At 73.0% G+C, this 56,028-nt stretch carries 52 protein-coding genes and 1 pseudogene (2 of these 53 only partly in view); 28 read left to right on the top strand and 25 right to left on the bottom strand.

Going from position 1 to position 56,028, the window contains the following annotated elements; translation table 11 throughout:
- The 4 genes from glgA to ACWDZ4_RS16725 form a co-directional block, all read left to right on the top strand.
- Positions 1-646 carry the 3' portion of a glycogen synthase gene (gene glgA, locus ACWDZ4_RS16710; RefSeq protein ID WP_451509132.1) on the top strand. It extends 563 nt beyond the left edge of the window, so the window shows 646 of its 1,209 coding nt (coding positions 564-1,209); its start codon lies beyond the left edge, outside the window; its stop codon occupies positions 644-646.
- A 16-nt stretch (positions 647-662) separates the two neighbouring features.
- Positions 663-1,880 carry a glucose-1-phosphate adenylyltransferase gene (gene glgC, locus ACWDZ4_RS16715; protein ID WP_451509133.1) on the top strand — a complete coding sequence of 406 codons (1,218 nt, stop codon included), beginning with the start codon at positions 663-665 and terminating at the stop codon, positions 1,878-1,880.
- 156 nt (positions 1,881-2,036) lie between these two features.
- On the top strand, positions 2,037-3,533 hold the full coding sequence (locus ACWDZ4_RS16720) for an SDR family NAD(P)-dependent oxidoreductase (protein WP_451509134.1): 1,497 nt from the start codon (positions 2,037-2,039) through the stop codon (positions 3,531-3,533).
- 378 nt (positions 3,534-3,911) lie between these two features.
- Positions 3,912-4,097, top strand: a complete 186-nt coding sequence (locus ACWDZ4_RS16725) for a hypothetical protein (protein WP_451509135.1) — start codon at positions 3,912-3,914, stop codon at positions 4,095-4,097.
- Positions 4,098-4,193: 96 nt separating this feature from the next.
- On the opposite strand, the gene ACWDZ4_RS16730 is transcribed toward ACWDZ4_RS16725, so the two are convergent.
- Genes ACWDZ4_RS16730 through ACWDZ4_RS16750 form a run of 5 tightly spaced genes read right to left on the bottom strand, consistent with a single transcriptional unit; the run spans position 4,194 to position 8,109 of the window.
- Complete coding sequence (locus ACWDZ4_RS16730; RefSeq protein ID WP_451509136.1) at positions 4,194-4,742, bottom strand: AAA family ATPase; 549 nt, start codon at positions 4,740-4,742, stop codon at positions 4,194-4,196.
- Between the two features lie 60 nt (positions 4,743-4,802).
- Positions 4,803-5,279, bottom strand: coding sequence for a hypothetical protein (locus ACWDZ4_RS16735; protein ID WP_451509137.1), 477 nt, complete (start codon positions 5,277-5,279; stop codon positions 4,803-4,805).
- 45 nt (positions 5,280-5,324) lie between these two features.
- Positions 5,325-6,746 carry a lipase maturation factor family protein gene (locus tag ACWDZ4_RS16740; protein ID WP_451509138.1) on the bottom strand — a complete coding sequence of 474 codons (1,422 nt, stop codon included), beginning with the start codon at positions 6,744-6,746 and terminating at the stop codon, positions 5,325-5,327.
- Between the two features lie 8 nt (positions 6,747-6,754).
- Complete coding sequence (locus ACWDZ4_RS16745; protein ID WP_451509139.1) at positions 6,755-7,276, bottom strand: DUF1990 family protein; 522 nt, start codon at positions 7,274-7,276, stop codon at positions 6,755-6,757.
- Complete coding sequence (locus ACWDZ4_RS16750; protein WP_451509216.1) at positions 7,273-8,109, bottom strand: YndJ family protein; 837 nt, start codon at positions 8,107-8,109, stop codon at positions 7,273-7,275. The genes ACWDZ4_RS16745 and ACWDZ4_RS16750 overlap by 4 nt, the downstream gene beginning before the upstream one ends.
- Before the next feature lie 115 nt (positions 8,110-8,224).
- On the opposite strand from ACWDZ4_RS16750, the gene ACWDZ4_RS16755 reads away from it, so the two are divergent.
- The 8 genes from ACWDZ4_RS16755 to ACWDZ4_RS16790 all read left to right on the top strand — a co-directional run bounded on the left by ACWDZ4_RS16755 (position 8,225) and on the right by ACWDZ4_RS16790 (position 17,993).
- On the top strand, positions 8,225-8,536 hold the full coding sequence (locus ACWDZ4_RS16755; RefSeq protein WP_451509140.1) for a DUF1490 family protein: 312 nt from the start codon (positions 8,225-8,227) through the stop codon (positions 8,534-8,536).
- A gap of 765 nt (positions 8,537-9,301) precedes the next feature.
- Positions 9,302-11,251, top strand: a complete 1,950-nt coding sequence (locus ACWDZ4_RS16760) for a SpoIIE family protein phosphatase (protein ID WP_451509217.1) — start codon at positions 9,302-9,304, stop codon at positions 11,249-11,251.
- A 113-nt stretch (positions 11,252-11,364) separates the two neighbouring features.
- Entirely contained in the window at positions 11,365-12,705 is a 1,341-nt protein-coding gene (locus ACWDZ4_RS16765; RefSeq protein WP_451509141.1) for a wax ester/triacylglycerol synthase family O-acyltransferase, read from the top strand.
- Positions 12,706-13,358: 653 nt separating this feature from the next.
- A complete protein-coding gene (locus ACWDZ4_RS16770; protein WP_451509142.1) occupies positions 13,359-14,138 on the top strand; it encodes a LytR/AlgR family response regulator transcription factor in 780 nt (259 codons plus the stop codon).
- A gap of 127 nt (positions 14,139-14,265) precedes the next feature.
- On the top strand, positions 14,266-14,550 hold the full coding sequence (locus ACWDZ4_RS16775) for a hypothetical protein (RefSeq protein ID WP_451509143.1): 285 nt from the start codon (positions 14,266-14,268) through the stop codon (positions 14,548-14,550).
- Between the two features lie 39 nt (positions 14,551-14,589).
- Positions 14,590-15,006: a hypothetical protein gene (locus ACWDZ4_RS16780; RefSeq protein ID WP_451509144.1), complete on the top strand. Its 417-nt coding sequence runs from the start codon at positions 14,590-14,592 to the stop codon at positions 15,004-15,006.
- Positions 15,007-16,746: a sodium/solute symporter gene (locus ACWDZ4_RS16785; RefSeq protein WP_451509145.1), complete on the top strand. Its 1,740-nt coding sequence runs from the start codon at positions 15,007-15,009 to the stop codon at positions 16,744-16,746.
- Entirely contained in the window at positions 16,743-17,993 is a 1,251-nt protein-coding gene (locus ACWDZ4_RS16790; protein ID WP_451509146.1) for a sensor histidine kinase, read from the top strand. The genes ACWDZ4_RS16785 and ACWDZ4_RS16790 overlap by 4 nt, the downstream gene beginning before the upstream one ends.
- Here the strand turns inward: ACWDZ4_RS16790 and ACWDZ4_RS16795 are convergent.
- Together ACWDZ4_RS16795 and ACWDZ4_RS16800 are read right to left on the bottom strand one after the other, a co-directional pair.
- Positions 17,969-18,436, bottom strand: a complete 468-nt coding sequence (locus tag ACWDZ4_RS16795; RefSeq protein ID WP_451509218.1) for a hypothetical protein — start codon at positions 18,434-18,436, stop codon at positions 17,969-17,971. The genes ACWDZ4_RS16790 and ACWDZ4_RS16795 overlap by 25 nt on opposite strands.
- A gap of 238 nt (positions 18,437-18,674) precedes the next feature.
- On the bottom strand, positions 18,675-19,208 hold the full coding sequence (locus ACWDZ4_RS16800) for a sigma-70 family RNA polymerase sigma factor (protein WP_451509147.1): 534 nt from the start codon (positions 19,206-19,208) through the stop codon (positions 18,675-18,677).
- Positions 19,209-19,480: 272 nt separating this feature from the next.
- On the opposite strand from ACWDZ4_RS16800, the gene ACWDZ4_RS16805 reads away from it, so the two are divergent.
- Positions 19,481-20,659, top strand: coding sequence for a CapA family protein (locus ACWDZ4_RS16805; protein WP_451509148.1), 1,179 nt, complete (start codon positions 19,481-19,483; stop codon positions 20,657-20,659).
- Positions 20,660-20,704: 45 nt separating this feature from the next.
- On the opposite strand, the gene ACWDZ4_RS16810 is transcribed toward ACWDZ4_RS16805, so the two are convergent.
- Positions 20,705-22,147, bottom strand: a complete 1,443-nt coding sequence (locus tag ACWDZ4_RS16810) for an amino acid permease (RefSeq protein ID WP_451509149.1) — start codon at positions 22,145-22,147, stop codon at positions 20,705-20,707.
- 108 nt (positions 22,148-22,255) lie between these two features.
- Positions 22,256-22,723: a universal stress protein gene (locus ACWDZ4_RS16815; RefSeq protein ID WP_451509150.1), complete on the bottom strand. Its 468-nt coding sequence runs from the start codon at positions 22,721-22,723 to the stop codon at positions 22,256-22,258.
- A 107-nt stretch (positions 22,724-22,830) separates the two neighbouring features.
- Here ACWDZ4_RS16815 and ACWDZ4_RS16820 point away from each other — a divergent pair, with 107 nt between their 5' ends.
- Positions 22,831-23,679 (top strand): polysaccharide deacetylase family protein, encoded by an 849-nt coding sequence (locus ACWDZ4_RS16820; RefSeq protein WP_451509151.1) that lies wholly within the window; start codon positions 22,831-22,833, stop codon positions 23,677-23,679.
- 75 nt (positions 23,680-23,754) lie between these two features.
- On the opposite strand, the gene ACWDZ4_RS16825 is transcribed toward ACWDZ4_RS16820, so the two are convergent.
- Complete coding sequence (locus ACWDZ4_RS16825) at positions 23,755-24,417, bottom strand: class F sortase (protein ID WP_451509152.1); 663 nt, start codon at positions 24,415-24,417, stop codon at positions 23,755-23,757.
- A 320-nt stretch (positions 24,418-24,737) separates the two neighbouring features.
- Between ACWDZ4_RS16825 and ACWDZ4_RS16830 the strand changes: the two genes are divergently transcribed.
- Positions 24,738-25,223, top strand: coding sequence for a hypothetical protein (locus ACWDZ4_RS16830; RefSeq protein ID WP_451509153.1), 486 nt, complete (start codon positions 24,738-24,740; stop codon positions 25,221-25,223).
- A gap of 127 nt (positions 25,224-25,350) precedes the next feature.
- On the opposite strand, the gene ACWDZ4_RS16835 is transcribed toward ACWDZ4_RS16830, so the two are convergent.
- The gene (locus ACWDZ4_RS16835) at positions 25,351-25,890 is read right to left on the bottom strand and encodes a hypothetical protein (protein WP_451509154.1); all 540 of its coding nucleotides are present in this window, start codon (positions 25,888-25,890) and stop codon (positions 25,351-25,353) included.
- Between the two features lie 178 nt (positions 25,891-26,068).
- Between ACWDZ4_RS16835 and ACWDZ4_RS16840 the strand changes: the two genes are divergently transcribed.
- Positions 26,069-26,515, top strand: coding sequence for a hypothetical protein (locus ACWDZ4_RS16840; RefSeq protein WP_451509155.1), 447 nt, complete (start codon positions 26,069-26,071; stop codon positions 26,513-26,515).
- On the opposite strand, the gene ACWDZ4_RS16845 is transcribed toward ACWDZ4_RS16840, so the two are convergent.
- Entirely contained in the window at positions 26,477-27,241 is a 765-nt protein-coding gene (locus ACWDZ4_RS16845) for a bestrophin-like domain (RefSeq protein WP_451509156.1), read from the bottom strand. The genes ACWDZ4_RS16840 and ACWDZ4_RS16845 overlap by 39 nt on opposite strands.
- Before the next feature lie 898 nt (positions 27,242-28,139).
- Here ACWDZ4_RS16845 and ACWDZ4_RS16850 point away from each other — a divergent pair.
- The 3 genes from ACWDZ4_RS16850 (at position 28,140) to ACWDZ4_RS16860 (ending at position 32,381) form a co-directional block, all read left to right on the top strand.
- Entirely contained in the window at positions 28,140-29,114 is a 975-nt protein-coding gene (locus ACWDZ4_RS16850) for an SCO0930 family lipoprotein (RefSeq protein ID WP_451509157.1), read from the top strand.
- 229 nt (positions 29,115-29,343) lie between these two features.
- A complete protein-coding gene (locus tag ACWDZ4_RS16855) occupies positions 29,344-30,156 on the top strand; it encodes an SAM-dependent methyltransferase (protein WP_451509158.1) in 813 nt (270 codons plus the stop codon).
- Positions 30,153-32,381: a putative bifunctional diguanylate cyclase/phosphodiesterase gene (locus tag ACWDZ4_RS16860; RefSeq protein ID WP_451509159.1), complete on the top strand. Its 2,229-nt coding sequence runs from the start codon at positions 30,153-30,155 to the stop codon at positions 32,379-32,381. The genes ACWDZ4_RS16855 and ACWDZ4_RS16860 overlap by 4 nt, the downstream gene beginning before the upstream one ends.
- On the opposite strand, the gene ACWDZ4_RS16865 is transcribed toward ACWDZ4_RS16860, so the two are convergent.
- Complete coding sequence (locus ACWDZ4_RS16865) at positions 32,351-33,271, bottom strand: LysR family transcriptional regulator (RefSeq protein ID WP_451509160.1); 921 nt, start codon at positions 33,269-33,271, stop codon at positions 32,351-32,353. The two genes, ACWDZ4_RS16860 and ACWDZ4_RS16865, sit on opposite strands and share 31 nt — an antisense overlap.
- A 92-nt stretch (positions 33,272-33,363) precedes the next feature.
- On the opposite strand from ACWDZ4_RS16865, the gene ACWDZ4_RS16870 reads away from it, so the two are divergent.
- From ACWDZ4_RS16870 to ACWDZ4_RS16885, 4 genes are read left to right on the top strand one after another with little or no spacing between them, the layout of a single operon-like run.
- On the top strand, positions 33,364-34,068 hold the full coding sequence (locus ACWDZ4_RS16870) for a succinate dehydrogenase cytochrome b subunit (protein WP_451509161.1): 705 nt from the start codon (positions 33,364-33,366) through the stop codon (positions 34,066-34,068).
- 1 nt (position 34,069) lies between these two features.
- The gene (locus ACWDZ4_RS16875; RefSeq protein WP_451509162.1) at positions 34,070-36,046 is read left to right on the top strand and encodes a fumarate reductase/succinate dehydrogenase flavoprotein subunit; all 1,977 of its coding nucleotides are present in this window, start codon (positions 34,070-34,072) and stop codon (positions 36,044-36,046) included.
- Positions 36,043-36,792 carry a succinate dehydrogenase/fumarate reductase iron-sulfur subunit gene (locus tag ACWDZ4_RS16880; protein WP_451509163.1) on the top strand — a complete coding sequence of 250 codons (750 nt, stop codon included), beginning with the start codon at positions 36,043-36,045 and terminating at the stop codon, positions 36,790-36,792. The genes ACWDZ4_RS16875 and ACWDZ4_RS16880 overlap by 4 nt, the downstream gene beginning before the upstream one ends.
- Before the next feature lie 58 nt (positions 36,793-36,850).
- Positions 36,851-37,165 carry a protease inhibitor I42 family protein gene (locus tag ACWDZ4_RS16885; protein ID WP_451509164.1) on the top strand — a complete coding sequence of 105 codons (315 nt, stop codon included), beginning with the start codon at positions 36,851-36,853 and terminating at the stop codon, positions 37,163-37,165.
- A gap of 239 nt (positions 37,166-37,404) precedes the next feature.
- Here the strand turns inward: ACWDZ4_RS16885 and ACWDZ4_RS16890 are convergent, their stop codons facing one another.
- Both ACWDZ4_RS16890 and ACWDZ4_RS16895 read right to left on the bottom strand, forming a co-directional pair.
- Positions 37,405-39,852 (bottom strand): ABC transporter, encoded by a 2,448-nt coding sequence (locus ACWDZ4_RS16890; protein ID WP_451509165.1) that lies wholly within the window; start codon positions 39,850-39,852, stop codon positions 37,405-37,407.
- 93 nt (positions 39,853-39,945) lie between these two features.
- Positions 39,946-40,968: an MsnO8 family LLM class oxidoreductase gene (locus ACWDZ4_RS16895; protein WP_451509166.1), complete on the bottom strand. Its 1,023-nt coding sequence runs from the start codon at positions 40,966-40,968 to the stop codon at positions 39,946-39,948.
- A gap of 79 nt (positions 40,969-41,047) precedes the next feature.
- On the opposite strand from ACWDZ4_RS16895, the gene ACWDZ4_RS16900 reads away from it, so the two are divergent.
- Positions 41,048-41,539 carry a phosphatase domain-containing protein gene (locus tag ACWDZ4_RS16900; RefSeq protein WP_451509167.1) on the top strand — a complete coding sequence of 164 codons (492 nt, stop codon included), beginning with the start codon at positions 41,048-41,050 and terminating at the stop codon, positions 41,537-41,539.
- 74 nt (positions 41,540-41,613) lie between these two features.
- On the opposite strand, the gene ACWDZ4_RS16905 is transcribed toward ACWDZ4_RS16900, so the two are convergent.
- The 5 genes from ACWDZ4_RS16905 to egtA all read right to left on the bottom strand — a co-directional run bounded on the left by ACWDZ4_RS16905 (position 41,614) and on the right by egtA (position 46,479).
- Positions 41,614-41,829 (bottom strand): dodecin, encoded by a 216-nt coding sequence (locus tag ACWDZ4_RS16905; RefSeq protein ID WP_069925839.1) that lies wholly within the window; start codon positions 41,827-41,829, stop codon positions 41,614-41,616.
- Between the two features lie 282 nt (positions 41,830-42,111).
- Positions 42,112-43,077, bottom strand: coding sequence for an L-histidine N(alpha)-methyltransferase (egtD, locus tag ACWDZ4_RS16910; RefSeq protein ID WP_451509168.1), 966 nt, complete (start codon positions 43,075-43,077; stop codon positions 42,112-42,114).
- The gene (egtC, locus tag ACWDZ4_RS16915) at positions 43,074-43,829 is read right to left on the bottom strand and encodes an ergothioneine biosynthesis protein EgtC (protein WP_451509169.1); all 756 of its coding nucleotides are present in this window, start codon (positions 43,827-43,829) and stop codon (positions 43,074-43,076) included. The genes egtD and egtC overlap by 4 nt, the downstream gene beginning before the upstream one ends.
- A complete protein-coding gene (egtB, locus tag ACWDZ4_RS16920; RefSeq protein ID WP_451509170.1) occupies positions 43,829-45,205 on the bottom strand; it encodes an ergothioneine biosynthesis protein EgtB in 1,377 nt (458 codons plus the stop codon). The genes egtC and egtB overlap by 1 nt, the downstream gene beginning before the upstream one ends.
- On the bottom strand, positions 45,202-46,479 hold the full coding sequence (gene egtA, locus ACWDZ4_RS16925; RefSeq protein WP_451509171.1) for an ergothioneine biosynthesis glutamate--cysteine ligase EgtA: 1,278 nt from the start codon (positions 46,477-46,479) through the stop codon (positions 45,202-45,204). Before egtA ends, egtB begins: the two co-directional genes overlap by 4 nt.
- Before the next feature lie 178 nt (positions 46,480-46,657).
- Between egtA and ACWDZ4_RS16930 the strand changes: the two are divergent.
- Together ACWDZ4_RS16930 and ACWDZ4_RS16935 are read left to right on the top strand one after the other, a co-directional pair.
- Positions 46,658-47,548 (top strand): annotated as a pseudogene (locus tag ACWDZ4_RS16930) (TIGR02452 family protein).
- A 102-nt stretch (positions 47,549-47,650) separates the two neighbouring features.
- Complete coding sequence (locus ACWDZ4_RS16935) at positions 47,651-48,709, top strand: glycosyl hydrolase family 18 protein (protein WP_451509172.1); 1,059 nt, start codon at positions 47,651-47,653, stop codon at positions 48,707-48,709.
- Positions 48,710-48,798: 89 nt separating this feature from the next.
- Here ACWDZ4_RS16935 and ACWDZ4_RS16940 read toward each other — a convergent pair whose 3' ends face one another.
- Positions 48,799-49,494, bottom strand: coding sequence for an alpha/beta fold hydrolase (locus ACWDZ4_RS16940; protein ID WP_451509173.1), 696 nt, complete (start codon positions 49,492-49,494; stop codon positions 48,799-48,801).
- A 39-nt stretch (positions 49,495-49,533) separates the two neighbouring features.
- Positions 49,534-50,862, bottom strand: coding sequence for an MFS transporter (locus ACWDZ4_RS16945; RefSeq protein ID WP_451509174.1), 1,329 nt, complete (start codon positions 50,860-50,862; stop codon positions 49,534-49,536).
- 79 nt (positions 50,863-50,941) lie between these two features.
- On the opposite strand from ACWDZ4_RS16945, the gene ACWDZ4_RS16950 reads away from it, so the two are divergent.
- A complete protein-coding gene (locus tag ACWDZ4_RS16950; RefSeq protein WP_451509175.1) occupies positions 50,942-52,003 on the top strand; it encodes a LacI family DNA-binding transcriptional regulator in 1,062 nt (353 codons plus the stop codon).
- A gap of 183 nt (positions 52,004-52,186) precedes the next feature.
- On the opposite strand, the gene ACWDZ4_RS16955 is transcribed toward ACWDZ4_RS16950, so the two are convergent.
- Complete coding sequence (locus tag ACWDZ4_RS16955; RefSeq protein WP_451509176.1) at positions 52,187-52,831, bottom strand: DsbA family oxidoreductase; 645 nt, start codon at positions 52,829-52,831, stop codon at positions 52,187-52,189.
- Positions 52,832-52,890: 59 nt separating this feature from the next.
- Positions 52,891-53,751, bottom strand: a complete 861-nt coding sequence (locus ACWDZ4_RS16960; protein WP_451509177.1) for an SDR family oxidoreductase — start codon at positions 53,749-53,751, stop codon at positions 52,891-52,893.
- A gap of 136 nt (positions 53,752-53,887) precedes the next feature.
- Between ACWDZ4_RS16960 and ACWDZ4_RS16965 the strand changes: the two genes are divergently transcribed.
- Positions 53,888-54,292: a winged helix-turn-helix transcriptional regulator gene (locus ACWDZ4_RS16965; protein WP_451509178.1), complete on the top strand. Its 405-nt coding sequence runs from the start codon at positions 53,888-53,890 to the stop codon at positions 54,290-54,292.
- Positions 54,293-54,530: 238 nt separating this feature from the next.
- Here ACWDZ4_RS16965 and ACWDZ4_RS16970 read toward each other — a convergent pair whose 3' ends face one another.
- Positions 54,531-56,028 carry the 3' portion of an IclR family transcriptional regulator domain-containing protein gene (locus tag ACWDZ4_RS16970; protein ID WP_451509179.1) on the bottom strand. Its footprint extends 224 nt past the window's final position, so only the last 1,498 of its 1,722 coding nucleotides appear in the window; its start codon lies off the right edge, out of view — the gene reads right to left on this strand; the stop codon is at positions 54,531-54,533.

Raw genomic sequence — 56,028 nt, forward strand, 5'->3', positions numbered from 1 at the left:
CGACACCTCGCTCTACCGGCCCGACCCGCACACGGACGTACTGGAGCGCGTCGGTATCGACCGGCAGCGCCCGTACGCCCTGTTCGTCGGCCGCATCACCCGCCAGAAGGGCGTGCCCCACCTGCTGCGGGCGGCCCGCCGGCTCGACCCGGCCACGCAGCTCGTCCTGTGCGCCGGGGCCCCCGACACCCCGGAGATCGAGCGGGAGTTCCGCGAACTCGTCGACGAGCTGCGCCGCACCCGCGACGGCGTGCACTGGATCGAGCGGATGCTGCCGCGCCCGGACGTCGTCCAACTCCTCACCCACGCCGCCGTGTTCGTCTGCCCCTCGGTGTACGAACCGCTGGGCATCGTCAACCTGGAGGCGATGGCGTGCGGCACGCCCGTCGTCGCCTCGGCGGTCGGCGGCATCCCCGAGGTCGTCGAGCACGACGGCACCGGTCTGCTCGTCCCGTACGACGAGGCGGACCCCGAGGGCTTCGAGTCGGGTCTCGCGGACGCGGTCGACCGCCTGACCGGCGACCGGCGGACAGCGTCGCGGATGGGTGAGGCGGGCCGCCGGCGTGCCGTGCGGGACTTCGGCTGGGACGCCGTCGCCCGCCGCACGGCCGGGGTGTACGAGGAGATTCTCAAGTCCGGACAGTGACGAGCAGGGGCGGCAGATGCGTGGTGGACCTTCGGTGCTCGGGATCGTACTGGCAGGCGGGGAGGGCAAACGGCTGATGCCGCTGACCGCCGACCGGGCCAAACCGGCGGTGACGTTCGGCGGCACGTACCGGCTCGTCGACTTCGTCCTGTCGAACCTGGTGAACGGCGACATCATGCGCAACTGCGTGCTGACGCAGTACAAGTCGCACTCGCTCGACCGCCATGTGACCACCACCTGGCGGATGTCCAGTCTCCTCGGCAACTACGTCACGCCGGTCCCCGCCCAGCAGCGGCTCGGTCCGCGCTGGTACCTGGGGAGCGCCGACGCGATCCTCCAGTCGCTCAACCTCGTCCACGACGAACAGCCCGACTACATCGCCGTGTTCGGGGCCGACCACGTCTACCGCATGGACCCCCGGCAGATGCTGCAGCGCCACATCGAGAGCGGCGCGGGCGTCACGGTCGCCGGCATCCGGGTACCGCGCACCCAGGCGTCGTCCTTCGGTGTCATCACACCCGCGTCCGACGGGGACAGGATCGAGCAGTTCCTGGAGAAGCCCGCCGATCCGCCGGGCCTGCCGGACGACCCGGACCGGGTCTTCGCCTCCATGGGCAACTACATGTTCACCGCCAAGGTGCTCGTCGACGCCCTGTACCAGGACGCCGAGGACGAGAACTCGGTGCACGACATGGGCGGCTCCATCGTGCCCATGCTCACCGGGCGCGGAGTGGCACAGGTCTACGACTTCGACGACAACCACGTGCCCGGGGAGACGCCGCACGAGCACGGCTACTGGCGCGACGTCGGCACCCTCGACACGTACTACGACGCCCACATGGACCTCATCTCGGAGCAGCCGCAGTTCACCCTGCACAACCGCCGCTGGCCCGTCTACACCCACCCCGGCCAGCTGCCGCCCGCCCGCTTCGTGTCCGGCGGCATCGCGGGCGAGTCGATCGTCAGCGCGGGGTGCCTCATCCGCGGCCAGGTCACCCGCTCCGTGCTGTCGCCGGGAGTGGTGGTGGAGGAGGGCGCCGTGGTGCAGGGCTCCGTGCTGCACGACAACGTCCGCATCGGCAGGGGAGCGGTCGTCAGAGGCGCGATACTCGACAAGAACGTCGACGTACCGCCCGGGGCGACGATCGGCGTGAACCGGGAGCGCGACCAGCAGCTCTACACCGTCTCGAAGAACGGCGTCATCGCGCTCGGCAAGGGGCAGGTGGTGTCGTAACCGGACCGGCCCCCCTCTCCGCCCTCGCCCCCCGGTTGTGAGATACGTCGCTGCGCGCCCTCCGTGGGGGCGGAGGGTTTGGCACCGGGCGCCCCGCTTACGTAAAGTTCGGATTTTGTACTCCCCAGCACGAGCGACACGAGGACAGCAGCGGCGATGACGGTGACAGAGGACAGTCCGGCGGCGTTCGGCGACACCCCGGACGGCGGCCAGGACAGCCCGGTGTTCGGTCCCGGCATCGACCCGGACCGCATGGCCGTCTGCCTGAGCGTGCTCGACGAGCTCGACAAGCTGGACGTCGACCACCCCGACGCCATCGCGGTACGCCGCGCCACCGCCGGCATCTACCGGACCGTGAAGCAGCGCCGCCGCCAGGAGCGCCGCGCCGCCAAGACCGCCCACGACCGGGCCGTCACCCACGCCACCGCCACCGGCTCCGCCGAGCGCATCGACGACGAGACGCAGGGCCTCCTGCCGTCCTCCTCGGCCGCCGCCGAGATCGCGGGCATACTCCAGCGCCCCCGGTCCTGCTACATCTGCAAGACCCGGTACGTCGAGGTCGACGCCTTCTACCACCAGCTGTGCCAGAAGTGCGCCGCCGAGAACCGCGCCCGCCGCGACGCCCGCACCGACCTGACCGGCCGGCGCGCCCTGCTCACCGGCGGCCGCGCCAAGATCGGCATGTACATCGCGCTGCGGCTGCTGCGCGACGGCGCGCACACCACCATCACCACGCGCTTCCCGAACGACGCGATCCGCCGCTTCAAGGCGATGCCGGACAGCGACGAGTGGATCCACCGTCTCAAGATCGTCGGCATCGACCTGCGCGACCCGGCCCAGGTCGTGGCGCTCGCCGACTCGGTCGCGGCCGAGGGCCCGCTCGACATCCTGATCAACAACGCCGCGCAGACGGTACGCCGCTCCCCGCGCGCGTACAGCGAGCTGATCGGCGCCGAGTCCGCCCCGCTGCCCGCCGGTGAGCTGCCCGCCTCCGAGGTCATCGGCGCCTTCGGCTCCGGCGCCCAGCTCTCCCTGCCCACGGCCCGCCCCGAGGGGCTCACGGCCCAGCAGGTCACCGACCTGGCCCTGGTCACGGGCTCGACGTCCCTCGCCCGGATCGAGGCGGGCACGGCGATCGACGCGGGCGGGCTCGTACCCGACCTGGACGACACCAACAGCTGGATCCAGACAGTTTCCGAGGTCGATCCGGTCGAGCTGCTCGAAGTGCAGCTGTGCAACTCGACGGCGCCGTTCATCCTGATCAGCCGGTTGCGCCCGGCGATGGCCGCGGCCGCCGCCCAGCGCAAGTACGTGGTGAACGTCTCCGCGATGGAGGGCGTCTTCAGCCGCGGCTACAAGGGCGCAGGCCACCCGCACACCAACATGGCCAAGGCCGCGCTGAACATGCTCACCCGCACCAGCGCCCAGGAGATGCTGGAGACCGACGGCATCCTGATGACCGCCGTCGACACCGGCTGGATCACCGACGAACGCCCGCACCCCGACAAGATGCGGCTCGCCGAGGAGGGCTTCCACGCCCCGCTCGACCTGATCGACGGCGCGGCCCGCGTCTACGACCCGATCGTGCGCGGCGAGGGCGGCGAAGACCTCTTCGGCGTCTTCCTCAAGGACTACGCCCCCGCCAACTGGTAGGAAGCGGGCAGCGGCCCGGTGCCCGGAGGTCCGGTGGGTGATGGCGCGTCACATGCGCCTTCACCCACCGGACTTCTGCGTCGGGGCGGCCCGCCCCGGGGCCGGCCGCCGGTCCTCGGCCGGCCCCGGCCCGCTCGTGCGCCGGGGGCGACAGGCCGAAAGGTGACGGAATCCATCGAGCGGAAGCGTGCTCATATGGGTACTCTGTTGGTCACGGACAGCCCCACCAAGGCCACTCCAGTGTGAGTAACCGGCGCCACCGCGACCGAACTGCCCCAACTTTCCTGACCCGTCGGGGGCGTCCGGTCGTCACCGGTAGCCACCGGCCGAGGCCGTGGCACCACGTCCGACGGGTTACGCGACACAAAGGAGTGCGCGGTGACACCAGAGATGACACAGCAGGACAATCGGCTGCGTGAACGTGGCGAAGGGGCCGGTCAGGCCCGACGCCGGCGGCCCGATGAGCTCGGCAGCCTCGAAGTGTGGTCCCGGTCGGCCCCGATCAGGCTGGCGGGGTACGAAGAGGACCTGGCGGAGCCGCACATCCTCCCGGGAATCGACTGAGCGGGGCGCCGTCCTCCGGTGCCGTCCCGCCGGTGCCGTCCCCCTGCCGTTGTTCCCCTGCCGGACCGACTCGGTCCGGCAGGGGAACAACGGCAGTCAGCGCGCGGCGCCCGCACCGGCGACGTACGCCAGCACCTCGTCCGCCAGCTTCCGTGAGGGCAGCTCGCCGTCGAGGAGGACGGTGTCGAGCGGCAGGGTGTCGACGGCGGCCACGCACTCGGGAATCCGGGCCCTGCACCACGCCCGGGCCCTCTCGGAGCGTTCGGGATCGTCCGGCGCGACACTGCGGGCGTCGATGCGGCGGGCCAGCTCCTGGGGCGAGACCTCGAGGAAGAAGTGGTGGACGCTCGCGCCGGCGTCCTGGAGACCGCCGAAGATCTCGGCGGTGTACCGCGGATCGACCAGCGTCATCGGCACGAGCACAGGGCGCTCGTACGCTTCGAGCAGGCCCACGGCCAGACCGGCCACCTGGCGGCGCCACAGCGGCAGGTCCTGGAAGTCGCCGGTCGGCACCTCGACGATGTCGCGGAGCAGGTAGCCGACCCGTTCGGGGTCGAAGACCAGAGCGTCCGGCAGGCGTCGGCGCAACTCCTCGACGAGCGTCGTCTTCCCGCTCCCGAAGGCGCCGTTCACCCAGATGATCACGCGTATCTCCTCTGCTCTCCCTGCTTCCCGGCTCCCCGCCTCGGCCGTCGGCCGGGTCTCTCAGCGCGGGCGGCCGGCGGCCGGGGGCTCGACCTCCAGGAAGCGCCGCCGCCGCGGCCCCCGGTACAGCAGGGCCGTCCAGCCGAGACGGCCGAGCTCGGCGGCGCACCCGGTCAGCGCCTCCTGCTCCTCCTGGGCGGCGCCGCTGCCCGGCGGGCCGAGCCACTCCACCCGGACCGTCCCGAGGCGCTCGCCGGGGCCGACGCGGTAGCCGGTCGCGGTGCGCGCGCCGGCCTCGTCGACGGCGGAGGGGGCGATGCCCGCCGCCTCCAGGGCCAGGGCCACCGACCGCACGGCCTGGTTGACCTCCCAGGCGGCGGGGACGGCCTCGGGATCGTCGGTCTCCGTGTTCGTCAGGCGCCTGATCTGCATCAGCCCCGCGAACGCGACCCGCACCTCGGCGGCCCGCCGCCCGTCCGGCGCGGCGGGCGCGGGCCCGTCACCGGTGGCCGCGTCGAACGCTCCCGCCGCCGTCATCGTCCCCGCCCCCTCGCTGTCCAGCGTTCCGGACGGCCGATTCTGTCAGGACGACGCCCTGCGGGCGAGAGCCGTCGGCGGCCGGAAGTCGCGTACGAGCGTACGGTGCCACCAGGCGTGCGTGGCCCGCAGTTCGCGCCAGGTGGTGAAGCGGTAGCGGTAGACACGGGCCCGGACGTAGGTGGGCGGGGCGTCGGGGAAGGGATTGACGCGCAGCAGCCGCAGCGTCGCCGGATCGCCCGTGAGCAGCCGCTCGACGAACGGGTCGAACCAGACGCGCGCGTAGGCGGGGGAGAGCGCCGCGAACCACATCATCCAGTCGAGGCGCAGGTGGTACGGCGCGAACTGGCGCGGCAGCCTGCGCGGGTCGCCGGGCTTCCCCTTGAACTCGTACGCGCGCCACACCGTGCCCCGGTGCACCACGGGTTCGTCCGTACCCTCGACGACGATCTCCTGGCGGACGCGGCTGATGCTCCCGAACGCGCCGTACGCGTTGACCAGGTGGAGCGGGTCGTACGAGCGGTTCATCGCCTGGCGCCGCGAGAACAGGTTGCGCGCGGGCCGGTGGCTGAGGGCCAGCAGCAGCGCGGTGACGGCGACGACCAGCACCTCGTACCAGAGCGGGGGAGGGGGCAGGGCGGGCGCGGTGGTCCAGGGCGAGAAGTCGATCACCGACAGCGCGAGGACGATCGTCAGCCAGTTCAGCCAGGCGAAATTGCCGGAGAGCACCAGCCACAGCTGGGTCAGGACCATCACGCCGGCCGCCGCGCCCGCGACCGGCTGCGGGGTGAAGAGCAGCACCGGGACGAGGAGCTGGGTCACGTGGTTGGCCGCCACCTCGACGCGGTGCAGCGGCTTCGGGAGGTGGTGGAAGAACCAGCTCAGCGGGCCCGGCATCGGCTGCGTCTCGTGGTGGAAGTCCAGGCAGGTCAGCTTCCGCCAGCACAGGTCGCCGCGGAGTTTGATCAGCCCGGCGCCGAACTCCACCCGGAACAGCACCCAGCGCAGCAGCCACAGCACCAGCACGGGCGGGGCGGTGCGCTCGTTGCCGAGGAAGACCGCCAGGAAACCGGCCTCCAGGAGCAGGGACTCCCAGCCGAAGGCGTACCAGGTCTGCCCGACATTGACGATGGACAGGTACAGCGCCCACAGCGCCGCCCACATCAGCATCGCGGTCCACAGCGGCAGCCGGTCCGCCGCGCCCGCGACGAGCGCCGCCGCGAGGAGCACGCCCGCCCACGCGCACCCCGCGAAGAAGCGGTCCGAGTAGTGGAGGTGGAAGAGGGTCGGTGACTGCCGCCAGGACACCCGCCGGAGGTACTGCGGCACCGGCAGCATGCCCCGGGAGCCGATCAGCGCACGGAACTGCAGCGCCGCCGCGAGAAAGGCGACCAGGTAGACGGCGGCCAGGCCCCGCTGGAAGACCAGCCGGCTCAGCCAGTAGTCGGGCTCGGTGAACCACTCCATCCCGCCCATTATCGGCGTACGGACCCTCCCGTGGCGATCCGCCGGAGGGTCCTGCCGAGGTGGCGGGCGTACCAGCGCTGGCAGACGGGCACGAGGGGTCCGGCGAGCCGGGTGTACCAGCGGGCCGGGCGGCTGAAGGCGGTGACGGTGAACCACACCGTCCCGTCGTCCGCCAGCTCCACGACGAACGACTCCTCGCCGCACTCCGGGTGCCCGCCGGCCGTGCCGTACGCGAACCCGGTCCGGTCCTTCCCGTACGCCGTCCAGACCACCACGCACGGTGCGGTCAGCCGCAGCGGTCCGACGCCGATCGCGCATTCGACGGCCGCGCCGGGCTCGGCCCGCGCGGCGCCGGCCCGTACCCTCACGCCCGACGCGCGGTGCAGCCGCCAGGTGGTCACCGCCCTGCCCGCCGCCTCGAAGGCGGCGCGTCCCGTGCCCACGGGCACGCGGTGGCGCAGGTGGTGGTAGCCGGCGGGCAGGGTCTCCTGCCGGGTGGCGCCGGCCTCGGGGTAGGTGAAGGTGCTCATGCGGTGTTCTCCTTGTCGAGTGGTCGGTCGAGTCGCCGCCAGGCCAGCACCGCGCACAGTGCGAAGCCCAGCGCGTTGCCCAGGCCGTGGGTGGCGGCCATCCAGGCCAGGCCGGGGTGCGGAAGACCGGTCGCCTCGCCGAGCGCCCAGCTGAGGGCGAGCAGCATCGTCGCGACCAGGACGGCGGCCGAGACGGTGAGCAGCGTGCGGGTCGTCCGGTCCTGCCGGTCGTCGCGTACGTCCTGCCAGGTCAGCAGCGCCACCGCCCACATGCCGGCGGTCAGTACGACGGTTCCGGCGAGCTCGGCCCAGTCGTCGACGAAGTACCCGGCGAGGACCAGCAGGGTGCCGAGCGGCACGCTCAGCGCCGCGAACCGGCCGACGGGGCGCTGTGCGGCCGCCCGGCAGACGAGCCCCGCCACCAGTGCGGCGGCGAAGCCGGCGAAGTGGAAGTGCGGGACGGTGAGCGCCAGGATTTCGAGGTCGAAGCCGAAGAGCTCGTGTCCGCCGCGCTCGGCGACCAGGGCGAGCCCGGCGACCGAGGGCGCCGCGAGCGCGGTGAGCACGGCGATCTCGGCGGGGGCGAGGGAGCGGGTGCGCAGGAGCCGCGCCGGGGCGTGCAGCGCGAGAGCGAGCGTGCCGAGGGCGTACACCGCGGCGAGCGCGGCCGCGGTCCCGCCGCGCGGCAGCCACAGGGCGGTGGCCCCGGGCGCCGCGAGCAGCGGCCACAACCGCCGGATGCGGTGGAGCGCGGGCGAGCCGACGAGGCGCAGCCCCAGGGGGATCACGACCAGCATGCCGAGCATCACGATCAGATCGACCAGCACGGACATCGTGGAACCCCCAGAGTTGAACATGTTCAATTTGCTTCCCGAGGTGACCGTACGGCACTTTTTGAACACGTTCAAGTCGTCGATCCGTCTTCGGCCCGGACGGAAGGAGGCGCTCATGCGCCCGGTGGCTCCGGCCGCTGCGGCAGCCGGCCGTCTCGCGCACTACGCGGTCTCCGGAGTGGTCGGTGGTCTGATCGTCCGGGGAGCCTCGAAGCGCCTTCCCGACGCGAAACCCGTCGCCCGCAAAGCCCTGATCGGTGGCATCGCGAACGGCATCGCCGCCGGGCGGTGGTCCGCCCCGGCCGCTGAAGAGGCCCGGCCCAAGGCGGGGGGCATGCTCGCGGAAGGCCGGGCCGGCCCGGGTGAGGAGGTACCGCCGCCCTCCGCGGTCCGCGTCGAGGACCACGACCACGGACACGAGCACTGATCATGACCGGCGTGGTCGTGTGCTCCGTCGCCGCGGGCCGGGCGCGGCTGTCCGTTCCCCGGGTACGGGCCCGCCCGGGGGAACGGGACTGGCCGACGAACGCCTGACCGGCATCGAGGGGTTCCGCGCGCTGCGGATCTTCCCGCGTACCGGCAGCGTCGTGATCCGGGTGGCGCCCGGCCGGCTGGACGTGGACCGGCTGGTGGCCGCGCTCGAAGAAGCTCCGCCCGCTTCCGCGCCGGCCGCGCCCACCCGCTGCGGCCCGGCCCCTTCACCGGCGAGGCCGCCCGGCCGGTGGCCGGGGCCCGGCCACCGGCGTCAACCTGCTCGGCCTCCTCGCCGGCGCCGGGGGATCGACGACCCCCGTCCTCGCGGCCCTGCCGCACACCACCAGCAGCATCGCGGTGGTCGCGAACTCGCCCCGCCGCACCCCGCACCGCACCCCGCACCTGCCGCGCGAGCCCGACGGAGCGCTGAAGGCCGCGCCGCTGGAGGACCGCCGGGTGCGCTGAGCGCGGGGACCGGGGCAGCCGGGGCGGTCCGGCGGGTGCTCCCCGGCCGCTCCGCGGTCCGCCGTCCCGCATGCGCGCCTTCCGGGCTGCGCCTAGCGTGGGGCGCATGGAAGCGGGCGCAGGGGGTGGTGAGGAGGCGGCGGGAACGTGCTGCTGCGAGGAGCGGGAATCCGGCGTGACGTGCTGCTTCTTCGAGACGTACGGGCCCGCGCTCGGCCTGGGCGGATTCGACTGGGACCTCGACAGCGGACTCATGCGGATGGGCGATTCCGCCCTCGGCGTGTTCGACCTGCGGCGTGACGAGTACGCCGGCCGCCCGGAGGGGCTCGCGGTGCGCGTGCACCCGACCGAGGCCGTCCGGCTGGACACCCTGGTCTCCGAGGCGCTCAAGAACGGCAGTTCCACGTACGGCGCCTACTTCCGCATCCGCCGCCGCGACGGAGTCCTGCGCTGGACCCACACCCAGGGCCGCATACACCGCGACGCCACCGGCCGGCCGCGCCGCATCACCGGCATCGTCCGCGACGCCACCCAGGAGCTCGCCGAAGCCGCCGACCGGTTCGTGCAGGACGCGCAGCGGCGCCGCAGGACCAGCATCGTCGAGGGCACCACGGCCGCCCTCGCCCACGCGCGCACCGTGAAGGACGTCATCGACGCGCTCAACGACTCCCAGAGCCTGGAGAGCCTCGGGGCGGCCAGCCTGGTGATGGGGCTGGTCGAGGCCGGCCGCATCCATCTCGTCGCCGACGGCCCCGAAGGCTCCTTCGTGCCCGGCACCCGCTACACCCGCATCGACGAGCAGTACCCGATGAGCGAGGTGGTCCGTACCCTCGTGCCCCGCTTCATCGAGTCACCGGAGGAGTTCGCCGCCTCCTACCCGGTCCTGTGGCCGCACATCAGCAGACTCGGCATCACCTCGGCCGCCTACATGCCGCTGATCGCCCAGGCCCGCCCGGTCGGCGCGCTCGGTCTGCTCTACAGCGACCGGGACGGATTCACCCCCGACGAGCGCAACGTCCTGATCGCGCTGGGCAGCAGCATCGCGCAGAGCCTCCAGCGGGCCATGCTCTTCGAGCAGGACAAGGACCTGGCCGAAGGTCTCCAGCAGGCCATGCTGCCGCGCCGCATCCCCTCCGTCCCCGGCGCCCAGATCGCGGTCCGCTACCGCTCGGCCCGCCTCGGCCGCGACATCGGCGGCGACTGGTACGACGTGATCCCGCTGCCGAACGGACGCGTCGGCGCGGTCATCGGCGACGTACAGGGCCACGACACCCACGCCGCCGCCGTCATGGGGCAGCTGCGCATCGTGCTGCGCGCGTACGCCGCCGAGGGGCACACCCCCGCGACGGTGATGGCCCGCGCCTCCGTCTTCCTCGACGAGCTGGACACCGACCGCTTCGCCACCTGTACGTACGCCGAGGCCGACCTGACCACCGGAGTGATGCAGGTCGTCCGGGCCGGGCACCTCGACCCGCTGCTGCGCCACGCCGACGGCGCGTGCCGCAGGCTGCCCGTCGCCGGTGGCATGCCGCTCGGCCTCTCCGCGGAGTTCGGGCAGCTCGAATACCCGGTCACCACCGTCGAACTCGACCCGGGACAGACCCTGGTGCTGTGCACCGACGGTCTCGTGGAGCTGCCGGGCACGGACCTCGACGAGGGCATGCAGATGCTGTCCGCCCTGGTCCGCACCGGCCCCCAGGACCTCCAGCAGCTGGCCGACACCCTGTGCGAAGTGGTCGACGAGCGCGGCGGCGAGGACGACGTGGCGCTGCTGCTCCTGCGCCGCAGGGGAGTGGACGTACCGCAGACGGGCGGACGCCTCCAGCAGCACGTCGCGCAGAACGACCCCGAGGCCCTCAGCTCGGCGCGGCACATGGTCCGTGCGGCGGTACGGGCCTGGGGCGCCCGGGAGCGTGCGGACGAGATCGAGCTGGCCGCCGACGAGCTGATGACCAACGCGCTGCTGCACACCGACGGCGGGGCCGTCGTCTCCGCCCGGGTGCTGGCCGGGGCGCAGCGCAGGCTGCGGATCGAGGTGGAGGACCGCTCCAGCGCGCTGCCGCGCCGCCGGGAGGCGGGCGAGGCGGGCGTGTCGGGGCGGGGGCTGATGCTGGTCGACCGGCTGGCGGACGTGTGGGGCGTGGAGTCGCGGGGGAGCGGCAAGTGCATCTGGTGCGAGTTCGTCGTGCCCGACCGGCTTTGAGCGCTCCTGACCGTACTGTTCGGTAACGGTACGTGTTTCAGTCATAATTGACCGTAACCGGCCGTTCGGGATTGACTGCGCTCCCCTACCTGCTCCGATGACGTGAGGGCTACTTGAGCACCGAGCTTCTGGCACCTCTTGACCTGGCGTTCTGGCACCTCGAATCCACCGAACACCCCATGCACCTCGGCGCGCTCGCCCTCTTCGAGGGCGACGGCGGCAACGACGCCGATTCCGTCGTGAAGCTGCTCGCCGAGCGCGCCGCCGCGATCCCCCGGCTGAAAATGCGGGTACGCGGCGTCCTGCTGCCCATCGGCGGCGCGGCCTGGTCCACGGCCAAGGACTTCGACGTACACCGGCACGTCCGGCACGTCCGGCTGCCCGACGGCGACTTCGCGGCCCACGCCACCCACCTCGCCGGCGAGCTGATGGAGCAGCCGCTCGAACGCGGTCTGCCGCCCTGGGAGATGTACGTCCTGACCGGCGCGGAGCCCGGCGCGTTCGCCGTACTCGTGAAGCTGCACCACGCCCTGGCCGACGGCATGCGCGCCGTCGCCATCGGCGCCGGCATCTTCGACCAGATCGCGGGAGCGGGCGCGGCGGGCGCCCGGCGGGAGCGCAGCGTGCCGCCCCGGTCGTGGCTGCCCGGCCCGCACCAGGTCGTCGGCTTCGCCCGCGACCGCCTGGAGGAGGTGGGCCGGGCCGTCGGCATCGGCGCGTCCGTGGTGCGGGCCAGCAGGTTCGACCTGTGGGGCGACAGCGCCTTCGCGGCGGGTTCCAGCGGCACGCGCCGGCTCGGCACCGCCGTGCTGGATCTCGACGACGTGCTGAAGATCCGCCGGGTGGCGCGCGGCACGGCGAACGACGTGCTGCTCGCCGTCGTCGCCGGCGCCCTGCGCCGCTGGATGCTGGAGCGCGGCGAACCGCTGCCCGGCGCGGACCCGCGCGCCCTGGTACCCGTCTCCCGGCGGCGCCCGGGCAGCCCCGCGGCCTCCGGCAACAGACTCTCGGCGTACCTCCTCGGCCTGCCCGTCTCCGAGCCGGACGCCTGGACGCGGCTCACGGCGGTCCGCCGGGCCATGGACCGGAACAAGGCCGAAGGGCCGGGACGCGGCGCCGGAGCGGTCGCCGTCCTGGCCGACCACCTCCCGCCGCTCGCCCACCGGTTCGGCGCCCCGATCGCGGGCGGCGCGGCCCGGATGCTCTTCGACGTACTCGTCACGAGCGTGCCGCTGCCCCGCTCCACGCTCTCGCTGGGCGGCAGCCCGCTGCGCGCGATCTACCCGATGGCGCCGCTGGCCCGCGGCCAGTCGCTGGCCGTCGCCCTTTCGACGTACGGCGGCCGGGTGCACATCGGCCTCGTCGCGGACGCCGAGGCGGTGCCCGACCTGGACCGGCTGGCCGGGGGCATGACCGACGAACTGGCGGCCCTCCTGCGGGCCGCCACGGGCTGAGGCGCGCCACGGGCCGGGGCGCGCCGTCGGCCGGGGCGCGGACCTCGAAGCGACCGCTCTCGTCCCCGCACAGCGCCCGCAGCGCCGTACCGCCCCGCGTGCGCAACGGCTCCGCGTGGCCCTCGACGCCCCGGTTCCCGTGGCAGTCCGCGGGCGCCGCCCAGATGGTGACCGTCTGCTCCTCGCCGCCCTTGCCGACGGCGACCGGTCCGCAGGCCGGCGGCCCCCGGGCCCGGGCCACCCCGAGGCCGGCCCCCGCCCCCCGACCGCGCTCCTGAGCGCCACGGACGCCGAGACCCCGGAGGCCGGGGACGGTGGCGGCGTACCGCTGAACCACGCCCCACCGCCATTGCCGTCACGGGCCCGGCGGCGACCGGCGCCGTGGCGAGCGGCCGGTCCAGCAGACCGGGCGACGGCCGCTCGGGCACGACGCGTACGCCGGTGCTCCCGCCGGGGGCAGGCGTACGCGGCCGGCGACGGCTCGACTCCGGCGAACCCGCCGAGCCGCACGGCGCACGTCGCGCGGCCGGCCGGTCGACCTCGGACACGGAATCCGTGGGGGGCCGCTCGCACCGGGAGGCGGACCGGCCGGACGCGGAAGAAGGCCGGGCCCGTATGTCCAGGTCACCCGAGCTGCTCCTACACTCCGGACCATGTTGCGTGCACTGGCTGTCGACGACGAACGACCGGCGCTGGAGGAACTCCTCTACCTGCTGCGTGCCGATCCCCGGGTCCGCAGCGCCGAAGGGGCCACCGACGCCACCGAGACCCTCCGCCGGATCAACCGCGCACTCGACGCGGGGCCCGACGGCGACGACGCCATCGACGTCGTCTTCCTCGACATCCACATGGCCGGACTCACCGGCCTCGACGTCGCCCGGCTCCTCGCCGGGTTCGCCCGCCCGCCGCTCATCGTCTTCGTCACCGCCCACGAGGGCTTCGCCGTCCAGGCCTTCGACCTCAAGGCCGTCGACTACGTGCTCAAGCCGGTCCGCAGGGAGCGCCTCGCCGAGGCCGTGCGCCGCGTCTGCGACCAGGTCGAAGCGGGCCGCGCGCCCACGGCGGCGCCGCCCTCGCCCGCCGCCTTGCCGCACACCGCCGCCGACCAGATCCCCGTCGAACTGGGCGGTGTCACCCGCTTCATCCCGATCGGCGACATCACGTACGCCGAGGCCCAGGGCGACTACGCCCGCCTCCACACGCACGCCGGCAGCCACCTCGTCCGCATCCCGCTCTCCACCCTGGAGGAGCGCTGGGCCGCCCGCGGCTTCGTCCGGATCCACCGGCGCCACCTCGTCGCCCTGGGCCGCATCGACGAACTGCGGCTGGACGCCGGGGCGACGACCGTACGCGTCGGCGACGCCGAACTCGCGGTGAGCCGCCGCCACGCGCGCGAGCTCCGCGACCTGCTGATGCGCCGCGCGCGCGGCTGACCGCCGGCCCTGTCCGGACCGCCGTTCACCGCCGTACACCTGCCGCCCGCCGACCCGGACCCGCCGACGGCCCGCGTCGCCCCGCGCGTCGCCTACGCTCGGTCGGGCCACCGTCCCGAGGAGCCCGATGTCCGAACTCGACGCGCTGCTGGAGGAGCTCCGCGGCCTGCCGTCGACCCGGCCGTCCGACGCAGGCGACCTCGAAGCGCTGCTGACCGGGGTCAGGAGCGCGGCGGGCCGCTGGGCCGATGTGCTGTACGAGGTGCAGGAGTCCGCGCGGAGCATCGCCGGGCCGCGCACCGCCGCCGCCCTGGAGATCGCCTTCCGCAGGGCCGAGGAGTCGTACGTCGAGCTGGAATTCGCGCTGCGCGACTGCGTCCGCACGACCGGCCGCCACCAGCTCGGCCGCTGACCCTACCCACCGTAATCACCGCTGCGTAGACTCGCGCCGATGTCCCCAGACCAGCCGCCCGCAGACCAGCCGCCACCAGCTCGGCCGCGGCCCCGCCGCGAAACCGTCACCGGAGTGCCCCGCAGCGCCCGCCGGCCGCCCGGGCACGCCCCGGCGCGGTCCGAGATCACCGAGCAGACCACCCTGGGAGCGACGTACGTCCGCTCCCTGATGCGCAGCCAGCTGCGGACGGCACTGATCTCGCTGGGCGCGCTCACGCTCCTCGTCGGCTCGCTGCCCCTGCTCTTCGCGCTGCCGGAGGTCTTCACCGCCTCCGACCTGCCGTCACCCGCCCCCTTCGTCTGGGCGGTGCTCGGCGTGGCGGTCTACCCGGTCATGTGGCTGATCGCCCGCTGGTACGTCCGGCGCGCGGAGCGGGGCGAGCGCGCGTTCAGCAGGCTCGTCGAAGGGCGCTGAGTGAACCAGGCGTACGCGGTGGCCGCCGTCACCGCCGTCGTGCTCGCCACCGTGCTCATCGGCGCGCTCGGCCTGCGCATATCCCGCACCACCTCGGACTTCTACGTCGCGTCCCGCAGCGTCAAGCCCGGCCTGAACGCCGCCGCCATCAGCGGCGAGTACCTCTCCGCCGCCTCCTTCCTCGGCGTCGCGGGCCTGGTCCTCCTCCAGGGCCCCGAAATGCTCTGGTACCCGGTCGGCTACACCGCCGGGTACCTCGTCCTCCTCGTCCTCGTCGCGGCCCCGCTGCGCCGCTCCGGGGCGTACACCCTCTCCGACTTCGCCGAGGCCCGCCTCGAATCCCCGCAGGTCCGCAAGCTCGCCAGCCTCTTCGTCGTCGGCATCGGGTGGCTCTACCTGCTGCCCCAGCTCCAGGGCGCCGGCCTGACCCTGGAGATACTCACCGGAGCGCCCGACTGGGTCGGCGGCCTCGTCGTGGCGCTCGTGGTGACCGGGGCGGTGGCGGCGGGCGGGATGCGCAGCATCACCTTCGTGCAGGCCTTCCAGTACTGGCTCAAGCTCACCGCGCTGCTGGTGCCCGCGCTCTTCCTCACCGCCGCGTGGCTGGGCGACGGCGCCCCGCGCGCCCGGTTCGCGGAGCCCGCGACCTTCCGCGCGTACACGGAGGTACGGATCGACGACACCGTACGCATCGACCTCGCCCGGCCGCTGCGCGTCACCGCCACCGGCACCGTCGACGGCCGGCGCCACGACGGCGCGTCCCTCGCCCTCGACGCGGGTGTCCACCGCATCGGCGCGGGCACGCGGCTGGGCTTTCCCGCGCACGCCCAGGTCCCGCAGAAGGCGGGCGCCGAGCGGACGGGCGCGTCCAGCTGGTCCCAGCCGCCGGCCGGCAGCCGCGAGGAGCACCCGCTGTACGCGACGTACGGACTGATCCTCGCCACCTTCCTCGGCACCATGGGGCTGCCGCACGTCGCCGTGCGCTTCTACACCAGCCCCAACGGCACCGCCGCCCGCCGCACCACCCTCGTCGTCCTCGGCCTGGTCGGCGTCTTCTACCTGCTGCCCCCGGTGTACGGCGCGCTCGGCCGGATCTACGCCCCCGAGCTGTCCCTCACCGGGGAGGCGGACGCCGCCGTGCTCGTCCTGCCCGACCGCATGATCGGCGGCGTCGGCGGCGACCTGCTCGGGGCGCTGCTCGCGGGCGGGGCGTTCGCGGCGTTCCTGTCCACCGCGTCGGGGCTGACCATGTCGGTCGCGGGCGTCCTGACCCAGGACGTCCTCCCGCCCCGCGGCGTACGGCACTTCCGGCTCGCCACCGTCATCGCCATGGCGGTGCCGCTCGGCCTGGGCATCATGACGGTCGACGTGCCGGTCGCCGACGCCGTGGGCCTGGCCTTCGCCGTGTCCGCGTCCTCCTTCTGCCCGCTCCTCGTCCTCGGCATCTGGTGGCGGGGGCTCACCCCGCCGGGCGCCGTGGCCGGTCTTGTCGTCGGCGGCGGGGCCGCGCTGACCGCCGTCATGGCGACCCGGGCGGGGCTCCCGGCGGACGGCTGGCCGCACTCGCTGCTGGCCTGGCCCGCCGTCTGGTCGGTGCCGCTCGGTTTCCTGACGATGGTCCTGGTGTCGCTGGCGACCCGGGACCGCATACCCGCTTCGACCGCCGCCACCCTGGCCAGACTTCACCTGCCGGAGGACCTGATGACGAAGGCCGACACGGGAGCGGGCGGGCGACGATGACCGGAATCGACCTCGCGTCGCTGGCCGCCGCCGGCGCCGTGCTTCTCGCCGTGGGCGTCGTGCTCGGCCGGGTCACCGCCGACCGCGGGCGCGGCGAGGACCTCGACCTCGGGACGCCCGTCGAGCGCGCCACCTTCCACACCCTGCACACCGCCTCGCTGGCCGCGCCCCCGCTGCGCGCCGGCCTCACAGAGGAGACCGCCCGCAAGGCCGCCCGCCGGCTGCGTTCCCTGCTCGGCACCGAGGCCCTGTGCCTCACCGACCGCGAGTCCGTGCTCGCGTGGGACGGGCCCGGCGGCGATCACCACAGAGAGCTGGTGATGCGGCGGGTACGGGAGATGCTCGACTCCGGGCGGAGTCAGAGCCTGCGCAGCGACTGCGACGACCTCCAGTGCCCGCTGCGGTGGGTGGTGATCGCGCCGCTGACCGGTGAGGAAGGGGTGCTGGGCGCGCTCGTCGCGTACGGATCGCGGGAGTCGGCCGTCCTGGCGAGAGCCGCCACCGAGGTGGCCCGCTGGGTGTCCGTACAGCTGGAACTGGCCGAGCTCGACCGCTCACGCACCCGGATCGTCGAGGCGGAGATCCGCGCCCTGCGCGCCCAGATATCGCCGCACTTCATCTTCAACTCGCTCGCCGCCATCGCCTCGTTCGTCCGCACCGACCCCGAGCGCGCCCGCGAACTGCTCCTGGAGTTCGCGGACTTCACCCGCTACTCCTTCCGCCGGCACGGCGACTTCACCCGCCTCGCCGACGAGCTGCGCTCCATCGAGCAGTACCTGGCGCTGGCCGGGGCCCGCTTCGGCGACCGCCTCAAGGTGACGCTCCAGGTGGCTCCCGAGGTGCTGCCGGTCGCGCTGCCCTTCCTCTGCCTCCAGCCGCTCGTCGAGAACGCCGTCAAGCACGGTCTGGAGGACTCCAGGGACGAGTTCAAGGTCACCATCGCCGCCCGGGACGCGGGCGCCGAGGCCGTGGTCGTCATCGAGGACAACGGCGTCGGCATGGACCCGGAGCGGCTGCGGCGGATTCTCGCGGGCGAGCAGACCACCTCGTCCGGCATCGGCCTGTCCAACGTCGACGAGAGGCTGCGCCAGGTGTACGGGGACGACTACGGCCTCGTGATCGAGACGGGCGTGGGCGCGGGCATGAAGATCACGCTGCGGTTTCCCAAGTACCGCGCGGGGGTGCACCCGGCCGCGCCCGCCGGGCCCGGTCATGACCGGGATCAGAAGAGGTGGATGGCGAGATGACCGAGCGGCAGCCCCAGCTGCCAGGCCGGGGTCCACACCTGCTCGCTCTCGTCCACGCCGAGACCCGCCGCCCGGTGCGAGGGGAGCGCGTCGCCGAGGTCGGCGGCGAGGAGCTCCGTCTCGCTGAGCCACCGCCATGACGCCAGGGCCAGCTCCAGATCGGGGCTGACCACCGCCACCTCCCCGCGGCGGGGCCCGGCGGTGCGGTCGGCGAACCGCTCCCGCACCCATGACTCCCAGGGATGGCCGTACGTGGTGAGCGAGAGCCACTCGTCGAGGCCGGAGACGACGCGGATGCCCGACAGCTCGTCCGAGCTGTCGGACAGATAGATGGTGAGCGCCAGGGTCTCCCGGCCGGCCCTGAACTCCAGCGTGCCGGACGGGACCAGACTGCCCGTCCGCAGCAGCTCCTCGGCGATGTACTCGGCGTACAGCCAGGCCATCGGTACCGCGATCTTCTCTCCGCTGGTGCCATTCGTACTCTCGGGCGGCACAGCACTCCACCTTCTCCCGCACTGATCTGTCCTGTGTTTCCTGGGGGCACCGCCGAGCTTTCACTCTCGAAGACGCACAGCGGGCCGTCTTTACTCAACTTGGCGCTGTCGTTTCGAAATCGGCCTGCTCTGCACGGGTACGGGAGGGGGAGGACGTGTCCAGCGGTGCGGGCGGGACGAGGGTGCCTCAGGCGGCGTCGCGACCGTATCCGGGAAGCACCTTACGCAGGGCGCGCAGAGCGTAGTACGTACGGGACTTGACCGTGCCCGCCGGTATGCCGAGCGCTTCGGACGCCTCCGCCACGGACCGGCCGCGGAAGTAGACCTGTGTCAGCACCTCGCGGTGCTCGCACCGCAGCGCCTTGACGGCCTCGCGCACATCGAGAGCCGTCACCGAGCGCTCCACGTGGTCGTCGGGGAGCGCGGACTGTTCGAGTACGTCGCACCCGACCTCGTGCGGCCTCGCCCGCCTCGCCCGCCCGGCGTCGATCGCGAGCCTGCGACCCACCGTGAAGAGCCAGGGGCGCATCGAGCCGTGGTCGCTCGACAGCGCCTCCGGATGCTGCCAGGCCCGTACCAGGGTTTCCTGGAGGAGGTCCTCGGCGCGCTGGCGGTCCCCGTACGTGAGGCCCAGCAGAAAGCCGAACAGCGCCCTTCCGTGTTCGCGCTGGAGGTCGGCGATGGCTCGTTCGTGGAGGTGCTGTTCGAGGGAGGAGGGCACCGTTGACGTCCCTTCGGGAGACCGGGTGGCCGTTGGCCGGACGGCGGCGAAGATATCCGCCGCCCGGCGGATGCGCGGCGGTGCGGGGAGCGGCGGCCGAACGGGCGGCAGGGGCCGTGCGGTGAGCGGTCGAACGGTGCGACGAATGGCACGACGAACGGTCGCCGTCATGCGTCTGTTCCGGTGACGGCAACGGCCGCGTCGCTTGACATGCCAGGGAACGGTCTATGGATCCATTCGTCCTGTAGTCGTACAAAATGGAAGTCGGTCCGATGGCGAAGCGAAAGCTGCGAGGGACGGCGGCCACGGCCGCGCTGCTGATCCTGAGCGTCACCGCGTACACCGGATGCACCGGCCCGCCGACGGCGCGCGTGTCCGCCCCGGAGAGGGAGGCGGCGGGCGGTGCGGGCCGCGGGCAGCGCGGATTCACCCTCGTCGCGTCGGGCGACGTACTCCCGCACGCGTCGATCATCCGGCAGGCCCGGGCCGACGCGGGCGGCGACGGCTACGACTTCGCGCCGATGTTCACCGGCGTGAAGTCGGTCGTCTCCGAGGCCGACCTGGCGATCTGCCACATGGAGACGGTGTACGGCCCCGAGGGCGGCCCGTACACCGGCTACCCGAACTTCCAGTCGCCGCCCCAGGTGGCCGAAGGGCTGCGCGCCACCGGCTACGACTCCTGCTCCACCGCCTCCAACCACACCCTGGACGCCGGCGCCGAGGGCGTCGACAGGACCCTCGGCGCGCTCGACAGGGCCGGCATCAAGCACGCGGGATCGGCACGGACGGCGGCCGAGGCCCAGAAACCCGCCTGGCTGAAGGGCGGCACCGCCGAGGTCGCCCAGCTCGCGTACACCTACGGCACGAACGGCTATCCGCTGCCCGAGGGGCGGCCGTGGGCGGTGAACCTGATCGACCGGGAGAAGATCGTCGCCGACGCGCGGGCGGCCAGGAAGGCGGGCGCCGACGTGGTCGTCGTCTCGCTGCACTGGGGCACGGAGTGGCAGGACGACGCCGACGAGCAGCAGCTGGAGCTCGGCAGGGCGCTCACCGCGTCGAAGACCGGCGAGCGCCCCGACATCGACCTGATCCTCGGTACGCACGCGCACGTCCCGCAGGCGTACGAGAAGGTCAACGGCACCTGGATCGTCTACGGCATGGGCGACCAGATCGCCGGGGCGATGGTCGACCACTCGGGCGCGTACGACCCGCGCGGCAACCAGGGCACCATCGGCCGCTTCACCTTCGCCCCGCCCGCGCGGCCGGGACAGCGCTGGGAAGTGCGCAAGGCGGAGTTCGTCCCGCAGTGGTTCGACACGCAGGAGGGGCGGGCGGTGAACCTCAACGCGGCGATCGCGGGCGGCGCGGACCACACGGACGTACGCGACCGGATCCGCCGGGTCGTCCTCGGCCGGGACGCGGCCCGGGACGGCCTGACGATGGGGGAGTAACCGGAGCCGCTGCCCCGGGGCGCCACGGTCCGCCGCTGCCTGCCGCTACTTCTCGTCGCGTGTCCCCACCGCGGGCGGCGTCTTCGCCAGCGCCGACCTGCGGTACGAGTAGGCGAAGTAGACGACCAGGCCGAGCGCGAACCAGGCGGCGAAGCGGAGCCAGGTCTGCCACGCCAGGAACGTGATCAGCCAGATCGAGAACACCACCCCGATCGCCGGCACGAACGGCATCCCGGGGGTGCGGAAGCTGCGCGGCAGGTCCGGCTGCCGGTAGCGCAGCACGATCACCGCGGTGCACACCACGGCGAACGCCAGCAGGATGCCGATGTTGGTCAGTTCGGCCGCCTCGCCGATCGGCAGGAACCCGGCGATCAGCGCGGAGGCGACCCCCACGATCCAGGTCACCCGGACCGGCACGTGCCGCTTCGGGTGCGTCTTGGCGAACCAGTGGGGCAGCAGCCCGTCGCGGCTCATCGAGAACCACACCCGCGTGACACCCAGCATGAAGGTGAACATCACCGTGAGGATGCCGATGATGGCGCCCACCGCGATCACGTCCGCGAGCGCGCCGAGCCCCACCGACTGGAACGCCGTCGAGAAGCCGCTCTCCGGGTCGACCTCCGTGTAGTTCTGCATGCCGGTGAGCACCAGGGTGGCCAGTACGTACAGCACCATCGAGATCGCGAGCGAGTACAGGATCGCCTTCGGCATGTGGCGCTGCGCGTCCTTGGACTCCTCGGCCGCCGTCGACATGGCGTCGTACCCGAAGACCGCGAAGAACACCGTCGCCGCACCGGTGAAGGCCCCGCCGACCCCGAACGGGAAGAAGGGGCTGTAGTTGCCGGTGTCGACGTGGAAGAAACCGACGACGATCACGAGCAGCACGACCAGGACCTTCAGCACCACCACGACCGTCTCGAAGCGCGCGGCGCTCTTGATGCCCAGCGTCAGCAGGTACGCGATGAACAGGCACAGCACCGCCGCGAACAGGTCGACCCTGTGGCCTTCGCCGGTGCCGGGCGCGCCCAGCATCCAGACGGGCAGCTCGGCGCCCATGTCCTCGACCAGGAAGTTGAAGTAGCCGGAGATGCCGATCGCGACCACCGCCACGATCGCCGTGTACTCCAGCAGCAGGTCCCAGCCGATGAACCAGCCCGCGAGCTCACCGAGGACCGCGTAGCCGTAGGTGTACGCCGAACCGGCCTTCGGGATCATTCCCGCGAACTCGGCGTAGGAGAAGGCCGCGGCCGCGCTCGCCACGCCCGCGATCAGGAAGGAGACGAGCACCGCCGGGCCGGCCGTGCCGTTCGCGACCGTACCGGCGAGGGTGAAGATGCCCGCGCCGATGATGCCGCCGACGCCGATCGCGGTGAGCTGCCAGAGGCCCAGGGTCCTGGTGAGCTGCTCGCTCGCGTCGCCCGCACCCTCCTCGATCTGTTCGATCGGCTTGCGGCGCAGTACGCCCCGCCCCGTCCCGAGTCCGGCCATGAGTGATCCCTCCGCAGGCGACTGTCGGCTGATGGCGGGCTCATGATGACCCGGGGAAGACCGGGACGAAAGACGGCGTACGCCAATCGGCGTCCTGGGCCGCCGTGGTCACGGCACGACCGTGACGGGCCAGCGCCCCGCCTTCACCAGCCGCAGCGCCACCGAACCGATGAACCGGTGGCCCGCCGACTCCGAGGCCCCGACGACCACGGCGTCCGCCTTGAGCTCGTCGGCCGCCGCCACCAGGCCGTTGTACGGGTCGCCGCGGAAGGTGTGGAACTCCCAGCGCACCTCGAAGGTGCCCTTCGTCCGTTCCGCCGCGGTGCGGACCTCCGCCATCAGGTCCTGGGCGATGCCCTCGGCCGTGTCCGCGAGCGGCACCCCGACGCCGAGCGCGGCCCCGGCCGACACCAGCGGCTGTACGTAGACCAGGGCCAGCAGCGCGTTCTGCCGGCGGGCGAGGCCCGCCGCGTACGCGGCCGCGCGGAGTGAGGAGTCGGATCCGTCCAGGCCCGCGACGATCACCTTGGGTCCGTCGGTCCCGCGTTCGAACCGGTGGCGCTGCTGCTCTGTCACAGCAGGGAGGTTATCCGGCACCGGTGGGCTCGTCCCATCGGGTGCTTCGGCCGGTGCCGCCGGTGTGGGCCGGGCCGGGGAACCTGCGGCCGTGCGAGCTATTAGTCATGAAAAACGATCAGATTCCTCCGGGGCGCCGGGCGATGCTGCGCCTCGCCACCTGCCTGGGAGCCGTCACCGTCGTGCGATTCCTCGGCCCGGACCGGGCCGAGGCGCCGAGTCGCTTCCCCTCGGGGCCGCCGCCGGCCGCGGGGCCGCGGGCCACCGCGCCGGTCAGGGCCTCGGCGTACCGGCTGCGGCCCATGACGGCGTACGCACCGCCCAGCGCCGCGCTCGCGCGCCCGCCGGTGCGCCGACGGCCCTTCCTGCGGATGGCGGGGATCGGCCGCGGCATGGTGCTGACCTTCGACGACGGACCGGACCCGCGCTACACCCCGGCCATCCTGCGCACGCTGCGGCGCTACGACGTACGCGCGATGTTCTTCGTGTGCGGGGAAATGGCCGTCGAGAACCGGGACCTGCTGCGGGAGATGGCCGACGACGGGCACGTCGTCGGCAACCACTCCTGGTCCCACCCGCTGATCCCACGGCTGTCACCGGGCGGCATCCGCACCGAGCTGGGGCGTACGAGCGAGATCGTCGAGCGGACCGTCGGGGACGCGCCCGACTGGTACCGCGCGCCGTACGGAGCCTGGAACCGCCGCTCCTTCGAGATCGGCGCGGAACTGGGCATGGAGCCGCTGGGCTGGACCGTCGACACCCTGGACTGGCGCGAGCCGGGTACCAGGGCCATCGTCCGCCGGGTGCGCGAGGGTGCGGGCCCCGGCGTGGTGGTGCTCTCGCACGACGCGGGGGGCAACCGGCAGCAGAGCGTGGCGGCGCTGCGGACGTACCTGCCGCAACTGCTCGACGAGGGCTACCGCATCACGGTGCCCGGCGCCGCGCCCCGGGCGTGAGTGCCTTCCGGGCGCCCTCCTGACCGCTGTCCCCCGTTCTCCGGTTCTCCGGTTCTCCGCCCCGGTCGCCGCCCGTCAGCGGGTGGCGACCAGGTGGGCGAAGGCGACGACGTTGCCGGTGTAGCCGTCCGTCTTCGAGTAGCCGCCGCCGCAGGTGATCACACGCAGCTCCGGCCGGCCCGTGTCGCCGTACACCCGGGGGCCGGGGAAGTTCTCCTTGGAGAAGACCTCGACGCCGTAGATCTTGAAGATCGCGACGTGGCCGTCGTAGCGGGTCACCTCGATGCGGTGGCCCTTCCTGAGCGAGCCCAGGTTGAAGAAGACCGCGGGTCCGGCGGCGTTGTCGACATGGCCGACGATCACCGAGGTGCCCCGCTGGCCGGGGGAGACACCGTTCTGGTACCAGCCCGCGAGGTTGGGGTCCTCCGGCGCCGGCGCGTCGATCCAGCCCTCCGAGTCGAGCCCCACATCCACGATGGGCGCGTCGACGCGGATGTCGGGGAGGCGGATCCGGGAGGCCGGGGCGTACGGCAGGGGCTGGACGGAGGGAGTGAGGGTCGGGGCTCCGGGAGTGTCGGGGCGGGGGGAGTCCAGGGCGGCGGCCGAGGCGGGCTGCGGGGGACCGAGCGAGACGTCGACGCCGTTTCGCATCAGCGCGAGACCGGTGAGCATGACGAGGGCCAGGACCCCCCACGGTGAGCGTTTCCTCGGCTCGGAGCCGTTGTACTCCTGGCCCATGGTGCTCCCTTCGACGCGTCTGTACGGACGCTAAGTGCGGGGGGTGGGGGCGGCGAGACGTGAGGGGCGAACGGGTGGCGCGGCGGCCCCGGGTGGTCCATCCGTGACCCATCCGGGTAACTCGTCGTACAAGATATCTGACGGTGTGTGACCTGCGGCTCCGTCAGTTGCGGACGCGTCGTACCGGCGTGTCGCCTCACCGGGGTGGACCAGTCCCGAAATGCGGGATCGGTGGACCGAGGTGAGTGTTCGTCATGGGAGGCGTTCTCGTCGACCTTCCCGGAGCACCGCTCCGGGGCGCCGCCCATGGAGGTTCTACGATGCGTGTTCCACGCGCCTGCCTGGTGACCGTGACGGCCTGTGCGGCGGTCGGACTCGTCGCCCCCACCGCTGCCGCCACCAACGGCCCGCGCAACGTCAACGTCAACCCGTACTCGGTCCACCAGGGCGCCGTGATGACGATCAGTGCCTCAGGGTGCGGTCACGGCGGCACCGTCACGTCCAACGCCTTCAAGAAGCCCGCCCGCCTCTCGGCCAGCGACACCACGTCGTACGCCACCGCCAAGATCAAGCACAACGCCACTCCGGGCCACTACAACCTGGCCGTCAAGTGCAACGACAACCCGATGGTGGCGACCCACCAGTTCACCGTCCTCGCGGGCCGCGGCGCGCACGGCGGTATCGGCGGATCTCTCGGTCCCTCCGACACGGAGATGAAGGTCGGGGCCGGTCTTGTCGCCACGGCGGCCATCGGCGGCGGCCTCTTCATCGTGCGCAGGCGTCGCCTCAACCACGCCGGGGTCTGAGCTCCGCCCGGCTGCCGGTGGGCCCGTGAGTCCGTAAGTCCGTATCCGTGTGAACGCCCGTCGCCCCGCGTCCTCGTCAGGACGCGGGGCGACGGGCGCGTGGGGGCGGCCGCTGCCGCACAGCCGGTCAGTGCTGTCGGTCACTGGTGCTGCGGCGGCGGCGCAGCACGAAGACCGCACCCCCCACGGCCGCGACGACCAGCGTCGCACCCCCGGCGATCTCCCCCGCGTTCATCCCGCCGATACTGCCGCCCACGCCGCCCCTGGCCGGGCCGGCCGGGGTGGTGGTCATGCCGGTGGGCATGCCGGTGGGGCTGGCCGTCGGGCTGGAGCCGCCGGTGATGGTGAGGTCCGACGTGTCCGTCTCACCGTTGCAGGCGTACGTCACGAGGTAGACGGCACCGCGTCTGGCGTCCCAGTCGACCGTGGCTGTCGCCGTTCCTCCCATGGGGATCCTGGTGGGGTCGAACACCGCGGAAGACGCGATCGCGTCGCCATTGCAGCCCGTGACGGCCAGAGTGATCTGGCCGCCCGGGGCGATGGTGGAAGGCGTGGCGGTGCCGGACACCACAGGCGCCTTGCCGTCCACGGCCGTGGCGGCCGGGGTGGTGAACGAGAGAGCGGCGAGGCCGAGCGCGGCGGCCGATGTGAGACGTATCGCGCGCATGGACAATCCTCCGGGTCCTCGAGGGGCAGCGGCGGAATCTTTATCCACACATGGCAGGAAATGCTCCTCGATACCCCACACGCTAGGAGCGACGGTGGCGGCGCGCGATCACAGTCGCGCAAATGGGGCATCGGGGCGGGCCGGTCGGCGTATCGCCGGGATCCGTCACACTGGGGCGGTGCCCCGTTTCCGCGAAGATCCGGCCCTGCGGCCGCCGCCCTGGCAGCCCCTGACGTTCAAGGGCCACCTGGCCACGGCCGCAATCCACCAGGACCGTGTCGAGATCCGGCGCAGCCGCCTGGGCAAGCTCGGCGGGAACAAGGACGCCGCGGTGACGCTCGCCGACGTGGTGGGGATCCTCAGCAAGGAACCGACGCCCCTCGTGAACGGTTACGTCTTCCTCGCGACGGACGCCGACCCCGCCCGGCTGCGGGGGTTCGCCGCCCGGCCGGCCGGGCAGATCGCGGGAAACCCGCACACGGTCATGTTCACCTGGGGTCAGTGGAAGTCCTTCGCCGCCTTCCTGGAGTCCGCCGACGCGACGTGGCGGGCGAACCGGGGACGCGGACGCCGTCCGGTGACGGGGTCACCCGGACGTGTCCGGGAACAGGTCGAGGAGCGGTGAGGCGGTGGCCGAGAGGCCGCGGCCGAAGGGGGCGTCGAAGTCCCAGATGAGGAAGAGCAGGAAGGCGATCAGGGCGCTGTAGAGCCCGGCCAGGAGAAGTTCGCGCGGGGTGCGGCGGATCTGGAGGGTGAAGATCAGGCCGACCGCCACCAGGGCTCCGATGATCAGGCCGAACCAGACCACGCCGGGCATGGTGGCCTCCGCGCCCTGACCCCGGGCGCTCCTGGCGTCGTCGGCCGCGGCCACCTGGTCGACCAGGGGCTGGTAGGCCTGACCCTCGTGGTCGGTCTTCGGCACGTAGTCGGTGACGTCACGGCGCACCTGGTCGAGGAGTTCGGTGCCGCGCTCCGTGAGGCTGCCGTGGTCGGCCATGTGGCGCCATTCGGTGTGGACGACGTGCGTGACGTACGCCTCGACGTCGTCGCGGATGCGGTCGCGGACCTCGGCGGGGTAGACCTCCGAGCGGGCACTGATCTCGTGCAGGGCCTGGGCCTCCTGGCGTACCGACTCCTGGGCGGCGCTGCGGCCCTCCCAGACGCCGGCGATGGCGAGGCCGAGGACGATCGCGTAGACCACGCCGATCATCATCGTCATGTACTCGATGACGTCGGGTGTCTCGGACGGGTCGTCGTCATCGCCGACGCGGCGGTGGTTGATGACCGTGATGGTGAGGACGACCGCGCAGGCGGCCGCCATCGCGATGCTCAGAACGAGCCATTCCGACATGGGGTTCTCCGTCGGCTAGCGGGATCGGGGACGCAGCACGGCGGCGGCGAATACCGCGGGGGCCGTGACCAGGAGGGTGAGGGAGACCAGGGACGGTCCGGTCCCGGGCTCCTTGCGGGTGGTTTTCCGGTACACGGGAACGGCGACCGGGGTGGTGGCGGCCGGTTTCGGCCGGGCGGACGGAGTGGGCTCGGGTGTGGGTGTGGGTGTGGGTGTGGGGGTGGGTGCGAGGGAGGGTGTGGCGGAGGGCTTGGGGGCGGGCGGTGGTGGTGCGACGGGTGGGGGAGGCGGTGGCGGCGGGAGAGGAGGTGCGGGTGCCGGTTCGACGGGCGGAGGGGGCGGAGGCGGGGGTGGAGGCGGCGGGGCCGGGGGCGGCGGAGGTGGCGGAGGTGAAGGCGGTGGTGGCGGTGGCGGGGGAGGCTCCGGGGCGGGTGGTGGCGGTGGCGGGGGAGGCTCCGGGGCGGGTGGTGGCGGTGGCGGGGGCTTCGGTTTCGGACCCGCCGTGCAGGTCCCACTTCCTGCCACGGCGATCGCCGAGCCCGACGACACCTCACCGTTCGGCGAAATGGAGGCGTACGCACAGCTGTCGGCCACGGACGGAACAGGGCTCAGCAGCAGCCAGGTCAGGGTGGTGGCGGCCAACAGGCGTCCTAGGGGCGGAGGGTGCACGTCCGGGATCATGGTCGGAGTGCGCCCCCCGGCACGCCGTAACTGCTCCCCATTCCCCTGATGGGTGGGACTTCCGCAGTTTTGCGTTCGGGATCGCCCCGGCTGTGCATCGGAGATCATGGGAAATTTCCGCGAACCCTTTGAACACCCGGGCACTCCTCGTCCGTACCTAGGGCCATGAGCGACGCGCCACGGCGTCGCACCTCACCCCCGGTGCACAGGAGTCGACATGAAGACCTGGCGGAACGTCTCGTTCGCGGTGGCGGCGGCGGCTGTGATGGCGCTGACGACGGCGTGCGGTCAGGACAAGGCGACCGGGTCTCCGGGCAGCCGGTCCGTGGGCAACGCCAACCCCGCGCAGCAGCCCGCCGACAGCGGTTACGGCTCGGACACCGGCTACGGCGAAGACTCCGGCGGTCAGGCCGCCGCCCCCAGGGCCGCGGGACAACTCGCCGTCTGGGACAGCGAGAAGCTCGGCGAGGTCGTCACCGACAGCAGGGGCTTCACGCTCTACCGGTTCGACAAGGACACCGCCGGTCCGCCGAAGTCGAATTGCGAAGGCGACTGTGCGAAGGCCTGGCCGGTCGTGCCCGCGGGCGGTGCCACGGCGGCCCCCGGCACCGACGGATCGGCGATCGGCGAGGTGGCCAGGGCCGACGGCACCAAGCAGCTCACCGTCGGCGGCTGGCCCATGTACCGCTTCGCCAAGGACACCGAGCCCGGTGACGCCAAGGGCCAGGGCGTCGGCGGCACCTGGTTCGCCGCCGCCCCCGACGGGAAGAAGGCCGCGCCGGGCGCGGCGGGCGGCACGCGGGACGACGCCGCCGAGAACCCCGCCGGACTCGCGGGTATGTCCGTACGCGACGACCCCGAACTCGGCGACATCGTGGTCGACTCCGAGGGGATGACGGTCTACCGGTTCAAGAAGGACTCGGCCTGGCCGATGAAGACGGCCTGCACCGGCGCCTGCCTGGACAAGTGGCCGGCCGTCCCGCCGGTCGGGAAGAACGACACCGACGGCATCCTCAAGAAGGGCTTCGTCGTCTTCGACCGCCCCGACGGTGTCCGCCAGCAGACGATCGACTGCTGGCCCGTCTACACCTTCTCGGGCGACACGAAGCCGGGTGACACCAACGGCCAGGGGGTCGGCGGCACGTGGTACGCGGTCTCGCCCGTGGGCAAGCTGGCCGGTGCGCCCGCGTAGTTCCGGCAGCGTTCCCACGCCGTGGTGCCCGGCCGGGCCGGCCCGTTCCTCCGCTCCGTGCGGCAGGGCGGGCCGGTCGTACGTGTCGCCCATGCCTGTGGGGTGTGACCCAGAACGGACCGTCAATTTCCGTTTTTGCTCGCTCTGATGCCTGCCGATCAGTAGCCTCGGCTCGAACACCGGTCTTGGTCATGACCGGACGTCCCGTGGCGATGAGTTGGAGACATTGATGGAGCGACCCGCCTGGGCACCCCAGGGCATCGACCTCTCGGTGCCGAGCGTGTCCCGGATCTACGACTTCTACCTGGGCGGTTCGCACAATTTCGAGGTCGACAGGGAAGCGGCCCGCAAGGCCATGGAGTTCATGCCGGGCCTCCCGAAGGTCATGCAGGCGAACCGGGCGTTCATGCGCCGCGCGGTGCGCTTCGCGATCGGCGAGGGCATCACCCAGTTCCTCGACATCGGATCCGGCATACCGACCTTCGGCAATGTCCACGAGGTCGCCCAGGCCGCCGACCCCGAGGCCCGCGTGGCCTACGTCGACCACGACCCGGTCGCCGTCGCGCACAGCCGGGCCGTGCTCGCGGGCAACGACCGGGCCGGCATAGCCGCGGCGGACCTGCGCAAGCCGCAGGAGATCCTGAACGACCCCGTGGTCGGCGAACTCATCGACCTGGAACGGCCGGTGGCGCTGCTGCTCGTCGCCGTACTCCACTTCGTCGAGGACGCCGACGATCCCCGGGCCGCCGTCGCCACCCTGCGCGACGCCCTCGCGCCGGGAAGCGTCATGATCCTGACCCATGCCTCCTACGAGGGGATCCCGGTCCCCGAGGAGCAGGCGGGCGGCACGGTCGGGGTCTACAAGAACATCAAGAACCCGCTGGTCATGCGCTCGCGCGAAGAGATCGCACGCTTCTTCGAGGGGTACGCGACGGTCGAGCCGGGACTTGTCCCGATGCCGGACTGGCGGCCCGAGACCCCGGCCGCGCAGGAGGATCCGTACGCCTACTCGGGCTATGCAGGGGTGGGTCGCAAGCAGTGAGCGGGCCAGCGCAGGCACCGGGGCCCGGGTCCGGACCGGCCGCCGGGCAGGGAGCGGCGGGCAGTCCCGACGACGGACCCGGCGACAGACTCGACGACACACTCGACGACAGGCTGGAGCGGTTCGCGACGATCTGGAGCCGGGCCGTCTTCCCCGTCACCGCCACCTCCATGACCCGCCCCGAGGTCGAACGGCACCTGCTGCCGCTCGCCCGGAAGCTGAGCGCGGCTCTGCGCCGGCGGCCCTTCGACACCACGCCCGCGCACGAGGTCGGCGCCGCCCTGGTCGCCGCGCACTGCACCGATCCGGACGCCCTCGTCCGTACCCTCGGAGTCGTCGACTCCTACCTGGTGCTGTACTGCGCCGGGGAGGACGACTCGCCCGCCGAGACCGAGGAACAGCGGGCCCGCTGCGCCCGGCTCCAGCACGCCGTCGCCGCCGGCTTCGCGCAGGCCCTCCGTGAGCGCACCCTCGCCGAGCAGGAGGCCCTGGCGCGGTCGTCGCTGCTGGCGAGCACCGAGGCGCAGAAGGCACTGCACGCCACCGAGACCCGCTTGCGCGCGGTCTTCGAAGGCGCGGCGATCGGCATCGGCATCGCCGACCTCGACGGCAACATCCTGGAGGTCAACGACGCGCTCATGCGGATGTTCGGCGGGCTCGGTCACGCCGTGCGGGGCAGGAAGGTGAGCGAGTGGGTCCACCCCGAGGACACGCCCCATGTGTGGAAGCTGTACGGCGAACTGGTGCGCGGCGAGCGCGAGAACTACCGCGTCGAGAAGCCGTACTACCGCACCGACGGCACGGTCCTGTGGACCAACCTGACGGTCTCGTTGCTGCGCGACGCCGACGGGAAGCCGCAGTACCAGCTGGCGCTCATGGAGGACACCACCGAGCGGCGGCTGCTCAATCTGCGGCTCCGCTACGAGGCCACCCACGACGCGCTGACGGGACTGCCCAACCGCACGCTGTTCTTCGAACGCCTGGAGAAGGCGCTGTCCGCGGGCGACGGCATGCGCTTCGGCCTGTGCTACCTCGATCTCGACGGCTTCAAGGCGGTCAACGACAGCCTCGGCCACTCGGCGGGCGACCGGCTCCTCGTGGAGGTCGCCGACCGGCTGCAGAGCTGTGCGACGGCGCCCGGCGAGATGGTGGCCAGGCTCGGCGGCGACGAGTTCGTGGCACTGACCACGGGTCCCGACACCCGCCGGGAGGTGGACGAGCTCGCCGCCCGCATCCTGACCGCGCTGTCGGCCCCGATCCGCATCGAGGGCCGTGACCTGACCGTACGGGGCAGCATCGGCATCGTCGAAGGCCCGGCGGGCGAACGCGGCCCCGCCGAGGTGCTGCGCAGCGCCGACATCACCATGTACCGCGCCAAGTCGGCGGGCGGCAACCGCTTCGAGACGGCCGACGCGGAGGCGGACGCCCGCGCCATCACCCGGCACGGACTCACCAACGCCCTGCCCGCCGCACTGGAGCGGGGCGAGTTCTTCATCGAGTACCAGCCGCTGGTGCATCTCGGCGACGGCAGTGTGCACGGCGCGGAGGCGCTGGTGCGCTGGTGCCACCCGCAGCACGGCGTCCTCGGTCCCGACCGGTTCATCCCGCTCGCCGAGCACACCGGGCTGATCGTGCCGCTCGGCCGCTGGGTGCTCGAAGAGTCCGTACGCCAGGCCAGGTTCTGGCAGGAGCGGCACTCCGACGGCGGGCCGCTGCGCATCAACGTGAACCTCTCGCCGATGCAGCTGCACCACCCCGGTCTGGTCTCCGACACGGTGGACGTCCTGGAGCGGGCGGGCCTGGAGCCGAACGCGCTGTGCCTGGAGGTCACCGAGTCGGCGCTGATCGGCGCCGACGACGACCTGCTCAAGCCGCTGCGCCGGCTCGCCGAGATGGGCGTGGACATCGCGCTCGACGACTTCGGCACCGGCTACTCCAACCTCGCCAATCTGCGCAGGCTGCCGGTGAGCGTGCTCAAGCTGGACCGCTCCTTCACCCGGTCCATGCAGCAGCGCCCGGCGGACGCCGTCGACCTCAAGATCGTCGAGGGCATCGTCTCCCTGGCGCACAGCCTGGACCTGGACGTGACGGTGGAGGGCGTGGAGACGGGCGCCCAGGCCGCGCAACTGCGCGAGCTGGGCTGCGACACGGCGCAGGGCTGGTACTACGCCAGGCCCGGCGCGCCCGACCGCATTCACACCTTGCTGCTGGCCGACGCCGTCTGACGGACGCGGGAGGCGAGGAGTACGCTCTGCAGCTCGCGGGCCGCGCGCGGCGGGGCCACGTCGCTGCGGTGCGCGAGGGCGATCGTACGGCTCAGGCCGGGCCGGGCGAGGGGCGTGACCCGCAGGTCGCGCCCCGCTCGCGCGGCCACCATGCGGGGCACGACCGCGAGCCCGAGCCCGGCCCGTACGAAGCCGAGCACGGCGTCCATCTCGCCGCCCTCCACCGTGAACGACGGCTCGAAGCCCTCGGCCCGGCAGGCGGTGACGGTCAGCTCGCGCAGGTCGTAGCCGTGCCGGAACATCACCATCGGCTCGCCCTCCAGATCCGCGACGCGTACGGGCCTGCCGCCTTTCCCGGGACGGGGCAGTGAAGCGGCGGAGACCACGACCAGATCCTCGTGCAGCAGCTCGACGGTGGTCAGGGCGGGGGACGGCGTCGGCAGCGGCAGCACGACCAGGGCGAGGTCGAGGGCGCCGCGCGCCAGCTCCCGTACGAGATCGTGCGAGCCGCTCTCCTCGATCAGCAGCCGGATGCCGGGATGCAGGTCGTGGAAGGTGCGCAGGACGTCGGGGAGCAGCCCCGTGCACAGGCTCGGCGTCGCGCCGAGCCGCACCCTGCCGCGCCGCAGCTGGGCCAGCTCCTGGACCTCGTGGCGGGCGGTGTCGGCGTCGGCGAGGATGCGCCGGGCCAGCGGCAGCAGGGTCTCGCCGGCGTCGGTGAGGGCGATGTTGCCGCGGGCGCGGGTGAAGAGGTCGGCGCCCAGCTCCTTCTCCAGCGCGCGGATCTGCTGGGAGAGGGACGGCTGGGAGACGTGGACCTGCTCGGCGGCGTGCGTGAAGTGCAGGGTCTCGGCGACGGCCACGAAGTAGAGGAGCTGCTGGAACTGCATGGCGCCACCCTAGCCGCGATAGGCCAAGCCTATGGACATGAGCCGAACCATGTCTTGGACCTCTGATGCCTCCGGGCCGTAGCGTCGGCGGCATGGCACTGGCTACGCGGACGGAACGGCAACCGTCCCTCACGCGCTCCTTCTGGGGATCGACCGTCGGCAAGAAGACGGTGATGGCCGTGAGCGGCCTGATCATGCTCATGTACCTGGTCGCCCACATGCTCGGCAACCTCAAGATCTTCTTCGGGTCCGGCGAGTTCAACGCCTACGCGCACTGGCTGCGGACCATGGGTGAACCCCTCCTGCACCACGAGTGGGCGCTGTGGGTCGTGCGCGTGGTGCTGCTCGCGGCGGTGGTGCTGCACGGCGTCGCGGCGTACCAGCTCAGCAGGCGCGACATCGCGGCGCGGCCGAGCAAGTACGTGCACAAGCGGCGGCGGGCGAGCTACGCGACGCGCACCATGCGGTGGGGCGGGATCATCCTCGCGCTGTTCATCGTGTGGCACCTGCTGGACCTGACGACGCTCACGGTGAACGAGAACGCCCAGGCCGGGCGCCCGTACGAGAACGTCGTCGCGACCTTCTCCACCTGGTACGGCAACGTCATCTACCTCGTGGCGATGCTCGCCGTCGGGCTGCACGTCCGGCACGGCTTCTGGAGCGCCGCGCAGACGCTGGGCGTGGGCAACGCACGGCGTGACCGCATTCTCAAGACCGTGGCCAACGGCCTCGCACTGGTGCTGACCGCCGGATTCGTCTCCGTGCCGGTCGCCGTCATGACTGGAGTGGTGGGCTGACATGAGCGAACACAGGGAATACGCCGACTCCGCCGACTACACGGCCTACACGACCGGTGCGCCGGTCGCCGACACCAAGGCCCCCTCCGGCCCGGTCGCCGAGCGCTGGGACACCCGCCGCTTCGAGGCCAGACTGGTCAACCCGGCCAACCGCCGCAAGCACACCGTCATCGTGGTCGGCACGGGCCTGGCGGGCGGCGCGGCAGGCGCCACGCTCGCCGAACAGGGCTACCACGTCGTCCAGTTCTGCTACCAGGACTCGCCGCGCCGCGCCCACTCCATCGCCGCGCAGGGCGGCATCAACGCCGCCAAGAACTACCGCAACGACGGCGACTCCGTCCACCGCCTCTTCTACGACACCGTCAAGGGCGGCGACTTCCGCGCCCGCGAGTCCAACGTCCACCGGCTCGCGCAGATCTCCGTCGAGATCATCGACCAGTGCGTCGCGCAGGGCGTGCCCTTCGCCCGCGAGTACGGCGGCCTGCTCGACACCCGCTCCTTCGGCGGCGTACAGGTGTCGAGGACCTTCTACGCCCGGGGCCAGACCGGACAGCAGCTCCTGCTCGGGGCCTACCAGGCGCTGTCCCGGCAGATCGCCGCAGGCAACGTCGAGATGCACGCGCGTACCGAGATGCTGGATCTGATCGTCGTCGACGGGCGGGCTCGCGGCATCGTCGCGCGCGACCTGATCACCGGCCGGATCGACACGTACTTCGCGGACGCCGTGGTGCTCGCGAGCGGCGGCTACGGCAACGTCTTCTACCTCTCCACCAACGCCAAGAACTCCAACGCCACGGCGATCTGGCGCGCACACCGGCGCGGCGCGTACTTCGCCAACCCCTGCTTCACCCAGATCCACCCCACCTGCATCCCGCGCTCCGGCGACCACCAGTCCAAGCTCACCCTGATGAGCGAGTCGCTGCGCAACGACGGCCGCATCTGGGTCCCCAGGGCCCAGGGCGACACCCGCCCGCCGGCCGACATCCCCGAGGACGAGCGCGACTACTACCTGGAGCGCGCCTACCCCTCCTTCGGCAACCTCGTGCCGCGCGACATCGCCTCGCGCGCCGCCAAGAACGTCTGCGACGAGGGGCGCGGCGTCGGCCCCGGCGGGCAGGGCGTCTACCTCGACTTCACCGACGCGATCCGGCGCCTGGGCCGGGGGGCCGTCGAGGAGAAGTACGGCAACCTCTTCGAGATGTACGAGCGGATCACGGCGGAGAACCCGTACGAGGTCCCCATGCGCATCTACCCGGCGATCCACTACACGATGGGCGGCCTGTGGGTCGACTACGACCTCCAGACCACCGTCCCCGGCCTCTTCGCCATCGGCGAGGCCAACTTCTCCGACCACGGCGCCAACCGCCTCGGCGCGTCCGCCCTCATGCAGGGCCTGGCCGACGGCTACTTCGTCCTGCCGTCCACCATCAACGACTACCTGGCCCGCAACCCCCACCACGACGACATCGACGCGAGCCACCCGGAGGCGGTCCGCGTGGTCGCGGAGACCAGCGACCGCCTGGAGCGGCTGCTCGCCGCCGACGGCGACCGCACCCCCGACTCCTTCCACCGGGAGATCGGCGAACTCCTGTGGGAGCACTGCGGCATGGCCCGCACCGAGGAGGGCCTGCGCAAAGCGCTCGGCCGCATCCCGGAGATCCGCGAGGAGTTCTGGCGCCGGATCAAGGTGCCGGGTACGGGCGAGGAGCTCAACCAGTCGCTGGAGAAGGCCAACCGCGTCGTCGACTACCTGGAACTGGCCGAGCTGCTCTGCCTCGACGCGCTGCACCGCACCGAGTCCTGCGGCGGCCACTTCCGCGAGGAGAGCCAGACCGAGGGCGGCGAGGCGGCCCGCAGGGACGAGGAGTTCTCGTACGCCGCCGCCTGGGAATTCGCCGGTACGGGCCGGGCTCCCGTCCTGCACAAGGAAGCCCTCGAATTCGCCTACGTCCACCCCACCCAGCGGAGTTACGCATGAGGCTCACCCTGCGCGTCTGGCGCCAGCGCAATGCCGAGGAACCCGGCGCCATGGTCACGTACGACATCGACGACATCTCCGAGGACATGTCGTTCCTGGAGATGCTCGACACGCTCAACGAGAAGCTGATCCTGAGCGGCGACGAGCCGGTCGCCTTCGACCACGACTGCCGCGAGGGCATCTGCGGGGCGTGCGGAGTCGTCATCAACGGCGACGCGCACGGACCGGAGCGCACCACCACCTGCCAGCTGCACATGCGGCACTTCGAGGACGGCGACACCGTCGACGTCGAGCCGTGGCGGGCGGGCGCCTTCCCGGTGGTCAAGGACCTGGTGGTGGACCGGTCGGCGTTCGACCGGATCATCGGCGCGGGCGGCTACATCAGCGTCCCGACCGGCGCCGCCCCCGAGGCGCACGCCACACCCGTGCCCAAGGCCGACGCCGACTTCGCGTTCGAGCACGCCGAGTGCATCGGCTGCGGCGCGTGCGTCGCGGCCTGCCCGAACGGTTCGGCGATGCTCTTCACCTCGGCCAAGGTCAACCACCTGAACGTGCTCCCGCAGGGGGCACCCGAACGCGAGACCCGGGTCCTCGACATGGTCTCGGCCATGGACGAGGAGGGTTTCGGCGGCTGCACCCTGGCCGGCGAGTGCGCCACCGCCTGCCCGAAGGGCATCCCGCTGCCGTCCATCGCGGCGATGAACAAGGAGTGGCTGCGGGCGACCAGGAAGGCGTCGCGCCGCTGACCCGACGGTTCGGTGGTGGTGGGCATGTCACCCTCGGCTGCGAGTGGGGAACTCCTTCATGCGCAATCGACTCGCAGCCGCCCTTGGCCCGCCGCTGTCCGCCTTGGCCCTGGCCGGCTGCGGGATCTTCGGCCCCGAGACCTGCCAGGCCGACGGGAGGATCCTCGAGGTGGACGCGGGCGACGAGTTCACGCTGTCCCTGCCGGCCAGTCCCTCCATGGGCGAGAACTGGTATGCGGCCGGCCCACGCCCCGACCGTGACGTCGTCCGGCTCCAGGGCCAGGACCAGGAGTACGAGGACGACGGCGGGAACGTCGGCGGAGGCGGCGGAACACAGCCCTTCACCTTCCGGGCGATCGAGCCGGACACATGAAGGTCAAGCTGCTGTACTGCAAGCCGGGTACGTGTCCGGCCAAGTCCGGCGACCCGGCGCCGTCGCCGCCGGCCTCCGGGTCACCGTTGCCCGTCGCGAGCGGATCCCCCGGCCGGCGGCGGCCGGGACCGCGGCCCGCCCGGTCGTCGGCGACGAGACCACCGCCCGCCGGCTGGGGTCCGTGGCCGAGCCGACCGGACTGCGCCGCACCAGCCGCGCCCGGGGCCGCTGGCCGGCGTTCAGGCCGCCGGCCGCAGCTCCCGGGCCAAGTACGGCGCCGTACGGCTGTCCGGTGCCTTTGCCACCTCGGCGGGCGGTCCCGCCGCGACGATCCGGCCGCCCTCGTCACCGCCGCCGGGTCCCAGGTCGATCACCCAGTCGGCGCCCGCCACCACCGCCATGTCGTGCTCGACCACGACCACCGTGTGGCCCTGGTCCACCAGGCCGTGCAACTGCCGCATCAGCACCTCGACATCGGCCGGATGCAGCCCGGTCGTCGGCTCGTCGAGGAGGTACACGGTGTGGCCCCGGCGGGTGCGCTGGAGTTCGCTCGCCAGTTTGATGCGCTGTGCCTCACCCCCCGAAAGCTCCGTCGCGGGCTGCCCGAGCCGCAGATAGCCGAGCCCGACGGCGAGGAGCGCCCGGAGGCTGCGCACGGCGGCGGGGGTGTCCGCGAAGAACCCGGCCGCCGCCTCGACGGTCAGGTCGAGCACCCCGGCGATGCTGAGCCCCTGGAACGTGACCTCCAGGGTCTCCGGGTTGTAGCGCGCGCCGTGGCAGTCCGGGCACGGGGCGTACGTACTCGGCAGGAAGAGCAGCTCCACCGGGACGAACCCCTCGCCCTGGCACGTCTCGCACCGCCCGCCGGCCACGTTGAAGGAGAACCGCCCCGCCTTGTACCCGCGCGCCCGCGCCTCCTGCGTGCCGGTGAAGAGCTTGCGTACGACGTCGAAGAGTCCGGTGTACGTCGCCAGGTTGGACCGGGGCGTACGGCCGATCGGGCGCTGGTCGACCTGGACCAGCCGGTCCACGGCCTCCAGTCCTTCGGCCGAGGCGCAGCCCGTCACCGCCCCCGCCGCCGTGCGGGTACGGTCCGCCAGGACGCCCGCGAGCACCTGCCCGACCAGGGTCGACTTCCCGGAACCCGACACACCCGTCACGGCGGTGAAGACCCCGAGCGGGAATGCGGCGTCCACGCCGCGCACATTGTGCCGCTCGACACCGTTCAGCCGCAGCAGGCCCGACGGCGTGCGGACCTCGCGCGGCGCGGCGGGCTCGCGGTCGAAGAGGAAACGGCGGGTCGCCGATTCGGCGACCTCGGCCAGTCCGGCGGGCGGCCCGCTGTGCAGCACCCGGCCGCCGTGCTCGCCCGCGTGCGGACCGACGTCGACGAGCCAGTCCGCGCTGCGTACCACGTCCAGGTGGTGTTCCACGACGAAGACCGAGTTGCCCGCCGCCTTCAGCCGGCCGAGGACGACCAGCAGGGCCTCGGTGTCGGCCGGGTGCAGCCCGGCCGACGGCTCGTCCAGGACGTACACGACGCCGAAGAGCCCCGAGCGCAGCTGTGTCGCCAGGCGCAGGCGCTGGAGCTCGCCGGAGGAGAGCGTGGGCGTCGTACGGTCGAGGCTCAGACAGCCGAGCCCCAGCTCGGTGACGACCGCGATCCGCGCCAGCAGGTCACCCGTCAGGACGCGCGCCGTCTCCTTCCCGTCCGATCCGTCCGATCCGTCCGATCCGTCCGGCGCCGGCGTCGCCGAGCCCAGCACGCGTGCGAGCGCCGACAGCGGCAGCCCGGCCAGCTCGGCGATCGTCCGGCCGCCGAACGTGACCGCGAGCGCCTCGGGGCGCAGCCTGCTGCCGCCGCACACCGGACACGGCTCGGCGGTCAGGAAGCGCTCGGCCCTCGCCCGCAGGGTCTGGCTCCTGGAGTCGGCGAAGGTGTGCATGACGTAGCGCCGGGCGCTCATGTACGTGCCCTGGTACGGGCGCTGGATGCGGCCGGCGTCGCGCACCGGGTGCACGGTGACGACCGGCTGCTCGTCGGTGAACAGGATCCAGTCCCGGTCCCGCTGCCCCAGCTCGCGCCAGGGCCGGTCCACGTCGTACCCGAGCGCGTCCAGCACGTCGCGCAGGTTCTTGCCCTGCCAGGCGCCCGGCCAGGCCGCGATCGCGCCTTCCCGGACGGAGAGCGACGGGTCCGGTACGAGCAGTTCCTCGCTGGTGCGGTGGACGCGGCCGAGACCGTGGCATTCGGGGCACGCGCCGGCCGCCGTGTTCGGCGAGAACGCGTCGGAGTCGAGGCGCGGGGCGCCGGGCGGGTACGTGCCCGCGCGTGAGAACAGCATCCGCAGCGAGTTGGAGAGGGTGGTGACCGTCCCGACCGAGGACCGCGAGGTCGGCGCCGACCTGCGCTGTTCCAGCGACACCGCGGGCGGCAGGCCACTGATCTCGCCGACCTTGGGCGCCCCGACCTGGTGGATCAGGCGGCGGGCGTACGGCGCGACCGACTCGAAGTAGCGGCGCTGGGCCTCGGCGTAGACCGTCCCGAAGGCGAGTGAGGACTTCCCGGAACCCGAGACGCCGGTGAAGACGACGAGCGCGTCACGGGGGATGTCGACGTCGACGTGCCGGAGATTGTGTTCGTCGGCGCCGCGCACGCGCACGTACGGGTCGTGGGCACTGTGCATCCGGGGACTCCGTACGTGGGGACGCGGGGACGTGGGTATGGGGGGATACGGGTATGCGGGTAGGCGGGGAGTGTCGCGACAAACGGTTCGATTCTAGGCGGCGTCCGCGCCGGCCGGCCCCACCAGGCGGGCCAGCCGCCGGTACGAGTCGAGCAGCGCCCCGCGGTCGTACGTACTCGTCGCGACCAGGTACTCGTCCGCACCGCTGCGGCCGAGCACCTTCTCCAGGGCGTCCGCGACCTCGTCCTCCGTCCCGTGGATGTGCCCGCGCCGGGCGTCGTCGAAGAGCTCCCGCTCGCGGCCGCTCATCGGGCGGGCCAGGATCCCGTCGGCGGGCGCGAGCGGCGGGAACACCCCGTGGGTGCGGGAGTACGCCGATGCCCAGGCCTCCGGCACCAGCATCCGGGCGGCCTCCTCGGAGGTCGCGGCCACGGCCACCGTGCCCGACAGCACGACGTACGGCCGCTCGCCCCACGGGGAGGGCCGGAACGCCTCCCGGTAGCCGTCGATCGCGCGCAGCATCTCGTCCTCGCCGCGCGCCGCAGCGATCACCAGCGGCAGTCCGGCCGCCGCCGCGACCTGCGCTCCGGCGCCCGTGGCCAGGACGAACGCGGGGATCCGCAGCCCCTCCGCGGGATGGGCGTGGACCTGCGGGTGCGCGCTCTGGTCGCCGGTGAAGTAACCCAGCAACTCGTCCAGCCGGACGGCGAAATCCCCGGCGTCCTTCTTGTCCCGGCCCAGCGCCCTGCGTATCCCGTCGGTGAAGCCGACGGAGCGGCCGAGGCCCATGTCGATCCGGCCGGGGAAGAGCGACTCCAGCACGCCGAACTGTTCCGCGACGACCAGGGGCTGATGGTTCGGCAGCATCACGCCGCCCGTGCCCACCCGGACGGTGGACGTCGCGGCGGCGACGGCGGCGGCGAGCACGGTCGGCGCGGAACCGGCCACGCCGGGCACGCTGTGGTGCTCCGACACCCAGAAGCGGTGGTAGCCCAGCGCCTCGATCCGCCGGGCGAGGTCCACCGTGTCCCGCAGCGCCTGCGGTGCGCCGTGCGCCTCGCGCGTACGGGAACGGTCGAGTACGGAGAACCGGGTCTGCGCGATCGCTGAGCTCACCCTCACTTCAACGCCTGTCCCGCGCGGGGATTCCCGGTCGGCGCGGAAAGATCCGCCGGGTACGCCCTAAGGTGCCTCGATGACGCACAGCAGCAGGCCACTGGCCGTATTCGACCTGGACGGGACGCTCGCCGACACGGCGCACCGCCAGCACTTCCTGGAGCGCAAGCCGCGGGACTGGAACGCCTTCTTCGGCGCGGCGCCCCACGACCCTCCGCTGCCCGAGGGGGTGCGGAGGGTGCTGGACAGCGCGCGGGAGTGCGAGGTCGCCTACCTCACCGGCCGCCCCGAGCGGTGCCGGCGCGACACGCTCGCCTGGCTCGCCGCGCAGGACCTGCCCGAGGGGCGGATCTGGATGCGCCGGGACGACGACCGGCGGCCCGCCCGCCACACCAAGCTGGAGATCCTGAAGCGGCTGGCGGCGCAGGGGCGGGAGATCCGGATGCTCGTGGACGACGACGAGCTGGTCTGCGTCGCGGCGGAGCAGGCCGGGTTCAGGGTCGTACGCGCCCGCTGGGCGGCCACGTCGGCGGCGCTCAAGGACGCGCAGGAGCGCGAGGGCCGTACCTGACGCGCTCCCGCCCACGCCTTCCCGGCCGCGTACTCCCGCCTACGGGGTCACGCCTGCGTGGTCCCGCCCGTGGGTCACGCCGTGTCTTCGAGACGGAAGCCGACCTTGAGGCCCACCTGGTAGTGCTCGATCCGGCCGTCGACGATGTGGCCACGCACCTGTGTCATCTCGAACCAGTCGAGGCCGCGCAGGGTCTGCGAGGCGCGGTCGATGCCGTTGCGGATCGCCTGGTCCAGGCCCTCCGTCGAGGTGCCGACGATCTCGGTGACGCGGTACGTGTGGTCGGACATGGGGGCTCCTTCTCTGCTCCTGGCGGCGCGGGGGCGTCCCGGCGCGCGCTTCTCCCACCGTGCCCCAGCAGTCGCCGGGGCGCATGTTCGGCTTCTGGCACGGTGCGGGTGCCCTGCGGGGCTGCCCCCACACCCCCCTTCCCGGCTGTGGCACTTCGCGGCTCCGCCGCGTGGGGGCCCCGGGCCCCGCTTCTCAACCGCCGGAGGGGCCGGAGTGGGTTGCGGTACCCATCCAGCCCCTCCAGGGCCCGGGATCCGCCCGCCGCAGGCGCCGGCGCTCCGCTACACCGCCATCGCCAGCGACAGCGCAAAACGCTCCGCCTCGTCGGTCCACCACTCCCGCAGCTCCAGACCCGCCCCGGCGAGTTCCCGGCGTACCCTCTCCCGCCGGAACTTCGCCGAGATCTCGGTGCGGATCTCCTCGCCCTCCTCGAACGACACCGCGAGGCCCAGCTCACGGATCTTCACCGTCAGCGCGGTCCGCGCCCGCAGCCGCATCTCGATCCACTCGTGCCCGCGGTCCCACACCACGACATGGTCGAAGTCGTCCGGGTCGAAGTCAGCGTCCAGCTCCCGGCCGATGACCGACAGGACGTTCTTGTTGAACGCGGCGGTGACGCCCTGCGCGTCGTCGTACGCCGCGACGAGCGTCGCCTCGTCCTTCACCAGGTCCGTGCCGAGCAGCAGCGCGTCCCCGGGGGCCAGCAGCGACCGCGCCGACTTGAGGAACACCGCGCGCTCGTCGGGCAGGAGATTGCCGATCGTGCCGCCCAGGAAGGCGACCAGGCGCGGACCCGGCGTCCCGGGCAGGGCGAGCCCGCGCGTGAAGTCCGCGATCAGCGCGTGTACGGACAGGGCGGGCCGCTCGTCGAGGAGCGCCGTCGCGGCGGCGGTCAGCGCGCTCTCGCTGACGTCGACCGGGACGTAACTGTGCAGCCCGGGCAGGAGCGCGTCCAGCAGGTGGCGGGTCTTCTCCGAGGAGCCCGAGCCCAGCTCCACCAGCGTGCGGGCCCGCGTGGCGGCCGCGATCTCGGGGGAGCGGGCGATCAGGATCTCCCGCTCCGCGCGCGTCGGATAGTACTCGGGGAGCCGGGTGATCTCCTCGAACAGCTCGCTGCCGCGCGCGTCGTAGAACCACTTCGGCGGCAGCACCTTGGTCGTGCGGGTCAGTCCGTGCAGCACGTCGGCGCGCAGATCGGCGTCCGTCGCGTCCTCGGGCAGGGTGCGGGTCAGCAGGAACGGGCTCACGCAGTGGGCTCCTTGAGCGGGGTCAGCAGGACATCGGTGCGGGTGGCGGCGAGGAGGGTGCGGTCCGGGACCTCGCGCCAGTGCGGATCGTCGTCGTACGGCTCGGAGGCCACGACCGTGCGGCGGCCCGGCTCCGCGTAGTACCAGAGGGTGTCGCCCCAGGCGGTCGCGGCGACCGCCTCGCCGTCCGTGAGGAGCAGGTTGAGCCGGGATCCGGGGGCGGCCTCCGCCAGCTCCAGGACGGTGTCCGCCAGCGCCTGCCCCAGTTCGTCACCGTCATGCAGCCGGTGCAGTACGAGCGCCCAGACCAGCGCCGAGTCGCACCGTGCCTCCAGGGCGAGCAGTTCGGCCGCGGGCAGCGCGCCGGCGAGCGTCGCCGCCGACCGGGGCCAGCCCTTGAGCGCGCCGTTGTGGCTGAACAGCCAGGACCCGGCGGCGAACGGAGCCGCCGCCGCCTCCCCGTCCGCGCCCGCCTCCGTGGCGTCGCGGACCGCCGCGAGCACGGCCCCGGAGCGCACGACGCGGGCCAGGTCGGCGAAGGAGGCGTCGGCCCACATCGGCCCCGAGCGCCGGTAGCGGGCCGGCACCGGGTCGCCCTCGGCGTACCAGCCGACCCCGAACCCGTCCGCGTTGACGGTCCCGTACCGCTGGAGGCGGGGCGCCCACGCCTGGCGGTACAGGCCGTGCGCGGGTTTCACCAGAAGGTCGCCGAGGGGCACCTCGGGCCCGAGGCAGGCGAAGTGACGGCACATCAGGACATCACCGTGCCCAGCGGTACGTCCCGGGTGTCCGGCGCGTCCCGCGCCGTACGGAACCCCGCGAAGATCTGACGGCGCACCGGCAGGTCCCAGTTGCGGAACGTGCCGCGGCAGGCCACCGCGTCGACGGCGAAGGAGCCGCCGCGCAGCACCTTGTGCGCGCTGCCGAAGAAGACCTCGGAGTACTCGCGGTACGGGAAGGCCGCGAAGCCGGGATAGGGAAGGAAGTCGCTCGACGTCCACTCCCACACGTCGCCGATAAGCTGCCGTACGCCGAGCGGGGACTCCCCGGCGGCGTACGCCCCCACCGGAGCAGGCCGCAGATGGCGCTGGCCGAGATTGGCCCGCTCCGGGGTGGGGTCGGCGTCGCCCCACGGGTAGCGCAGCGAGCGGCCCGACGCCGGGTCGTGGCGGGCCGCCTTCTCCCACTCGGCCTCCGAGGGCAGCCGTCGCCCCGCCCACCGCGCGTAGGCGTCGGCCTCGTACCAGCTCACATGCAGCACCGGCTCGTCCTCCGGTACGGGCTCCACCACCCCGAAGTGGCGGCGCAGCCACTGGCCGCCCTCGCGGCGCCAGAAGAGCGGGGCGCGCAGCTCGTGCTTGCGGATCTGCGCCCAGCCCTCGGCCGCCCACCAGCGCTCGTCGGTGTACCCGCCGTCCGCCATGAAGCGCAGGTACGCGCCGTTGCTCACCGGCACCGTGTCGATGAAGAAGGCCGGGACGAAACGGTGGTGCGCGGGCCGCTCGTTGTCGAGCGCCCACGGTTCGGCGGAGGTGCCCATGGTGAACGGGCCGCCGGGGACGAGGACCTCGTCCGGTGTGCCGGCGGCCGTCACGGCCGCCGGGCGGGGCGGCGGGGGAGCGGTGAGCGCGACGGGGCCGCGCCGCAGCTGGTGGGTGATCAGCATGGTCTCGTCGTGCTGCTGCTCGTGCTGGGCGACCATCCCGAAGGCGAAGGCCGCGTCCAGCAGCGGGGTGCCGCGCAGAGGACTGCGTTCCAGTACGTCGAGGGCCCGGCCGCGCACCTGCGCGGCGTACCCACGGGCCTCGGCGGGGGCGAGCAGCGGCAGGGAGGGGCGCGCGGCGCGCGGGTGCTCGAAGGCGTCGTACAGCGAGTCGATCCCGGGCCGCAGCGCGTCGCGCCCCGCGACCGTCCGCAGCAGCCACAGCTCCTCCTGGTTGCCTATGTGCGCCAGGTCCCAGACCAGCGGCGACATCAAGGGGGAGTGCTGGGCGGTCAGTTCGCCGTCGTCCACGCAGTCGGTGAGCGCGGCGGTGCGCTCACGTGCCCGGAGCAGCGCGTCGACGGCGCGGGCGCGCAGCGGTTCCGGGTCGGCGGTGTGGCCGGTGGCCTCGATGGGGCTGCTCATGCGCGGATGTCCTTCCCGTGAGCGGGGTCGAGCAGATCGTCGGCGGGGCACCGCCCGTGCACGACGTACCGCTCGGTGAACGCGGCGACGGCGCACTGCACGGCGGTGGACGCGCCGAGCCGGGGCAGCGCGTCGAGCGCCGCGTCGAAGCAGACCTCGGCGGCCGCCCGCAGCTCGGCGTCGGCCAGCCCGTACCGGGCGGCGTTGATCCACAGCGGGTTGTGCGGCGCGGGCAGCGAACCGGCCGTCTCCGCCAGGGGCTTGACGGTCCGGTACGCGATCTCCGAGGCCGCCGGGTCGTCGAAGAGCGCCATGGCCACGGCGAGCGGAACGATCCAGCCGTCCTCGCCCGGCTGCGCGTCGATCATGCGCAGTTCGAGATGGCCGCGCGGCCGCACCGGCGGAAAGAGCGTGGTCAGGTGGTAGTCGAGGTCCGCGCGGGTCGGCGGCCGGGGTACCCCGGAACGTATCCAGGAGCGGAAGGACATCCCTTCCGGCACGTCCCACGGCCGGTCGTCCGCGCTCCTGACGCACATGACGGGAGCGTCCAGCGCGCGGTCCGCCCACGCGCCGCGCGGCTCCGCGTCGAGGGGCGGAGCGGCGGAGCGGCCGGGCTCGATCTCCGTCCACAGGGCCTGACGCGTGGACCGCCAGCCGGTACGGCGCCGGTGGTGGAAGGGCGAGTTGGCGAACGCCGCCGACAGTACGGCGCCCAGGAGGTGGGCGAGCCGCCAGCGCCGCCCGTGGCCGAGCGTGCCCGGCTCCTCGTGCCCCGCGTCCAGGCAGACCTGGACGGAGGCCGACGAGCACATCATGGCCCGGCCCGCGGGACCCGCCCGGTCGAAGTACGTCTCCATCGCGTCGTAACGGGGCTCGCGCAGAAGACGTTTCGGGGGGTGCCAGGGGTCCGTACCGATACCGGTGAGGCCGAGGTCCCGGGAGCGCAGAACGGCGCGTACGGCGTCCAGATCGGCGGAGACGGAGTCGACGCACTCGGTCAGGGACGGGGCCGGGAGTGAGCTGAGTTCCAGCTGGCCGCCTGGCTCGACGGTGAGCGCCGAGAGCAGGGGCAGGGCCCGCAGAGCGGTCGTCGCCGCTTCGAGACGGGCGGGTTCGACGGGGAGTTCGGGGAGATGGAGTTCGTGGACGAACCATTCGAGTTCGACGCCGACGGTGCGCGGCGGACCTGTTTTGAAACAGATGCCGCGCAGCAGCGCCTCGGCACCGGCCTCGGTGACCGGAGGGCCTTCTTGCGTGAAGTCGCCCGTGGGCATGGGTTGTTCCCCTTATCGACTGGAGGGATTGCCGGGATCGTGCCTGAGCCCGCCCCGGACGGACCGGGGCGGGCATCGCACTCCACCTAAGCCATAGACGCCGCCTCGCACAAGGGCGCCCCGGCGGGCGCGGAAACCCCGTTGCGCCGGTGGGCGGTGGTCACCGACGATCCGGCCGGTGAGTGCGCGGTTGCGCCAGATCGCGGGGAACACCGGAGAGATCGTCCGGACGGGCCGCTACGCCGCCCCGGGCGGCCGGGACGTGCCGAGGGGCGAGGCGCCGGCCGCCGCCCGCGCGGGGACCCGGACGTACGGCCCCCCGGCCGGTCCCCGTCACGCCGGACACGGACCGTAAGACCGTAAGACGGTCTCCGAGGCCACGGGGGAGAGCAGCCCGGAGGCGGCGCGCAGGCCGACCGGGGCGGCACCCGGCCCGGTCGCCGTGCTCGACTTCGCCTCCGCGCGCAGTCCGGGCGGCGGTTACCTGAACGGCGCCCAGGAGCAGGAGGAGGCGCTGGGCCGGGGCTCCGCGCGGTACGCGACGCTGCGCGCCCCGGGGTTCCACGCCCGGCACCGCGCCGGCCGCAGCCCGTTCCGCACCGGCCGGGTCATTCTTCCCCAGGCCCTCAGCTCCGTTCGAGCAGGGGAGACCCCCATCCCCGGCGTCCCGGTCTTCCGCGACGACCGCGGCGCTGCTCGCCGCGCCGTACACCGTGGGGTTCCTCACCTCGCCCGCGCCCGGCGCGGGAGTGATCCGCAGCCGCGAGCCCGGTCGGGCGCACCGCGTCCCGGCCGCGTTCGCGTCCCCTGCCGGGCGGGTCCTGGAGACGGCCGCCGCGTGCGGTTACCGGCGGCTGGTGCTGGGCGCCTGGGGCTGCGGCGTCCTCATGGACGATCCCGCCGCCGTGGCGGGCGCGTTCCACCCGCACCTCCCGGGGAAGGCCGTTTCTCCGGACACTTCGACGAGGTGGTCCTCGGGGTGCCGGACCGTACGGTACGCGCGAGATGTCCGCGCGAGGCGCCTTCCGCACGGTCTTCGCCGGGCGGACGAGGGAAACCGGGACCGTGACCGGGGCCGAACTCCAGCCGTAGGGCCGTCACCCGGGTGGGGCAGGACCTGGACGGCCCAGTCCGCAGCGCGGACCCGGCGGCCGGGCCACAGGCTCGGTCCATGGCCACACGAATCCTGAGCGTCCTCGTAGCGGCGGGGCTCCTGGGCACGGCGGCGCAGTCCCCCGCCGCCCCCGCCGGACCGGACCCCGAGCCGCGCCGCGCCGCCGCGCCCCGTACCGTCTCCGCCTGGCTTCCCTACTGGGACCAGGACGGGGCGTACCGCGATGCCCTGACCCACGCCGAGCAGCTGCACACCGTCAGCCCCTTCTGGTACCAGGCCGTCTCGGCCGGGCGGATCGACGGCCATCCGGGCGCGGGGGAGCGGCGCGTCGTCGACGGGCTGCACGCCGTCGGCGTCAAGGTCGTGCCGACCGTGATGGAGACGATGAAACCCGGTGAGCTGGGCTCGATCCTCACCAGTCCCACGCACCGCGCGACCCACATCGACACCCTTCTGGAAATCGCCGGGAGCCGCGACTACGACGGACTCGACCTCGACTACGAGACCATCGCCGCGACCGGTGACGCCACCTACGAGCAGGTGCGCGCGGGGTACGCGAAGCTGGTCGAGGGCGTCTGCCGGGGCCTGCACGCGGTGGACAAGCAGTGCGTGATCACCGTGTCGCCCAAGACGGCGACCACCGGCCGGATCTGGGACTACGCCGCCATCGGCCGCGCGGCCGACCGGATGCGCATCATGGCGTACGACTACCACTGGAAGGGCGGCAAGCCGGGCCCGCTGTCCACCCCGCAGTGGTACGAAGAGATCCTGCGCGTCGCGACCGCGGAGGTCCCGGCCGGCAAGATCGAGGTCGGGCTCCCCGCGTACGGCTGGGACTGGCCCGCCGACGGCAAGGCCCGGGCCGAGCACGTCACCTGGAAGGAGGCGGAGACGCTGCGCAGCGCGAAGGGCGTGCCCTACGCCCTCGACCCGGAGTCCCGGACACCGCACTTCAGCTACTCGGACGGCTCGCAGCGGCGCGAGGTCTGGTACCAGGACGCGCGCGGCGTCGCCGAACACCTGCCGGTGCTGCGCGAGTACGGCATCACCCACACCGCCTTGTGGGCGCTGAACTTCGAGGACCCGGATCTCTGGCCGGTGCTGGCGGACGGCTGAGGCGGCATACGTATGTCAGTGCCCACGGGCCGGGCCGCTCCCGCGGTGCCGCTCCCGCGGTAGCGGTCCGGCCCGTACCCGCGCACCTGTCAGATCCAGCCGTCCAGCGACGCCATGAACGCGTCGAAGTCGTCCCGGTGGATGGTGTGGCCCGCGCCCCGGACCGTACGGACCTCGAAACCGCGCTCCCTGAGCACAGCCGCCTTCGCCGCGTCGATGAGGAAGCTCGGGTCGGCGAGCTGCACCAGCGAGGGCACGACGGGCGCGGCGGGCAGCAGGTCGGCGCCGGACCGTGCGGCCAGGCCGAGCGCCGACGCCTCGTCCCAGAGCCGGAGGGTCTCCAGCTCGATGTCGATGTCCGCCGCCTCCCAGCGGGGGTTCATCGCCGCTATCCGCTCCCGGGGCGCCGTCTTGAACCGGGCGAACAGCTCGGGACCGAACCCCTCGTCCGCCGTCGCGAGGTGCCACGCCGGGTCGGAGAAGACCGCACGCCCCGGCCGCAGGCGGTCCACGGCGAGCGACAGGGCGAGGCCGCCGAGGGAGTGGCCGACGGCCAGTTCGGCGCCGGCCGGGAGGGTCTCGGCCAGGTCGTCGGCGAAGATCTCCGGTGTGTACGCGCCGCGTCCGCTGGCGCCGTGTCCGCGCAGGTCGACGGCGACGACCCGGTAGCCCTTCTCGGCGAGAGCGGGACCGACCCGCCGCCAGGTGCGGTGGTCGGCCATGATGCCGTGGACCAGAAGCGCGAGGCGGTCGCCCTCGCCCCAGGTCCGGGTGTGGAGTCGCACGGTGATGCCTTTCCGGTGGTACGGGTACGGGACGAGGAGTCAGCGCACGGAGCGGATCGGGCGTACGGCGAGCGCGCCCAGCACCGCGAGCGCCGCCGCGACGAGGAAGAGGGTGGTGTACCCGCCGACGCCGACGATCATCGAGGCGATGAACGGGGCGACGATCTGCGGTCCCGCGTTGGCGATGTTGAGTACGCCCATGTCGCGGGCGGCGTCCTCGGCCCTGGGCAGCACCATGGTCACGAGCGCGGTGTCCACGGCCAGGTAGCAGCCGAAAGCGAGGCCGTTGACGGTGGCGAAGGCGAGCATCGCCGCCCAGCTCGCCGACACGGCGGGGATGACGAGGGCGACGGCCGACAGTGTCGCCGAAGCGCCCACGAACAGCTTGCGCCGGTCGAAGCGGTCCGACAGGTATCCGCCGAGGACGGTGGAAACGATCATGGCCACGCCGGCGACCGGCATCAGGACCGCCACGGCGTCCTCGGGCTCCAGCCCGGCGGGCAGGGCGGTGTGGTCCTTGACGATGTAGAGGAGGAAGCCGTTCACCGCGAAGTGACCGAGGACCAGCAGGGCGCGGCCGACGAAGGCCCAGCGGAAGTCGTGCGACTTCAGGGCCCCCGCGAAAGCGGCCAGTTGTTCCCGTACGGGCAGCGACTGACGGACGGGCATCCGCTGTTCCGGCGCGCAGGCGGTGAACAGCACGGCCGAGGCGGCGACGAGCGCGCCGAAGACCAGGTAGCCGGTGCGGTGGTCGTCCGAGAACGCGGCGCCGATCAGCGCGCCGAGGGTGCTGCCGAGGGGCAGGCCGAGACCCACGGCGGCGGAGGCCCTGCCGCGCGCGGTCACCGGGACGCGGTCGGGGACGACGGAGGTGAGGGCGGCCTGGTAGACGTTCATGACGGCCTGGCCGAGACACCAGGCGATGGTGATCATCAGGACCGTGTGCACGCTGCCGAGCAGGAACATCGCGGGGACGGCGAGCAGGCCGCCGCCGAGTATCCAGGGGTTCCGGCGTCCCGAGCGGTCCGAGAGAGCGCCGGCGACCGGGTTGAAGACGGTCGCGAAGATCGCGGCGACGCCGGCGACGACGCCGAGGTTGGTCACCTTGTCCGCCGGGCCGGCGTCCTCGACCTGGAGGGCGAGGAGTACGCCGCCGACACCGATGTAGAGCGTGTACATGGCGGTGTTGCCGGCCAGGAGCAGGGGCAGCAGCCCGCGGCTCGGCCGGGGCGGGGGAGTGGGGCCGGGCCGGGACGTGCCGGTGCCGGCGTCAGTGCCGGCGCCGGGGCAGGAAGAAGCCACGCTGCCCTCCATGAGGAGTGTCGAGAGAGGTGGGTGGATGAAGGTGATGACACGTGTCAGTGACACGTGTGAGCATGGTGTAGCACTCGATTCGGGCCATCCGCCAGACCTTGCTCCACATCGATCTGGAAAGATGCCGGACGCGATGAGTCAGACGCCGAAGCAGTCCGCCGACAATCCCGTCCCGACCAGCACCGATGTCGCGCGCCTGGCCGGGGTCTCGCGCGCCACGGTCTCGTACGTCCTGAACAACACCGAGGCGGTGCGGATCAGCGAGCCGACCCGCCGACGGGTGCGCGAGGCCGCCGAGGAGCTGGGGTACGTCCCGCACGCGGCCGCCCGCAACCTACGGGCCGGGCACAGCCGGATGGTGCTGCTGCCGACGGCGCACGTGCCCGTCGGCCCCCTCTACAGCCGGTTCCTGAACGAGGTCCAGTGGGCCCTGCGGGCGCTGGACTACACGGTCGTGCAGTACGGCAGCCTGGGCCTGGGCGCCGACGAGACGGCCCGGGCCTGGGCGGAACTGCGCCCCGTGGCGGTCCTTTCCCTGGGCGAGACCGCGCTCGGCCCGCACGGTGTGCGGATCCTCAAGCGCTCGGGCGCCAAGGCCGTCATCACGCTCGGCCCGCAGCGGGTGGAGGGCGCGCACGCCCTGGTCATGGACCAGCGCACGGTCGGCGGTGTGGCGGCCGCGCACCTGCTGGAGCGGGGCCGGCGTGCGATCGGCGTGATCGTCCCCGCCGAACCGGGGCTGGAACTGTTCTCCCGGCCGCGCCTGGCGGGCGTACGCAAGGCGGTGACGGACGCGGGTGCGGACGGCAGCGGCGCCGGCCCCGGCGCCGGGCCCGGCGCCCGGGTCGAGCCGCTGACGATGGCGTACGACGAGGAGTCCGCCGCGGAACTCGCCGCGGGCTGGCGCGAACTCGGCCTCGACGCGGTCTACGCGTACAACGACGAGTACGCGCAGCTGCTGATGCGGGCGCTCCAGGACGAGGGCATCGACGTACCGGGGGAGTGCGCGGTGGTCGGCGCCGACGACCTGCTGCTGGGCAGGCTGCTGCGGCCGCGGCTGAGCACGGTCCGCATCGAGCTGCCGACGGGGCAGCAGATAGCGGAGCTGGTCGACCGGTCGGTCCGCGACCCGGACGCCGAGGTGGAACGCCACGACCTGATGGCGGCGCACGCGATCCCCCGGGAATCCAGCTGAGCCCGTCGGCTGTGCCACGGCCCTGGGAAACATCGGTGCAGGTACGCGTGCAGGTGCAGGTACGGCCGTCGGCGCTGAGCACCTGAACCGACGGGGCCGAGGTGACCGGCGACGGCCTTGTCGCTCCCGCTCAGGACCCGAGGCCCCGCTGTCCCCGCGCGGTGCCCGCCGGGCGCGCCCCGGTTACGCGTCCGGGGCGAGGGGGCGCTCGGACCACGCGGTGCTCAGGGCCTGGGCGAATGCCTCGACGGGCCGGCTTCCGGAGAGGGTGAGACGGCGGTCGATGACGAAGAAGGGGACACCGGTGGCTCCGAGCCGGGCGGCTTCCCGCTCATCGGCGCGTACCGCGTCGAGGTAGGCGTCGGGGTCGTCGAGAACGCTGCGTGCGTCGTTGTGGTCCAGTCCGGCGCGGGTGGTCAGGCCGAGGAGGGCGTCGGGGGTGAAGACGGTCCGCGCCTGGGCGAAGTTGGTCTCGGACATCAGGGCCAGCAATTGGTGCCGGCGACCGTGCGCCTGGGCGAGGTGCAGGAGGCGGTGGGCGTCCAGGGTGCTGCCGACCTGGCGGTCGGTGCGGTAGGCGAGCCCTTCGCCGGCCGCTGTTCTCGCGGCCTGCTGGTCCATGCCGGGGCCCTGGGGGCCGAACTTGCGGGCCAGCATTCTGTGCACCGGTTCGACGTGCGCCTTGTCGTGTCCGGGGTCGAGTTCGAACGAGCGGTGGACGACTTCGACCCGGTCGCGGTGTTCGAAGCCGGCCAGGGCTTTTTCGAAGCGGGCGGTGCCGATGTAGCACCAGGGGCAGACGATGTCGCCCCAGATCTCTACGCGCATGGTCCTGCTGCTCCTTGCGTCTGTGCGGGAGGCGGGGGTGCTGTGCTGTACGGCGGGTGTCAGGCCGCGAGGGCCTGGGTGACGGCGGTGGTCAGCGGTGTGGTCGGACGCCCCAGGAGCCCGCTCAGGTCGGCGGTGACGCCGGCCAGTGCGCCGTGGGAGACCTGCACGTCGGCGTCGACGAGCAGGTCGGTGACGAAGCCGGGCAGACCGGCCCCGGCGAGGATCTGCCGGTACTGCTCGGCGGGCAGGTCCGCGTAGGTGACCGGCCTGCCGGACTGCGCGGCGCTCTCGGCGGCCAACTCCGGCAGCGACCAGGCGGCGTCACCGGTGAGGTCGTAGACCTTTCCGGCCTGGTCGTCGCGGGTGAGGACCACGGCGGCGGCTTCGGCGAAGTCCGCGCGGGTGGCGGAGGCGATCCGGCCCTGGCCCGCGCTGCCCGCGATGGCGCCGCGCGCGACGGCGTCGGGGAGGGCTGCGGTGTAGTTCTCGGTGTACCAGCCGTTGCGCAGCAGCACCGCGGGCAGGCCGGAGTCGGCGATGGCCTGCTCGGTGTCGCGGTGCACTCGCGCCAGGCCCAGCGGGTTGGTGGGGGCTCCGGTGACCGAGGTGTAGGCGATCAGGCCGACGTCGGCCTTGGCCGCGGCGTCGACGGCCGCGCGGTGCTGGGTGATACGGGTGCCGTCCGGGCCGGTCGAGGAGACGAGCAGGAGCTTGTCGGCGCCGGCGAACGCGGTGAGGAGGGTCTCGGGCTTCCCGTAGTCGGCGAGGCGGATTTCGACGCCCTGGGCGGCGAGGTCCGCCGCCTTGGCGGGGGTGCGGACCGCCGCGGCGATCCGGTCGGCGGGCACACCGCGCCGGAGCAGGTGCTCGACGACCTGGCGGCCGAACTGTCCGGTGGCACCGGTGACAACGATCATGACGGATTCCTTCGGGTGCGGGGGGACGGGCCGGGCGGCATCCCGGCGGCTCCACCGACCGTACGCTAACTAAAAGTTAGTGCCAACTTTTACGCCGCACTGTGTTCGAGGTAACGTAAACGTGAAGGAGGCATTCATGAACGAGTTGTCCACCGAGGACGAGCGCCGGGCGGCCGCGCCGGAGTTCGACGTCTTCGCCAAGCACTGCCCCTCCCGTCAGGTACTGGACCACCTCACGGGCCGCTGGGGCGTCCTGGTCCTCGCGGGCCTGCGCAAGGGGCCCGCGCGCTTCAACGCCCTGCGCCGGCGCGTCGACGGGGTCAGCGAGAAAATGCTCGCCCAGACGCTCCAGGCCCTGGAGCGCGACGGCTTCGTCAGCCGCGAGGTCCTCACCGCGATGCCCCCGAGCGTCAACTACTCCCTCACGCCCCTGGGCGAGACCACGGCCGACCACCTCATGGCCTTCATCGGCCACATCGAGGCCAGCATGCCCGCAGTCCTCGCCTCCCGGGAGGAGCACACCGCCACCACGTCGGCGTGACCCCGCCGCGCCGACCGCTCCGGCCGCCCGCCCCGCCCGGCGACCCGCAAGGCGCGGCAGGCACCTCGGGGGGTGCGGTGCATGCCGGCCGAGGCGGGCGTGGTGAGCCCGAACCCGCACTTCTCGTAAGCGGAACATGGGCACCGTCCGGCGCCCGAGCCGCCTCGGCGCGAACCTCGCGACGGCCCATCGCGACCGATGTCCCCGAAGCGGGAACGGCTCCGCGGGGGCGCCGGAGTCAGAGCGGCGGTGCCGCCCGGCCCGCCGTGCCCAGTGCCCGCAGGTCCGCCCCGATCAGGGCGGCCGCTTCCCGCAACGCCGGCAGCAACGCCTCCCGCATCTCCTCCGGCGTCCCGTCCCCCGCGTGCCGGGCCACATTCACCGCGGCCACCACGCGCCCCTGCCCGTCCCGCACCGGCACCGCCAGCGAGCGCAGCCCCTCCTCCAGCTCCTCGTCCACCAGGGTGTGCCCGTCGGCCGCCGCCCGCTCGATGACGCGGCCCAGTTCGGCCGGCGAGGTCACGGTGTGCCGGGTCAGCGCCGGCAGCACCTCCGGCAGCGGCGGCCGCTCGCCGGGCGCCAGGCCCGCCAGCAGCACCCGGCCCATGGATGTCGCGTACGCCGGAAAGCGTGTACCCACCGTGATGTTGACGCTCATGATGCGCACCGTGGGGACGCGCGCCACGTACCGGATGTCGGCGCCGTCGAGCACCGCCAGCGACGCGGACTCGTGCACGCGCCGTACCAGTGCGACCAGATGAGGCTGGGCGATCTCCGCGAGCCCCAGCCCGGAGAGACGGGCGCAGCCCAGTTCGAGCACGCGCGGCAGCAGCCGCCACCGGCGTCCGTCGGAGGCGACGTACCCCAGCTGCTCCAGGGTGAGCAGCGAGCGTCGCGCCGTCGCCCTGGCCAGTCCGGTCGCCCCGGCGACCGTCGTCAGTGCCATCCCGTCGCCCCGGTCGGCGCCGAGCGAGCCGAGTACGGCGAGCCCGCGCGCCAGGGACTGGAGGAAGCCGGGACCCAGCTCGCGCTTGGCCTCCAGCGAGGTGTCCCGTGCGGGCGCGCCCTCCGCCGCCGGACGTGGCGCCGCCAGCGCCGCCTCCAACGCGCCGCGCACCGCGCGCAGTCGGGGCAGTACGGTCTCGCGCAGCGACTCCAGGGTGTGCCGGCTGGTGTGACTGACCACGCTCACCGCGCACACCGTGCGCCCCGCTCCGTCGCGTACGGGCACGGCGACCGCCACCAGGCCCGGCTCGATCAGCTGGTCGTCGCCCGCCCAGCCGTCCACGCCCGCCCGCGCCGCCCGCTGCTCGAAGTCCTCCCGGCCCCGCGGCCCGCGCAGCGGCGGCACCGCCGCGAACCCCGCGTCCAGCGGGTCCGAGGCCCGCCGCTCGCGCCACGCCCGCCACCCCCGCGCGTCCCACTCCGCCGCGAACAGCGCGCCCGGCGCGCACCGCTCGGCGGGCAGCAGATCGCCGATCCGGAAGGCGAGCGACATGGTGCGCTGCCGCGTCGTCTGGAGCACGAAGCGCACCCCCGCGACCCCGTCGTCCGGCACCGCCACCGACACCGACTCGTCGAACTCGTCCGCGAGCCGCTCCGCCGCGGGCCCGAGCGCCGCCGGAATCCCGCACGCCGCCAGGTATGCGCCGGGCAGCTCCATCAGCCGGGGCGCCAGGGCCACCTCGCGCCCGTCGCTGCGCGCCAGGCCGAGCCGGTCGAGGGTGGACGCGACC

It is taken from the genome of Streptomyces sp. NPDC003016, from assembly GCF_053591455.1.

Bases quoted from the DNA above. Each gene is read 5' to 3' on its own strand.
- glgC (WP_451509133.1), top strand. From the start codon at position 663: ATGCGTGGTGGACCTTCGGTGCTCGGGATCGTACTGGCAGGCGGGGAG.
- ACWDZ4_RS16720 (WP_451509134.1), top strand. From the start codon at position 2,037: ATGACGGTGACAGAGGACAGTCCGGCGGCGTTCGGCGACACCCCGGAC.
- ACWDZ4_RS16735 (WP_451509137.1), bottom strand. From the start codon at position 5,279: ATGACGGCGGCGGGAGCGTTCGACGCGGCCACCGGTGACGGGCCCGCG.
- ACWDZ4_RS16740 (WP_451509138.1), bottom strand. From the start codon at position 6,746: ATGGAGTGGTTCACCGAGCCCGACTACTGGCTGAGCCGGCTGGTCTTC.
- ACWDZ4_RS16745 (WP_451509139.1), bottom strand. From the start codon at position 7,276: ATGAGCACCTTCACCTACCCCGAGGCCGGCGCCACCCGGCAGGAGACC.
- ACWDZ4_RS16750 (WP_451509216.1), bottom strand. From the start codon at position 8,109: ATGTCCGTGCTGGTCGATCTGATCGTGATGCTCGGCATGCTGGTCGTG.
- ACWDZ4_RS16755 (WP_451509140.1), top strand. From the start codon at position 8,225: ATGCGCCCGGTGGCTCCGGCCGCTGCGGCAGCCGGCCGTCTCGCGCAC.
- ACWDZ4_RS16760 (WP_451509217.1), top strand. From the start codon at position 9,302: ATGCGGATGGGCGATTCCGCCCTCGGCGTGTTCGACCTGCGGCGTGAC.
- ACWDZ4_RS16770 (WP_451509142.1), top strand. From the start codon at position 13,359: ATGTTGCGTGCACTGGCTGTCGACGACGAACGACCGGCGCTGGAGGAA.
- ACWDZ4_RS16775 (WP_451509143.1), top strand. From the start codon at position 14,266: ATGTCCGAACTCGACGCGCTGCTGGAGGAGCTCCGCGGCCTGCCGTCG.
- ACWDZ4_RS16780 (WP_451509144.1), top strand. From the start codon at position 14,590: ATGTCCCCAGACCAGCCGCCCGCAGACCAGCCGCCACCAGCTCGGCCG.
- ACWDZ4_RS16790 (WP_451509146.1), top strand. From the start codon at position 16,743: ATGACCGGAATCGACCTCGCGTCGCTGGCCGCCGCCGGCGCCGTGCTT.
- ACWDZ4_RS16795 (WP_451509218.1), bottom strand. From the start codon at position 18,436: ATGGCCTGGCTGTACGCCGAGTACATCGCCGAGGAGCTGCTGCGGACG.
- ACWDZ4_RS16805 (WP_451509148.1), top strand. From the start codon at position 19,481: ATGGCGAAGCGAAAGCTGCGAGGGACGGCGGCCACGGCCGCGCTGCTG.
- ACWDZ4_RS16810 (WP_451509149.1), bottom strand. From the start codon at position 22,147: ATGGCCGGACTCGGGACGGGGCGGGGCGTACTGCGCCGCAAGCCGATC.
- ACWDZ4_RS16820 (WP_451509151.1), top strand. From the start codon at position 22,831: ATGAAAAACGATCAGATTCCTCCGGGGCGCCGGGCGATGCTGCGCCTC.
- ACWDZ4_RS16825 (WP_451509152.1), bottom strand. From the start codon at position 24,417: ATGGGCCAGGAGTACAACGGCTCCGAGCCGAGGAAACGCTCACCGTGG.
- ACWDZ4_RS16830 (WP_451509153.1), top strand. From the start codon at position 24,738: ATGCGTGTTCCACGCGCCTGCCTGGTGACCGTGACGGCCTGTGCGGCG.
- ACWDZ4_RS16835 (WP_451509154.1), bottom strand. From the start codon at position 25,890: ATGCGCGCGATACGTCTCACATCGGCCGCCGCGCTCGGCCTCGCCGCT.
- ACWDZ4_RS16845 (WP_451509156.1), bottom strand. From the start codon at position 27,241: ATGTCGGAATGGCTCGTTCTGAGCATCGCGATGGCGGCCGCCTGCGCG.
- ACWDZ4_RS16850 (WP_451509157.1), top strand. From the start codon at position 28,140: ATGAAGACCTGGCGGAACGTCTCGTTCGCGGTGGCGGCGGCGGCTGTG.
- ACWDZ4_RS16855 (WP_451509158.1), top strand. From the start codon at position 29,344: ATGGAGCGACCCGCCTGGGCACCCCAGGGCATCGACCTCTCGGTGCCG.
- ACWDZ4_RS16865 (WP_451509160.1), bottom strand. From the start codon at position 33,271: ATGCAGTTCCAGCAGCTCCTCTACTTCGTGGCCGTCGCCGAGACCCTG.
- ACWDZ4_RS16870 (WP_451509161.1), top strand. From the start codon at position 33,364: ATGGCACTGGCTACGCGGACGGAACGGCAACCGTCCCTCACGCGCTCC.
- ACWDZ4_RS16875 (WP_451509162.1), top strand. From the start codon at position 34,070: ATGAGCGAACACAGGGAATACGCCGACTCCGCCGACTACACGGCCTAC.
- ACWDZ4_RS16880 (WP_451509163.1), top strand. From the start codon at position 36,043: ATGAGGCTCACCCTGCGCGTCTGGCGCCAGCGCAATGCCGAGGAACCC.
- ACWDZ4_RS16885 (WP_451509164.1), top strand. From the start codon at position 36,851: ATGCGCAATCGACTCGCAGCCGCCCTTGGCCCGCCGCTGTCCGCCTTG.
- ACWDZ4_RS16890 (WP_451509165.1), bottom strand. From the start codon at position 39,852: ATGCACAGTGCCCACGACCCGTACGTGCGCGTGCGCGGCGCCGACGAA.
- ACWDZ4_RS16900 (WP_451509167.1), top strand. From the start codon at position 41,048: ATGACGCACAGCAGCAGGCCACTGGCCGTATTCGACCTGGACGGGACG.
- ACWDZ4_RS16905 (WP_069925839.1), bottom strand. From the start codon at position 41,829: ATGTCCGACCACACGTACCGCGTCACCGAGATCGTCGGCACCTCGACG.
- egtC (WP_451509169.1), bottom strand. From the start codon at position 43,829: ATGTGCCGTCACTTCGCCTGCCTCGGGCCCGAGGTGCCCCTCGGCGAC.
- egtB (WP_451509170.1), bottom strand. From the start codon at position 45,205: ATGAGCAGCCCCATCGAGGCCACCGGCCACACCGCCGACCCGGAACCG.
- egtA (WP_451509171.1), bottom strand. From the start codon at position 46,479: ATGCCCACGGGCGACTTCACGCAAGAAGGCCCTCCGGTCACCGAGGCC.
- ACWDZ4_RS16935 (WP_451509172.1), top strand. From the start codon at position 47,651: ATGGCCACACGAATCCTGAGCGTCCTCGTAGCGGCGGGGCTCCTGGGC.
- ACWDZ4_RS16950 (WP_451509175.1), top strand. From the start codon at position 50,942: ATGAGTCAGACGCCGAAGCAGTCCGCCGACAATCCCGTCCCGACCAGC.
- ACWDZ4_RS16955 (WP_451509176.1), bottom strand. From the start codon at position 52,831: ATGCGCGTAGAGATCTGGGGCGACATCGTCTGCCCCTGGTGCTACATC.
- ACWDZ4_RS16960 (WP_451509177.1), bottom strand. From the start codon at position 53,751: ATGATCGTTGTCACCGGTGCCACCGGACAGTTCGGCCGCCAGGTCGTC.
- ACWDZ4_RS16965 (WP_451509178.1), top strand. From the start codon at position 53,888: ATGAACGAGTTGTCCACCGAGGACGAGCGCCGGGCGGCCGCGCCGGAG.